Source organism: Streptomyces sp. NPDC020362 (genome assembly GCF_040642095.1).
In the GTDB taxonomy this organism is placed as follows: domain Bacteria; phylum Actinomycetota; class Actinomycetes; order Streptomycetales; family Streptomycetaceae; genus Streptomyces.
The window spans coordinates 1-41,319 of the sequence record NZ_JBFAET010000074.1 but is presented as its reverse complement, the minus strand read 5'-3'; the positions used below and the strand labels follow the sequence as shown (position 1 = coordinate 41,319).

Genomic DNA, 41,319 nt, shown 5'->3' with positions numbered 1-41,319 from the left:
ACGACCGGCTCGTCGTGCTCCGAGGAGACGACCAGCTGCTTGATGTTGAGGATCAGGTCGGTGACGTCCTCCTTGACGCCCGGCACGGTGGTGAATTCGTGCAGAACGCCGTCGATCCGGACCGACGTGACAGCGGCGCCGGGGATCGAGGACAGGAGTGTACGGCGGAGCGAGTTGCCGAGGGTGTAGCCGAAGCCCGGCTCCAGCGGCTCGATCACGAACCGGGAGCGGAACTCGTCGACGACCTCTTCGGTCAGTGATGGACGCTGAGCAATCAGCACGAGGTATTGCCTCCAGTGTTTGGCGCCCGCTATGTGACGCCGTAGACACCACAAAGGGTACGCCTGTCCGTCGGCCGGTCGGCCGGTCGGCAGGCTCAGCTCTTGCTGGAGCGGAGTCCAACGATTCAGCTACTCCTGCTCCTGAGACCTAGCCACCGGCGCAGTTCATAGGCGCATACTGGGGGCAATGACAAAATCTTCTGCACCGAAGCGGCACCTGCCTACCAGCCCCTTCAAGGCTCCGGCCACGCCGGCTCCCAAGCACTTCGCCGTGGGCGACCAGGTCACACACGACATGTACGGCCTCGGCCGCGTGATCGGCATCGAGGACGGAATCGCGGCGCTCGTGGATTTCGGCTCGGCGCAAATGCGGATCTTGAGCCCGTACGCCAAGATGACCAAGCTGTAGGACCGCTGTGCCCGGTCACGGCACGCCAGGCCCCCTCAGGGACCTGCAACGAAAGGAACACCTCTCATCGATCTGACGTCGCTGTTCTCCGCCCTGGAAGGGCAACCCCGCTGTTCGGCTGCAGCATCGCCGCCTCCGACGACAAACCCCTTCCAAGCCCCGGACTTCGGGGAAGACGAGACCTTCCTGCTCGAGGACGTACGGGGGCCCGCCTCGGGCATGCGTGCGGCGCAGCCCAAGGCGGCTTAGCTCCCACGCGTGCGGCGGTTTCGACAGCCGGCCGCGGGCCGTCTCGGGTGCTGCGGTGAGGAGTGCGGCCGTCTCGGGTCCTGTTTCAATTCCCGCAGGCCGGCCGCCCACGAACGCAGCTGAACACCTCTGCACACAGCCCACCACCCCCGGCGCACGTTGGAAAGCGTGTGGGAGGTCTGTGCTTCAGCAGACGTCTGCGTGCGGGAGGCGTCAGGATCCGGCTGGGGTCCGCCGAACGGTGGTGCATGTCACCAGCGTGCGCAGGTGAGGGGCGCGCCGCCCCAAGGCGGAGCCCCGCCCGGCACTGCCGGCCTCCCGCTCGCGCCCAGAATTTCGCCGGTCATCGCCCCGCCCTCCGCGTGTCGACAGAGCCTTTCATCAGACCGCGATCCGGGCTGGGCGCGCAAAGGGGCTGACTCGTTCGAGCGACGACGGATCGATTCGGCGGCAGGTGACCGCTCGGGACGACGGGGACTTGGGAAGGGGGACTCCCGCACGATGTCGCTCCTCGTGAAGGGACACCTTGTTCATGCGTCTCCGCAATGCCGCGGTCGCCGCCTTCGGCGCCCTCGCCCTCGTCCTGGCCGTTCCCTCCTCCGCCTCCGCAGCGGAGGGGCAGTTCCAGTACTCCTACACCGGTCTGGACGGCACCCCTCGGATCGCGGTACTGGAAGATCCGGTGAGTCGGGAGTGCATCACTCTCCCCGAGGTCGCGGACCCCGGAGCCAGTTCCCCGGCCCACTCTCCTCGCAACCGGACCGACGAGTACGCGCGGGTCTTCACCGAGCCGGACTGCACGGGAGACTCATTCACGCTGCGCCCGCACACCGGGTACGGATCCGAGCGCCTGAAGCTCCGATCAGTCGTGTTTTTCTAGGCGGACGAGCGTGTGAGGCACCGCCCGTCCGCGAGGGCCTTGCGGGCGGGCGCTTTTCTCGCGCCTGCGGCGCGCGTCCGTAGGCGCTCGTGGCGCTCGAGCTGGTAGCGCCACGAGTGCATGTCGGTACGAGCCACTGCTCCAACTTCCCGATGTTCGCGCCTCCCTACCGTCCTTCGCCCGTCGTCACTGTGCGTTCCCCGTGCGGGTGGCGGTGCCGCCAGGCGCTGACGTGTGGGCCCCGTATGCCATTTCATGTAAATAGCCCGTTATGTATGCCATCGGAAAGGATTTGGGTGAGCGGTGTTTCCTTTGCGTCGAACGCGTTCGTGCTCGCCTTGGAAGCCGGTCCCGGTTCGGCGGCGTCGGCCATAGGTCGTCCTTCCGCAGCCGTCCGGGTGAGGGTGGTGGCTGATGGAGCATGACTGGGCTGACGAGGGGTTGTCCGCGGGGCGGCCCTCCGGCTTGATCGGGGCGCAGATCGCGGGCTACCGCGTGGAGCGCGAGATCGGCCGCGGGGGAATGGCGGTCGTCTACTGCGCAAAGGATGTGCGGTTGGAACGTACCGTGGCGCTGAAGCTGCTCGCTCCGCACCTGGCACATGATGACGCGTTCCGTCGGCGTTTCATGCATGAGATACGTGTGGCTGCTGTGATCGATCATCCCCATATCGTGCCGATCTACACGGCCGGGGAGGCCGACGGCGTTCTGTATATCGCCATGCGCTATGTCCCTGGGTGGGAATTGGGAGCGCTACTGGACCGTGATGGTCCGTTGCCGGTGGCGGCTGCGGTGCGTATTGCCGGTCAGGTGGCGTCGGCGCTGGATGCGGCGCATGAGTACGGTCTGGTGCACAGGGACGTCAAGCCCGGAAACATTCTCATTACCAGGGGCATCGACAACGACCGTCCCGAGCACGCCTATCTCACGGACTTCGGACTGGCGAAGCCGGCGACGGCGACGGGGGAATTTACCACAGTCGGCATGTTCGTAGGCACCCTGGACTATGTGGCACCGGAGCAGATCTCCGGCCATTCGGTGGGTGCGAGGTGCGACCTGTACGGCCTGGCCTGCACCGTTTACGAATCCCTTGTCGGCAGGCCGCTGTTCGAGCGCGACGATGACATGGCACTGCTGTGGGCGCACCAGTACGACGAGCCCCCTCCGTTGTCCGAGGGGTGTCCGGGGATCGCGCCGGGAGCCGACAGGGTGATGACGAAAGCCCTCGCCAAGATTCCTGCAAATCGTTACAGCTCGTGCAGGGAATTCGTGGCGGAGTTGCGTGTCGCCGTGAGTGGCGTGGGTGGGGGCTCTCGTCCGCCGACGCAGGAGGACGCAGGGCGGGCGTGAACCGAGGCCTGACGATGGCCGAGGACCGCATTCCTGCGTTTGTGATCGGCGGTGCTCCTCTCGGGCGGCCCGCGCGACAGCCGGGGCTCGACTCTCCCCGAATCCGAGTTTCGGTCATGCTTGAACGGTGACCCATGGACGCTGGTGGCGAGGTCAATCGCGGGATCCAAGCGGTCGGTACGCGCCGGACCTGTGGCCCGTAGGGATCGTGGTCGGCCTTACTGTCGTCGTGGTCTGCGCGGCCGGCGCCGGGGGGTACCGGATCGTCTATCACCTCATGCAAACCGTGGCCGGCGCATCGAGGCCCGCGCAAACCGTGAACATCGCCGACGTCGTCAAACTCACCATTGCCATCCTGACACTGTTCGGTGCGGTCCTTGCCGGTGTGTACGCCTACCGCAAGCAGAGAATCGCGGAGGGGGATGCCCATCGGGCGGACGCCATTCACTTCGCCGAGCGCTTTACCACCGCCGCTGGTCAGCTCGGTCATGAAACAGCGGCCGTACGCCTTGCCGGCGTGTACGCGATGGCAAGGCTGGCCGACGACTGGGATGAACAACGCCAGGTCTGCATCGACGTGCTGTGCGCCTGTTTACGCATGCCGTATGAACCCGACCCGGAGTCCGACAGCCACAGGAAGGGAGAACGCGAGGTTCGGCACACCATCATCCGAGTCATCCGCGACCACCTCGACGGCTCAAGGGAGTGGACGTCCTGGTCGGCCTGCAGTTTCGATTTCACGCGGGCCAATTTCGACGGTGGTGACCTTTCGGGCAGTCACTTCTCCGGCAGGGTCTCCTTCGCTGACGCCGAGTTCATCGGCGACGCGGTCAGCTTCACCGGCGCACGGTTCAACGGGGGCGGAGTCACTTTCAACCGTGCGCAGTTCAGCGACGGCACGGTCGCCTTCTGCCGTGCGCAGTTCAGCGACGGCACGGTCGCCTTCCGCCGTGCGCAGTTCAGCGGTGGCACGGTCAGCTTCGATCACGCGAAGTTCAGTGGTGGCACGGTGACCCTCGACGACGCGCAGTTCACGGGCGGCACCGTCACCTTCTACAACGCGCAGTTCACCGATGGCGCCGTCAGCTTCTCCTACGCGCAGTTCATCAGCAGCACGGTCACCTTCCATCACGCCAAGTTCAGCGGCGGCACGGTCGCGCTCGACCACGCCGCGTTCATCAGCAGCACGGTCGCCTTCGTCCGTGCACGGCTGAGAGGGGGCACGGTCACCTTCGACGGTGCCCGGTTCACCGGTGCCGACGTCCGATGGGGTCCGCTCCGGCCGCCAGAGGAGCGGCCAACCTGAGCCGTCCGCCCCACGGACGAGAAGCACCGGGCTTCCGAGGGCAGGGAGGACTCCGCTGGCCCTGGTGGTGGCGCAGCTCGCGGGGCGCATCCCGCTCAGTGGCTCGTCCTACCGGTGGGCCTCGCGGCCGGCCAACCCGAAGACCGGCTGGGGATTCGGCCGGCCGACCTTCTGCTACCTGGCCGTCGCATCCTCACGCCGTGGTGTGCCATCCGGGTTCCAGGCTGTCGAGGAGGGTGTGGAAGGCCTTGTCGGCCCGGTCCCAGTGGCCGTCCGCCAGCGGGGTGATCAGAAGGCCGAGGGAGGCGTCGGCCAGGAGGGTGGCCTGTGTCAGGGCTCGGTCCTGGGCCATGCCGAGGTCCCGGAAGACGGAGGCGAACAGGTCCGTCCATTCGGTGACGATGTCGCGCATGACGGGCCCGTAGCGGTCCGGGTGAAGCACGCTGGCGCTCATGATCTCGAGGTAGAGAGGGAGAGTGGCGCGTACGTCGGGGTCGCTGAACTGTCGCCACACCTCCTCCATGAAGCGGCGCAGGCTCGCTGGGTCCGTGAGTGAGCCGATGTTCTCCAGCAGGTACCGGGTGCGCAGGAGAGGCCGGCGCTCGTAGATGTCGAGAGCCTCGGCGACCATGCGTTCCTTGGTGCCGAAGTAGTACAGGAGCATGCGGTCGCTGGTGTCCAGGGCCTTGGCCAGCGGGCGCAGGGACAGGTCCGCGAGGCCGTTGCGCATCACGTACTCGCGGACCCGGTCGAGAAGGTCGCGTCGCTTGGCCGGATCGGGCGGGCGGGGCATGGGGGCTCCTGGAAGCGTGAGGGTCAAGGTTCCGTGTGTCCGCTATGGCGGTTTTGATTCTTTTGGTCGGGTCTTTACTGTAGCGGTTATTACGTCTATATTTTAGGTGTAGCGATTGCTACGTGTAAGCAGCCTGGCGTGGGCCGGGCACGTTCACCGGCGGATCGCCCGACCGCCTGCTCAGAAGGGACTGATCCCCATGGCCACCTGGGCCATCGGCTACCCCATCGCCTTTCGTCTGGGAGGGCCGTCCTCGCGTGCCGCTGCACCCTCGTGGTTCGCCAGGCAGTGGGCCCTGTGGTCCCGCATGCTCGCGCCGCTGCGACCGCTGGACGCGCCGCGCGGCCGCGCCACCGCCTGGGACGCCTCCTGGCCTCTGCAGCGGGAACTGACCTCCGTGCGCCGGGCCCGGCGGCTGGTGACCGCGCAACTGGGCGAGTGGGCTCTGGACGACCTGGCCGACACCGCCGAGCTGCTGGTGAGCGAACTGGTCACCAACGCCCTGCGGCACACGCGCGGCCCGCTCAGGCTCAACCTTCGGCTGCGCCACTCCCGCCTGCTGTGCGAGGTCGAGGACACCGAGTCCGCCCACCCTGCACGCAACGACGTCGACTCGGAAGCGGAGAGCGGCCGGGGCATCGAGCTCCTCGACCTGCTCGCGGACGCCTGGGGCAGCATTCGGACCGCCACCGGCAAGACCATGTGGTTCGAGCTGCAGGCGGAGGACCGTCTGCGCGGGGCGCAGGCGCCGTGACACAGGGGGTCGAGGGCTATCCGGCAGCCCCGGCCTTCGTGCGCCTGCGCCGAGCTCGGCAGGGCTGCCGTGCGACGGATCCCACCGGGTTCCGGCCCTCCGTTCTCGGACGATCCGCCCCGGTCCTGATGGCCGGGGCGGTGGCACATTCAGGTCACCGGTGGCACGAAGGGCCGGGAAGGGGCTCTCCTTGGCCCGGGGCGTGCCCTGCCGGTCGACCCGGGGCCCCTGCCCTGCCGGGGGGGCAGACCCCCAAGGCAGCACCTGGGCGTACGGCGGGTGTCCGGTGGTAGCCGCACGGCCACGTGCGGTTGTTCGGCACGAGAGGTTCCCCTGGACGGATGAAATCGCCTAAGTTATTCCGATTAAGATGGTTTCGACGGATGTAGACCGCTGGAGGTCCGCATCCGATCGCATGCGGCCCAGCGGGTGCGCGAGCGGTGAGCGGAGGTGGCAGTCGGCAGTGGTGAATGCCAGAGGCGGCGATGCCTACAACATCGGCCCGTCCATGCCCCGCGCCCAACATCCGCTGCGCCGGCCCCAGGGCCTGCGGACCGTACCGACGGTGCGGCCCCCGGAGCGGCACCGCATGCGGATGCGGCTGCTCGACGCCGTGGACGAGGACCGGCGCGATGTCGAGGTGCTGCTGACCGCGCTCCAGCAGGCGGTGGCCGAGGTGCACGGCCTGGGCGGCATGGTGCATCTCCCGGGCGGCGGCATGAGCGGCATCCTCTACCTGGTCGCCGACAGCGGCCTGCCGGAGTCGATGACCCGGCCCTGGCTGATCATCCCGGCCCGGGGCTCGGCGCCGCCCAGCAGGGCCGCCCACAACGACACCGTCGCCTGGCAGCCCGATCTGGTCCCGCCCGACCCGGTGCCCGGCCGGGACCCCGCCGCCCTGTGGCCTGCCCGGCTCCCCGCCGGCATCGGTCACCTGGCCGTCCCCATTCCGGGCGGTGGCCGGCGGCGCGGCGCGCTCTCCGTCCTCTTCGCCCCGGGTGCCGAGCCCGGCGCGGCGGAACGCACGTTCCTGAACGAGGTGGCGGCCTGGATGTCCGGGAGGCTCGGGTCGTCCGGGATCCTCAATCCGTCCGTCACCCTGCTGCGCGCCCTGGAGAACGGGTCAGGACCGCGGGAGGCCACCCCCCAGTGGGACGTGGAAGGGGCGCCCTCCATCACCTACACCTGGGACCTGCGCACCGGGGAGCTGACCTCCGACCGGCCCGTCGAGGAGGTGCTGGCCGGCATCGATCCGCAAGTGATGAGCGGCGGCATCGAGGCGTGGGCAGCGCTGATCCACCCGGACGACCTGCCAGGGGCGGTGGCCGGCTTCGACACGGGCATCCAGCTGCGCGGCGGCTTCCAGAACGAGTACCGGATCCGGCGTCAGGACGGCACATACCTCTGGATCGAGGCCCGTGCCCGGACGATCACGGACGAAGAGGGGACACCGGTGGAGGTGGTCGGCACCCTCCGGGACAGCAGCGAGACGCACGCCGCCGCCGAGTCGGTGGGGCGGGCACTGGGCCACATGAGCGACGGCTTCGTCTCCCTGGGCACGGACTGGCGCATCGGATTTCTCAACCAGGCCGCCGAGCGGCTCTTGGGCGCCGCGGGAGATGTGGCCGGAGCCCTGCTCTGGGACCTTCCCGCAGTACGGGCCGTGCCGGGGCTGGAGCAACGGTGCCGGGCCACGGCGGCCGAGGGCCACCCAACCGGATTCGACGTACCGGGGCCCGACGGGACGTCCTGGTACCACCTGCGGCTGGTGCCGGTGCCGGAAGGTCTCACGGTCTACATCACCGACACCACCGAGCGGCATCTGCGGGAGGCCGAGCGGGCCGCCGCGGAACGGGCGTCCGCGGAGCGGGCGGCCCTGATGCAGCAGATCACGCGGGAGCTGGCCGAGGCCGTCACGGCCCAGGACGTGATGGCGGCGGTGGCCGACGGTGTCATGACACCCCTGGGGGCCACCGGACTCATCATGCTCGGCGTGGTCGGCGACCGGCTGACCGTGGTCGGCTCCCGGGGATATTCCGAGCGCTTCACCCGACTGCTGGACGGGCAGTGGACGGTGCGGGACACCACGAACCCGGTGGGGGAGGCCCTGAGCACCCGCACCCCCCTCTACATCTCCTCCCCGGAGGAGTTCCTGCAGCGTTACCCCGGGACCGAGATCCTGATCCAGAAGGACGGCAAGCAGGCGTGGGCCTTCCTGCCGCTGGCGGTGTCGGGGCGCGGGATCGGCGCGGCGGTGATCTGCTTCGGCGGGCCGCGAGTGCTGGGCGACGACGAACGAACGCTGCTGACCGCGCTCAGTGGACTGATCGCGCAGGCCCTGGAGCGGGCCGGGCTCTACGACGAGGCGACGACCCGGGCCCGTACCCTCCAGCGCAGCCTGCTGCCGCAGGAACTGCCCGAGCTGCCCGAGGTGACGACGGCGGCGCGCTACCAGCCGGCCAAGCAGGGAGCCGACGTCGGCGGCGACTGGTACGACGTGATCCCGCTCTCCGCGGCCCGGGTGGCGCTCGTGATCGGCGACGTCATGGGCCACGGCATGGCCGAGGCTGCCACCATGGGCGCGCTCCGCACGGCCGTCCGCACCCTCTCGGAGCTGGAGCTGCCGCCCGACGAGATCCTCGGCCACCTCAACGACATCGTCGGCGAGCTGGGCACCGATGTCTTCGCGACCTGCCTGTACGGCATCTACGACCCGGTGACCCGGTGTCTGTCGTACGCCAGCGCCGGTCAGCCGCCCCCGGCGGTGGCCCAGCCCGACGGCACCGTGACCTTCCTGTCGATGACCCCGGACCCGCCCCTGGGAGTGGCCGCTCCGCCCTTCGAAACCCTCGAGACCCTCCTGCCCGCCGACAGCCTGCTCGCCCTCTACAGCGACGGTCTGGTCGAGAGCAAGGACAGGGATGTCACCACCGGCATGAGCCACCTCGCCGAGCTCCTCTTCCAGTCCGTGAACGCCATGCCGACCTCGCCGGCGGACGCGTCCGACCTGGATGCCCTCTGCGCCACCCTCACCTCCGCTCTCCTCCCCGCCCACGGCGCGCTGAGCGACGACGCCGCCCTGCTGCTGGCCCGCACCCACGCGCTGGACGCGGAGAACGTCGCCGAGTGGCCGTTGCCGGAGGACCCGATGGCGGCGGGCCAGGCCCGCGACCTGGTCCGCGCCCAGCTCACCGACTGGGGCCTGGCCGACGAGGACCTGCTCATGACCACCGAACTCCTGGTCAGCGAGCTGGTCGGGAACGTCATCCGGCACGCCTGCGGCCCCATCCGGCTGCGCATGCTCCGCAGCCGCGCACTGATCTGCGAGGTCTCCGACGCCAGCCTGACCACGCCGCACATCCGCCACACCTCCGCCACCGACGAGGGCGGCCGCGGCCTGCAGCTCATCTCCGCGCTCTGTCAGCGCTGGGGCACCCGCCACACCCGCACCGGCAAGGCCATCTGGACCGAGCAGCCCCTCCCCACCGCCTCGGTCTGATCTTCACCATGCGGGTCGGGGACCTTCGGCATCTTCCGGCCCCCCGGCACGTGACACGGCCCGGCCGGCGGGTTCGAGAGAGCCGCAGGTCTCAGCGCTACCGTGGAGCCACATGTCGACTTCCTGACAGCGCCGAGGAGCACGTGGCATGGACATCGTGACGTCGCAGAAGATCACCACGTTCCTGATGTTCGAGGGCAACGCCGAGGACGCGATGACCTTCTATGTCTCGCTCTTCGACGGCGCCGAGATCGTCGCCGTCACCCGCTACGGCTCCGAGGGGCCCGGCAAGGAAGGCAGCGTGCAGCACGCGACGTTCTCACTCGCCGGCGCGCAGTTCATGTGCATCGACAGCCCCGCGCACCACGGCTTCACCTTCACGCCCGCGATCTCGCTCTTCGTGCAGTGCGAGAACCTGACCGAGATCGACCGTCTCTACACGGCCCTCGTCGAGCAGGGCACGGAGCTCATGCCGCTGGGAGAGTACGGCTTCAGCCCCAGGTTCGGCTGGGTCAACGACCGGTTCGGTGTCTCCTGGCAACTGAACCTGCCCGCGTGATCGGTGGCCGATGCCCCGGGCTTCGGGCGAGGGGCGTCAGCGCAGTGCGGCCTCGCCCGTGTGGACGGCACGCAGGGCGCGCTCGACCGTTTCCTGGTTCTCGCCGACCGGAGCCACGTAGTCGATGACCGCACGCGCGGCGTCCTCCCCGAGCGTGCGGGTGATCACCCACGCGGCGAGATACTGGGACGCCAGGCAGCCGCCCGCCGTGGCGATGTTCCCCTCGGCGTGGAACGGAGCGTCCAGCACGGTGACGTCGCAGGCTTCGACAAAGGGCCGGCTCTTCATGTCCGTGCAGGCAGGCATGCCATCGAGCAACCCGAGCCGGGCGAGTACCAGCGCGCCGGAGCACTGGGCACCGATCAGTTGCCGCGAAGGGGCGAGCGGCAGCCTGGAGATCAGCCGGTCGTCGGCGACCACGTCCCGCGTCCTGACCCCACTGCCGACCAGTACGACGTCGGCTTCGGTCACGAACTCCATCGGGCGCTGGCCGGTCACCTCGACACCGTTCATGGACGTGACCACCGGCGTGGGCGTCGTGATGAAGGCCTCCAGGCCGTCCTTTCGGCACCGGTTGATCAGCGCGGAGGCGATGAAGCTGTCGAGTTCGTTGAATCCGTCGAAGGTGAGCACCGCTACCTGCATGGCATCTCCTCGGAGCGCGGCATCAGCGGTCGAGTGTCTCAGACGGGCTGTTCCCACCGGCCCTGCTCGGCCGTGCCTCGCTGAATTCAGGATGTTTTCCTTCGGCGGGGAACGGAATTGTCGAGTCGCCGCAGGGCCAGGGCTTCAAACCCGTGGGCCGGTCGAGGTGGAACGGGGAGCCCGGGGCCGTGGGGGTCCAACCCCTGCTGAGAGCGCGCTCGACGGCCTCGGCGACGTCGGACGGCCGTACGGGCTCGGCCGCGTGCCCGAACCAGTTGCTCGAATGCGGCTGGCCGGTGGTGACCACGAGCGTGGTTCCGGGGGTGTCCGCGTGCTCGACCGCGAACGTACACGGCGACCAGGACAGGGCCTGGGAGTAGGTCGGCCTGCGTCGTAGCCGCCACCGGTAGGCCGTGCCGTCGACAACGATGCGTCGTGATCCCTTACGGCCCAGTGCCATCGCCCCTCCTCGGTCGCCCCTGTATTCAACCGACCGGCTTGGCCGTTGAGCGAACGGGGTGGCGCCCGCAGAGAGATGCGGCCGTACAAACCGGCCCGAACGGGGCCGAGTTGCCGTCCGGGGCCGGTGGATCCGGGCTCGGACGGGGGGCCGGTGCGGCGTGCGCGGAGTACTCCCATCCCGTACGGCATCGCCCCCGGCAGTACGGGATGGGAGCTGGAGAGGGGGTGGGCGGAGGGGGTCGCTCGGCCTAGCCGGCGAAGTGGTCGATCACGTTGCCGTTTCCGCACTTGTTGGGGGAGACGGGGAGGTAGGCGGCCAGGATGGGAACCGCGATCGATTCCGAAAGGCAGGCGGGTGCCGGCGAGAAGGTCCAGTTGTTGCCGCCGGTGACGCCACCGCCGAAGTTGGTGCCGTTGTCGGCGTTTGCGGGAGCGGCCATGGCCACGGTGGCCAAAGCGACCGCGGCAGTGATGATGATCTTTCGCATGTCTGCTGTAACGACCCGAATGATCCAAGGGCACGCCCTGCAAAGGTGTGTCCCCCGCTTGCTCGAAACAATGAGCATCAACGGGAAATAATGTGGATCCGACTGCCTCGGTTTCCTGCTGTTTCCGATGTGGATCCGGCAGTGACGGGGGCTGCGTGCCGGGCGGAAACGGCTGCACGGGCGAAGCGGAAAGGGCCCGCGGGCGAATGGGAGCGGGCGGTCCAGGAATACCGCGTCGCAGTGGGGCCCGGTCATGCCGAGCCCGGCGTCGAAAGGCCGGGCCGCCGCCTGACGGCGGGATGACCGTAAGAAGTCATGTGAGCGCCATGGGCGATCGCAGTGGGTTCCGGTAAAGGTGAGAAGATTCGTCCTTTCATTCTCCTCATTCTCCGATCGGGACCCCGGGCCATGCCGCATCGTCCTCGCCGGAGACGGGCCGGAATCAGGGTCCGGAAACCGGGGCCGGAGGCCCGGGGTCGCCCGGACGGGAGAGTCGCGGACGGACACCGGGGGGAGGACCATCGAAGGCACGGAGGCAAGGTGGTGGCTATGGGGACACCGGCGATGCTCTTCAGCGAGAGTCCGGAGGATCCGTTCGCCCTCGGGCACGGCGGTTCGGCCGTGCTCGACGATCACGGCACCGTGGTCGGCTGGAGCACGCGCGCACAGGAGCTGCTCGGCTATCAGGCCAAGGAAGTGATCGGACGAACGTGGCCGGACCTCCTGATCGACGCGCGTGACCTGCATGCCGCACGGGCCGCCGCCGCATCCGCCATGAGGACGGGGGGCTGGTTCGGGGTCCTGCCCGTCCGGCACCGTGACGGACGGCGTGTGGAGCTGGGCTTCCGGGCCCGTGCGATCACCCGGGAAGGGGAGAGCCGGGAGTGGGTTCTCGTCGGTGCCCCTGCCGCGGACGTCGTTGCCTGGCAGCGGGACCGCGCGTTGCTGGACGGCCTGTACCGCAGGTCTCCGATCGGTCTGGTCATCCACGGCACGGACAGGAGGGTGATCCGGGTCAATCGTGCGGTCGAGAAGGCGAGCGGTGTCCCGGCCGACCTGCCGGTGGGCCATCGGCCCGCCGAATTCCTGGTCGACGAGGACGGGGGACCCGCGGAGGAACGAGTACGGCACGTCCTGGAGACCGGAGAGCCGTTGATCTTCACGGAGCAGTCCGCCCGGGCACGCCACGATCCTGGCCGGGAGCGGATGGTGTCCGTCTCGGCGTTCCGGATGGAGGATTCGGCGGGGCGGGTCCTCGGGGTGGCCGAGACGATCGAGGACATCACCGATCGCCATCGGGCCCAACGCAGGCTCGCCCTGCTGAACGAGGCGAGCGCCCGGATCGGAACCTCGCTGGACGTGCGACAGACCGCCCGGGAACTGACCGAGGTCGCCGTCCACGGCCTGGCCGACTACTGCTCGGTGGACCTTCTGAGGCCGGTCACACTCGGCGACGAACCGGTCCCCGGAGCGGCGGGCCCGCTGGTCCGCGTGGCCTTCTCGCCCCCGGAAATCCGGGTCCCCTTCCACGAGGGCGATGTGATCCCCCTCCTTCCGCAATCTCCGCAGGCGCGGTGCCTGGCCGAGCGCCGCCCGATCGCCGAACGGCTGCTGTCCCTGCGCCCCGAGTGGTACGCCATGGACCGGCGACGGGTCGAGATCGCCCTGGGCCTGGGCGTTCATTCGCTGATCGCGCTGCCCCTGGTGGCGCGCGGCCTGGTGCTGGGCATCGTGAGCCTGTGGCGAGCGCGCCATTCGGAGCCCTTCGAGGACGACGACGTCGCGGTGGCCCAGGAGTTCTCCTCGCGTGCGGCCGTCTGCATCGACAACGCGCGCCGCTTCACCCAGCAGCAGAACGCCGCTCTGACACTGCAGCGCAGCCTGCTGCCGGGCGCGGTGTCCGACCTGCCGGCCGTCGACGTGGCCTGTCGGTACTTTCCGGCCAGCGGTGAGCCGGGCATAGGCGGTGACTGGTTCGACGTGATCCCGTTGTCGGGGGCCAGGGTCGCCCTCGTCGTGGGGGACGTGGTCGGCCACGGGATCCATGCCGCGGCCTCGATGGGCCGCCTGCGTGCCGCCGTGCGCACCCTTGCCAGCCTCGATCTCGAACCCGACGAGATCGTGGCACGGCTGGACGATCTGGTCAGTCTGCTGGCCGGCGAGCTGGAGGCGAACGCCGACGACAGTCAGTCCACGGTCGAGCAGGTGCTCGGGGCCACCTGCCTGTACGCGGTCTACGATCCGGTCTCCCGGCACTGCTCCATGGCACGCGCAGGTCACCTGGCACCGGTCCTCTCCACGCCGGACGGCGAGGTGACCGTGGTCGACCTGCCCGCCGGGCCACCGCTCGGCCTGGGCGGGCTGCCGTTCGAGACGTACGACCTCGACCTCCCCGAGGGCAGTCTGCTCACGCTCTACACCAACGGCCTCCTCGAGGCTCGCGACGGCGACATCGACATTGCGATGGACAGCCTGTGCGCATGTCTCACCCAGCCCGACGAACCTCTGGACAACACCTGCCACGCGGTGGTCGAGGCACTGCTGCCCAAGGGTCATCTCCCCAGCGACGACATCGCGTTGCTCATCGCCCGTACCCGGGTGCTGCCGCCGGAGAACGTCGCCTCGTGGCAGCTGCCCCTGGAAGCGACCGCCGCCGCCCGCGCCAGGGAGCTGACCACGGCGAAGCTGACCGAATGGGGTCTGACGGACCTGGTCTTCACCACCGAGCTGGTCGCCAGCGAGCTCGTCACCAACAGCTACCGGTACGCGGACGGCCCGGTCACCCTGCGCCTCATCCGCACCCATTGCCTGATCTGCGAGGTGTCCGACTCCAGCCACACGTCTCCCCACCTCCGGCGTGCCCTCACCACCGACGAGGGCGGACGCGGACTCTTCCTGGTCGCGCAGCTCACGGAGCGGTGGGGCACGCGCTACACCCACGACGGCAAGACCGTCTGGACGGAACAGGCCCTGCCGCCCGCCTGATCTTCGGGCGGCGCCACGAGGAACCCGTCGTCCTCGGTTGCGTCCGGTGATCCACGTCGTCCTCGGTTGCGTCCGGTGATCAGCGAGGGTCGGCGGTGGGTGCCGGGGCGGCACGGCCCGCCGGGCCGCTGTCGGTCAGGACCAGTTCCTTCGCCCTCTCGAACTCCTCCTGCGTGATGTCGCCGCGGGCCCGCATCTCGGAGAGCCTGACGAGTTCGTCGGCAGGGCTGGGCCGACCGCCGGCCGCCGTCTCACGGACGTACGAGTTGAACATCTGCTGTCGCGCCCGGGCCTGTTCCGCATCACGGCGGCCCATGTCCTTGCCACGGGCGATCAGGTAGACGAGGACGCCGAGGAACGGCAGCACGAGCACGAACAGCAGCCAGCCGGTCTTGCCCCAGCCGCTCAGCGAGTCGTCGCGGAAGACGTCGAAGACGATCTTGAAGAGCAGGAAGAACCACATGACCCACAGGAAGATCCACAGCATGGTCCAGAAGGCGCTCAGCAGGGGATAGTCGTACGCGAGATACATCTGCGTCTTCCCTTCTTCTCCCTCCCGGGCCCACACCCGGACGGCGTCCTGCGTCCACAGTCCGCAGGTCAGGAGCCGGCCGCCTCACACGGTCCGGGTGAGCTTGCGGCCGACCGGCATACCCGTGCGGCTGTCCGGCTCGACGCGCGCCACCGACCGAGGGTGCCTACGCTTGAGGGGCAACCGCCGGGTACGCAGCGGGGATTCCGTGTTCAGCGGGTGGCGGTTCGCTCCCTACGGCACCGGAAGGCGGTCCCACCATGGCCACTTCGCCCGACACTCCCGTACTCGACACGATCGCTGCCATGACCATCGATTCCGTCGAGCACTGCCACATGGACGAGCGGACGCTCATCCTCTCCCGCATCGCCGCACTCGTGGCCATGGACGCTCCGGCGATCTCCTACCTGGCGCACATCAACCCCGCGATCAAGGCCGACTTCACGGTCGAGCAGCTGCAGGACCTTCTCGTCGCCATAGCCCCCGTCGTGGGCACCGCACGGGTCATGTCCGCCGCAGGTCACATCGCCCAGGCGTTCGGTGTTGCGATCGCTCTGGCCGACAGCGAGGCAGAAGCCATAGCCCAGGCCGAAGCCAAGAGCCGCGGTACCTCCTGAGACACCCCCACCCTCTCGATCGGGAGGGGGCTCACGCCTGTGCGAGACCCCTCCCGCGCCACAGGCGGCCGGTCGACACCCCTCCCAGGTGACGGCCGGGGCGCCGGTCGGGTGACCTGCTGCTGCCTGCCGCCGCGGCGCTGTTGCGGAGGGGAGTGGCCCCGCGTTGGAATCAAGTGTGAGGCACTTTGGCGGCGCCGTGTCCGCCGGCCGTCCCGCTCCAGGCACGGGGGCCGGCCGGAAAGGGCTCAGGCACAACGCCCTGGGCATGTTCTCCTCGGTCGCCATGGGCCTGGCCTCCACCGGCCCCGCGTACAGCCTCGCCGCCACGCTGGGCATCATCGTGGCCGGGGTCGGACTGCAGGCCCCGATCGTCACCATGCTGGCGTTCATCCCGATAGTGCTGGTCGCGTGCGCCTTCCGGGAGCTCAACGCGAGCAACGCCGACTGCGGGACCACCTTCACCTGGGCCACCCGGGCCTTCGGGCCGCGCACCGGCTGGATGGGTGGCTGGGGCCTGATCGTCGCCAACATCATCGTCATGGTGAGCCTCGCCGAGATCGCCGCCGCCTACGGCTTCCGGCTGGTGGGCCAGGACGGACTGGCGGAGAGCCGGCTGTGGACCACCGTGGCGGGCATCGTCTGGATCGTCGTGCTGACCGCGATCTGCTACGTCGGCATCGAGTTCTCGGCCGCCGTCCAGCGCTGGCTGCTGTGCCTGGAAGTGCTGATGCTGGTCGTTTTCGCCGTCGCCGCGCTGGTCAGGGTCTACACCGACCCTCCCCCGACGGCGATCCATGTCTCCGCCTCCTGGTTCAACCCCTTCGAGGTGCCCTCGGTCAACGCTCTGACCTCGGGCATCCTCGCCGGGGTCTTCATCTACTGGGGCTGGGACACCGCGTTCTCGGTCAACGAGGAGACCGTCGACAGCACGCGCATCCCCGGGCGCGCCGCGGTCCTGTCCACCGGGCTGCTCCTGGTCATGTACGGGCTGGTGTCCACCTCGGCGCAGGCCTTCGCGGGAGTCGGCGCCTCGGGCATCGGGCTCGGCAACACGAACAACTCCGACGATGTGTTCTCCGGGCTGGGCGAGGCCGTGTTCGGGGCCGACCAGACGGGGCTGGTCCTGTCGAGACTGCTGATCCTGATGGTGCTGACCTCAGCGCTGGCCTCCGCCGAGACCACCATCCTGCCCCTGGCCAGGACCGTCTTCTCCATGGCGGTCCACAAGGCCGTCCCCTCCCGGTTCGCCCGGATCCACCGCAGGTTCCTCACCCCGACCTGGGGAACGGTCGGCATGGGAGCGGTCTCGATCGCCTTGTTCGTCCTGCTGACGTCGTTCAGCCGGAACGTCCTGGCCGACTCGATCGACTCGGTCGGTCTCGCGATCGCCTTCCAGTACGGAGTGACCGGCTTCGCCTGCGTCTGGTACCACCGCCAAGTCCTCACCCGCAGCACCAGGGACCTGGTCCTCAAAGGCGTGCTGCCGGCGCTCGGCGGGCTGTTCATGCTCCTGCTGTTCCTCTACGCCACCTTCGTCGTCTACGCGAACCCCAGCTACGGCACGACCAGCGTCGACCTGCCGCTGATCGGACCGACGGGCGGGGTCACCGTCCTGGGTCTTGGCGCCCTGCTGATCGGTCTCCTGCTGATGCCGGTGGTCACCCGTGGCCACAGCGTTGCCCTCAAGCTCCAGCGGAGCCTGCTGCCGGGCCGCCTGCCGCCGCACGCCGCCGTCGACTCGGCGAGCCGCTACCTGCCCGCCGACAGCGGGTCCGGGGTCGGCGGCGACTGGTACGACGTCATCCCGCTGTCGGGCACCCGGGTCGGCCTGGTCGTCGGGGACGTGCTCGGCCACGGTCTGCGCGCCGCGGCCACCATGGGAAGCCTGCGCACGGGGGTGCGCGTCCTGGCCCGGCTGGACCTGACCCCCGACGAGCTGCTGTCCCGCCTGGACGACCTGGTCGAGCAGACCGCGCACGAGCAACGGGCCGCCCACAGCCCGGGCCACAAGAAGCCGCAGGCCGACGAGGCTCTGGGCGTGACCTGCCTGTACGCGGTGTACGACCCCGTCTCGGGCAGGTGCAGCCTGGCGCGGGCCGGGGAGCCGGTGCTGGCGGTCGCCGAACCGGACACGGGCGTCGTCGACTATCCGGAGCTGCCCACCGGGCCGCCGCTGGGAATCGGCGGCCCGCCCTACCAGAGCACGGAGCTGGAGCTCGCGCCGGGCAGTCTCGTCGCCCTCTTCACGGGGGGCCTCCTGCAGGCGGCCGACGGCCGTGACGCCGGGCTCGCGCAGCTGTCCCAGGTCCTCGCCGGCGACCGGAGCTCCCTGGAGAAGCTGTGCGACCGGGCGGTGACAACCCTGCTGCCGGGGCCGGTGGACGTGGACGCGACGCTGCTCGTGGTCCGCACACGGCTGCTCGACCGGAACCAGTTCGCCGAGTGGGCGCTGCTTCCGGACCCGGAGGCGGTGTCCACCATCCGCTCCGCCGTCAGCAAGCAGCTGCGCGACTGGGGGCTGGACGACCTGTCCTTCGCCAGCGAGCTCATCGTCAGCGAACTGGTCACCAACGTCATCCGCTACGTCGGCGGCCCCGTCCAGGTGCGCCTGATCCGCGACAGGACCCTGATCTGCGAGGTCTCCGACACGGGGCACACCACGCCCAATCTGCGGCACGCCGCCAGCGACGACGAGGGCGGCCGGGGCCTGTTCATCATCGCCCAGATGACCCACCACTGGGGTACGCGCTACACCTCCACCGGCAAGACCATCTGGACCGAGCAGGACCTGCCGCCGCCGGACGACCGGTGATGCCTCCCGTGCGGTCAGGAGCTGCGGAGGGCCGAGGTGGTCTTGCCGGTGCGGTCGCGCAGCAGCACGCGCAGGGTGTTGGCGTGCTCGTATCCGACTTTCCGGGAGATGGCCTCCAGCGACAGGTCGGTGGTGCGCAGCAGGTGGGCGGCGCGTTCGACCCTCAGGTCCTGGACGAAGCGGACGGGGGAGGTGCCGAGGACGCGCTGGACGGTGCGCTGCAGGGTCCGCTCGCTGACGCCGAGGGCGCCGGCCGCTTCCGGGATGCTGATCGGCTCGGCCAGACGTGCCCGCACCCAGCGTTCGAAGGCCGCGACGGTCGGATCGCTCTGCGCCAGGGCGCTCGGGATGGTGTACGCGGACTGCGAGGGACGTTCGTCGACGACCAGGTAGCGGGCGATCAGGTCGGCCAGGGCGGGGCTGCTCGCGCGCACGATCGCCAGCGCGAGGTCGACGTGACCGAAGGCCGCGCCCGCCGTGGTGATCTCGCCGCAGGCGACGACCATCCTGCTCTGGTCGAGCTCGACGGTGGGATATCTGGTGCGGAACACCGGTGCCAGCCACCAGCTGGTGGTCGCCCGCAGGCCGTTCAGTGCCCCCGCCTCGGCGAGCAGGAACGTGCCGGTGCACGCCGAGGCGATCGGCGTGCCGCGCGCACGCGTCCTGGCGATCAGCTCCCGGGCGGGGAGCGACGCGTCCCCGGCGACGTGGTCGACGAGCGCCTGGGGACGGCGTTCGGCCAGTGCGGGAACGATCAGCAGATCGGCCGTCTCCGCGTGGTCGACCGGCTGGGCCGTCACGAGGTGTCCGGCGCCCGTCCGGACCTGCGGGCGGAAGCCGACCTTCGTCACGTTCCAGGTCGGCGGATCCGCGATCTCCTCGCCCATCGCGTTCGCGCCGTGGAGCACGTCGAGGACGGCCGAGAGCCCGGAGTCGAACACCCCGTCGTACACGAGAACCGCAACATCCATGACGGAAACTCTATCAATGGAGTCGTTTCTGCCACTGATGGGTCTGTCGGCCGGCGGCATACGTTCGCCGTGTGCCGGAAGCCCGGAAGCCCGGCAGTTCGGGAGAAGAAAGGAGTCATCACCATGAAGATCGGTCTGTTGGCGCGCATCGAGGCCAAGGCGGAACACGCCGACGAGGTCGAGGCGATGCTGCGCGGCGCGGTGAAGCTGGCCGAAGAGGAACAGCACACGGTCACCTGGTTCGCCTTCCGCCAGGACGCCACCACCTTCGGCGTCTTCGACACGTTCGACGACGAGGAGGGACGGGAGGCGCACCTGCACGGTCGGATCGCCGCGGCGCTCATGGGCGCGGCGGAGACCCTGCTCAGCTCGCCTCCGGTCATCACTCCCGTGGACCTGCTCGGAGCCAAGATCTCCTGACGCGTCCGGACGCAGCGGCCGCAGGCGGCAGGGCGGTTCGGCCCGCGGCGCCCGGACACAGGAAGCCGGAGACAGGAAAACGGAGAGACGGAGAACCGGCATGACAGCGACCACGGACCCACACGACGTGCGGTCCCGCACCCACACCTGGCGGCGGCCGGTCCCCTGGGCCGAAGCCGGCGACGCGTCCGGTCTGGAACTGCTCCAGAAGATCCTCAAGGGTGAACTGCCCGAGCCGCCCATGGGAGGGACGCTCGGCTTCCGCCTGGTGGAGGCCGACGAGGGACGGGCGGTGTTCGAGGGCGATCCCGGGGAGCATCTGCTGAACCCGATGGGGACCGTGCACGGAGGGTTCGTGGCCACGCTGCTCGACTCCGCCCTGGGCTGTGCGGTCGCGGCCGCACTGCCCAGGGGCCGCGTCTACACCACGATGCAGCTCAACATCCACATGGTCCGACCGGTCTTCCCCGGGACGCCGCCACTGCGATGTGAGGGCCGCACCGTCCATGTGGGCCGGACCATGGCCACGGCGGAGGCCCGCGTCGTCGGTGCGACCGACGGCAAGCTCTACGCCCATGGCACCACCACGTGCGCGATCCTGGCGCCCTCCCGCACGGGTTCGGCCCCGGGAGCCTGCCGCCCGGCACCGGAGGAGGGCGGCGGTGCGGAGGGGCAGGAGATCACACCGTCTTGATCTGCCCGCCGTCGATGGTGAACTCGGCTCCGGTGATGTTGCCCGCGAGCGGCGAGGCGAGGAAGAGGGCCAGGTCGGCGACTTCGTGAGCTTCGGTGACCCGCCCGGTGGAGATGCCCATGCTCTGCGGCACGACCACGTCGATGGCTTCCTGCGCGGTGGTGCCGGCCTGGGCCGCCGTCGCGTCGGCGAAGCCGCCCGGGGCTGTCCAGAAGGGAGTGCGGACCGGGCCCGGCGCGATCGCGTTGACCCGGACGCCGCGCGGTGCGAACTCCTCGGACAGCGACTTGGTCAGGCTGGTCAGCCCGGCCTTGGCCGCGGAGTAGTCCACGACCATGGGAAAGGGCAGGCGGGCGTTGATGGAGCTGATGTTGACGATGGAACCCCCACCCGCGTCCAGCAGGTGGGGAAGGGCAGCGCGACTGGTCCGCACCGCGCTGAACAGGGTCATGTTGAAGATCCGCTGCCACTCGGCGTCGTCGATGTCCAGGAAGCTCGGCCGGGACGTCGCGGTGCCCAGGTTGTTGACCAGGACGTCGACCCTGCCGTGCTGCTCCACGGCGCGCCGGACGAGGGTGTCCGGCCCCTCTGCGGTGGACAGGTCGACCGGGACCGTGGTGACGCCGTGGTCGCCCCGGAGCGCTTCGAGTTCGGGAGTGATGCTCCGGCTGCCGGTGACGACGTGTGCGCCTTCACGGGCGAACGCACCGGCGATGGCGAGGCCGATGCCCTTGCTCGCCCCGGTGACGATGGCGACCCTGTCGGTGAGCTGGAGGTCCATGGCGCCCCTTTTCTGCATTGATCACCGTATATGTCGAGAGTATGGGGAGACGGTGACTCCGGCTCAGGGGGCAAGGACAGCGGCGACGGGGACCAGGACCTTGCGGCGCCCGCGCCCGCCCGGAGGGCGTATCCGCCGCCCGGTGGGCGGGTTGGACCGGCGGGAGCGGGGCGGTCTCTTAGGCTGAGCAGGCCGTTTCCGGACAGGGGGCGGTCAAGGAAAGGACCCGCACCGTGTCGGCTCAGCTTTCGGACGACCTCAAGGCTCTCCTCGACGACAGTCCGCTCTTCGTGTGCCTGGCCACCATTCAGCCCGACGGCAGTGCCCAGCAGTCCATCACCTGGGTCAAGCGCGACGGCGACGACCTCCTCGTCTCCACGACCGTCGGCCGGCGCAAGGAGAAGAACCTGCGCCGGGACCCCCGCGTGACCGTCATGATCAACCCGCCGGACGCGCCGTACACCTACGCCGAGATCCGGGGCACGGCCACGATGACCACCGAGGGGGGACCGCAGCTGATCGACGAACTGTCCCGCAAGTACACGGGCAAGGACTACGCGGAGTTCAACCCGGCGTCGAAGGACGACGCGCAACGCGTCGTCATCCGCATCACCCCGCGCAAGGTCGTCGGTTCCATCTGAGGTCCGTCCGGCCGTCCTGAGCGGCCCCCGCCCGGTCGGGGCGACGGGCAAGGGTGCCGCCGGTCGGGTCAGCCCAGGACCGCGCGCTTCTGGGCGGCGAACTCCTCCTCCGTCAGGACGCCCTGGTCGCGGAGTTCGCCCAGCTCCTTCAGCTGGTTGATCTTGGCGGTCATGTCGTCCTCGGTGGACGGGGGCGGAGGCGGCGGCGCGGGTGGCGGCGGAGCCTGCTGGGACGGGGCCTGCTGGTAGGCGTCCTGCTGTTCGGCCTGGGCGGCCCAGCGGCCGGCCTGGCGGCGTGAGACGCGGTTGGACACGGCCGTGGCCGTTCCCGCGACGACTGCGGTGCGTGCGACACCGCGCAGCAGTCCGGGCATGGGTGTCACCTCCTGGGGGATGCCGAGGTGTGCTCGGCGCCGGGGGACTCGGCGGTTTCCAGGGACGCGAGCAGCGCCTGCACCGGTATGCGCCCGGCTGCCACGAGCTGGGCGCCGCCGCGTCGCAGGGCGACGGCAAGGGGAGCCGCCCAGACGTTCTCGTACACGATGATCGCGGCGGAGTTCCCGGGCTCCAGCGCCGTACCGGCGTCGTCGATGTCGGACTGGTCCAGCAGCCCGGAGGAGGCGCCCTCGAACACGCTCAGGTCGGCGTCTGCCTCCAGGTCGCCCAGGTCCAGCGCGATGACCGTGCCGTCGCTGTCCTTGCGTACGAACAGGAGGTCGAGGACGCGGATGATCCCGCGGTCGACCAGATCCAGGAGCAGCGGGAAACCCTCGCCCGTCAGGCGGTGGCCCGGGAACTCCACGACCAGGTAGTCGACGGGCCCCATCTCGTCCAGGTGTGCACTGTGTTCGCTCATGGCTGTCAACTCGCTAGGGGTGGGTGGTGGTGGCAGTGCCCGGTGGGGAACCCGCCGGTGCGGTGTCCGTCTTCGGCAGGCGTGCCGCCGCGCCGCAGGGCCGGGGCATGCCGGACCTGTGCCCGTTCACGGTCGCCGAAGCGACGACCCGGGGCCTCACCCGGAGTGGGTGACATCGGCGGGACGGAGGAGGCAGCCGCCGGCACCCACCGCACCCCTCGCCGCCTCACTTCTTCAGGACCAGCTTCAGAGCGACGATCAGCAGCCCGAGTACGAGGTTGACCGCATCGGTGAGGATCAACTGCGGCCGGGTGGCGCCCGCGCGCAACGCGGCAGCCGTCGACCAGCCCACCTGGCCGGCCAGGGCGACGGCGAGGGCGAGCCAGGCCGCGCCCACGGCGTCGAGGCCCAGCAGCGGGCTGACGAGCACCGCCACCGTGGGCGGAACGGCGGCCTCCACGATCGGCCACTCCTCGCGGCACACCTCCACCACGACCGCACGGTTCAGGGTGCGCTGCGCCATGCGGGCACCGAACAGCTGGGCGTGCACATGCGCGAGCCAGAAGATCACCCCGGTCGCCAGCAGCAACAGCGCCAGTTCCAGCCGGGGGAAGGGATCGCGGGCACCTGCCCCGACCACGACGGAGGCGGCGAGGAGCGAACCGTACAGACCCCCGGTGTAGTCCGCGTGGGCCCGGCGTTCCGCCCGGCGTGCGCGTGTCTGGGTTCGGGTCTGCTTCGCCATCTCGCTCCAGGGGCCCTCGGAGCCTGCCGTGTCTGCCGTGTCTGCCCGTCCAGGCTGCGCCGCCGGGCGGCGGGACGCCTCGCCTGCTCCGGGTGACCCGGGCCGTGCGCAGGCCGGGGGCGTGGGAGTGGCGCGGCCCCGCGCCGTGTTCAGCGGTCGTTCGGGTCCTCGGCCCGATGCCGGGACACCTGCCGGCGTACGGTGCGCCAGCGCGACCGGGTCTGCTCGACCAGGTCGTCCCACTGACGGCGCACCTCGTCGTCCGGGGTGCGCCGCCCCTGGGCGATCCGGTACAGCTCCTCCTGCACCTCGCGCCCCAGCGCGGCCGACCCGACGACGATGAGCATGACGCCGAACAGCGCCGAGATCATCGCGAAGACCGCGCCGACCACTCCGTACCGCTCGGCGGAGGTGTTGAACAGATGCGGCAGATAGATGCCCGCGGCCACGGAGTAGACCGCCGTCACGACGGCCGCCGTGACGCCGAAGGGGATCAGGTCCCGCCAGGCGATCCTGCGGGCGGACAGCAGGTGACCGCTCCAGGTCAGGAAGACGGCGCTGACCGGTACCTCGCCGGCCACGGCCGCAAGGCCGGTCCTGCCCGCACCGAGGAGGGCGCTCAGCCACCCGCTGACCAGTGCGTAGACGAGGCCGGACAGCAGCCACCACAGGCCGTTGCGCGTGTTGCGCACACTGAGGGGCTTGAGTTCCCAGACCTGTTCGAACAGGCGCTGCAGGGTCCGTGTGAAGCTCAGGGACGAGATCGCCAGGAAGAGCACACCGAACACGCTCACGCTCGTGCTGCCGGCCTCGGCGGGCGAGAAGAGGGCGCTCACCGCGTCGGCGCCCGCCCCGGTCAGGCCGTACCGCTTGATGATCCGTTGCGCGGCGTCGTACGAGGTGAGGCTGCCGAGCAGGGTGCCGCCCAGGATCGCGACCGGGACCAGTGCGGTCAGGGCGCTGGATGCCAGGGCCATCGAGCGGTCGAATCCCGCGACTCGCTGGAAGCGGTTGAGCACCCGCAGCGCGAAGGCGGGACGCAGCCAGAACGTCAGCGCTCTGACCAGGTGCCGACGACTGTTCTCCGCCGTTGTGCCCTCCTGACGGCCGTTCAGGACATGCGTGAAGATCGGTGGATATGCGAGGAAACCGGTGAAGTGACCCTAACCGCTCGGGGGATGGAGCGGCGAAGAGGCCCGCCGGGGAACTCCGGCGGGCCTCTCGGGATGTGCCGCGGGCTCAGACGGCCGGCGCGTACTTCGGGTTGGGGCCGTGCTGGTTCGGCTCCGCCTTGCCCTCGGTGGCGAGGAAGACGATGAGGACGATCGCGCCGATCAGGGGGATCAGCCCGATGAGGATCCACCAGCCGGTCCGGTCCGTGTCGTGCAGCCGGCGGACGGCGACACCGAGCCCGGGCAGCAGGGTGGCGAGGCCGTAGACGATGCCCAGGATGTTCGATCCCATGGCGTAGTCGACGATCCCCAGCACGATGCTGATGATCAGGTTGAACAGGAAGAACATCCAGTATTCCTGCCGACGTGCGCGGCCGGTGAACACCGCGTACTTCTTCAGCACGTCCACGTACCAGTGCATGCGCGCCCCCCAAGGGTTGTGATGTACGTCACCCAATCGAATCAGTCAGCCTGACCGGAAGCCATCACTGTGGCGTGCACAGTTCAAGGCGTTACCGTCCTGCGGCCGTTCGGTGACCAGGGCGCCCCACACGAGCACCACCCGGCGCGGGCGGCCCGGTGCACCACGGGCGGCATGCGGCCCGCCGCGGCCGGCAGGACGATGGGAAGGGGGGCGGCCGCGACACCTGACGGGAGGCGCGCCCATGGCTCAGCAGGCGCAGGCGAAAGCCCAGGCCCAGAAGTCCGTCAGCACGGGCGGCGTGTTCTTCTCCTTCGCCCCGTGGATCATCTTCGGAGTGGTCGCCAGCCCCAGCACCTGGAAGTACGCGGCGCTCGCCGCGCTGATCGCCTCGATCGTCCTGTCGGGGCAGGACCTCCTGCACGGAAAGCTCCGCATCCTCGACATGACCGGCATCGTGTTCTTCGCCGTCCTCTCGGTCCTCGCCCTGGCGGTCGACCGCGGACAGCTCGTCTGGGTGGAGACCTACGCCCAGGTCATCTCCAACGGGCTGGTCGCCGCCGTGGCCCTCGGATCACTGTTCTTCGACCCCTTCACCGCGCAGTACGCCCGGGAGTCGACGCCGCCGAGCGTCTGGGACACACCCGTCTTCAAGCACATCAACACGGTGCTGACGGCGGTGTGGGGCGCGGCCTTCGCCCTGATGACCCTGTCGACCTATCTGGCCATCCGCTTCCCGGCCCAGGACGACTGGTTCAACTGGGTCGTCCCCATCGCCCTGCTCGTGTGGGCCGTGAAGTTCACCCAGCGCTATCCGGAGTCGTACAAGGCACGCGTGCTCTGATCCGGATCCGAACGGACGGCCGGGGCGTCTACCCGGGTATGGATCTGGGAAAGCCGCAACCACAGCCGCAACAGCCCGAGGGATGCCTGGTGGTGGCGCTCCGCATGCCCGTGCGGATCACCGCGCTCGTCGTGGTGCTGCCGGTGCGGATGGCGTGGGACGCGCTGGTCGTCGGCGGCCGGTTCCTGAACGACACCCTGCTGCGCCCCCTCGGACGCGCGCTGCAGTGGCTGTACGCGCGCGTGCTGACCCCGGTCGGGCGCGGCATCGCCTGGGTCGCCCGGGGGATCGGGGCCGCTCTCGGGTGGCTGTACGCGCGCGTGCTCGCCCCCGTGGGGCGCGGCATCGCCTGGCTGGTGCGGCACCTCGTCGTCCTCCCCGCGTCCTGGCTGTACGAGTGGGTCCTCGCCCCGGTCGGGCGCGGCGTCGCCCGGCTCGCGCGCGTCATCGGCACGGCCGTCGGCGCGGTCCTGTACTGGACGGCCCGCATCCTGCTCGTCCTGCCCGCCGTCGCCCTGTGGACGTGGATCCTCGCCCCCGTCGGCCGTGCGCTCGCCGTCGTCGCACACGAGGTGGGGGAGGCCCTCGGGCATGCCTGGCGGATCGCCGGGCGGATCTCGCGGGCCGTCGGCCGGGGGCTCGGCACCCTCTTCCGGTGGATCTTCGTGGAGCCGCTGCGCCGGGTGTACCGGACCGTCCTCACCCCGGTCGGACACGTCGTGCGGGACGCCCTCCTGCGGCCCGCCGCCGAGGCCGCGCGCGTCGCGGGGAGGGCCGTGGGGCAGGTGCTGGCCGCCGGCCGCGACGCCGTGCGCCAGGCCCGCGCCGATCTGAGGCGGATGCTCCTGGGCGGGGCCCGGCCGCCGGCCGCGGTGGACCGCCGGGAACCCGCGGGCCGCGACACACGTACTCTTGGTAGCAGTACGACCGCTCTCACGAAGGACTAGGACACTGGGCAAGCGACAGCCCGAAGGCCCGCCGCCCGCACCCGCGGTGCAGCGCATCCGACTGCGCTACACCAAGCGCGGCCGCCTCCGGTTCACCAGCCACCGTGACTTCCAGCGCGCCTTCGAGCGTGCGCTGCGCCGTGCCGAGGTGCCCATGGCGTACTCGGCGGGGTTCACGCCACACCCGAAGGTGTCGTACGCCAATGCCGCACCCACCGGCACGGGCAGTGAGGCGGAGTACCTGGAGATCGCCCTGGCCGCACCGCGCGACCCCGAGACCCTGCGCGGTCTGCTCGACGAGTCCCTGCCCGCCGGGCTGGACATCGTCGACGCGGTCGAGGCGCGGACCTCGGGCCTCGCCGACCGGCTCACGGCTTCCGTCTGGGAGCTGCGGCTGGAAGGCGTCGACCCCCTCGACGCGGAGCGTGCGGTCGAGGCCTTCACCAAGGCCGACACCGTCGAGGTGCAGCGCATGACCAAGAACGGTGTGCGCACCTTCGACGCCCGCCCCGCCGTCGTTCAACTGGAAACGCACAGTTCGACGGCTGATAGGCCGACCGACCAGCCCTGTGCGATACTGCGGCTGGTTGTTCGGCACGTGACGCCTGCCGTACGACCCGACGACGTCCTGTCCGGTCTCCGCGCCGTGGCCGACCTGGCGCCGCCGGTCCCCGCAGCGGTGACCAGGCTGGCGCAGGGGCTGTTCGATGAAGAGACCGGCACGGTGACCGACCCGCTCGCGCCCGACCGCGAGGCAGCCGAGGCCCTGACGGCCCAACCGGCTGCCGCCGCGACGGCGGCGACGCCGGAAGGTTCCGCGTAGGGACGGACGTCGAAAGCGCCGCCCTCGTACTCGGGAGCCACCTGGGTCGGGCAGCGCACCGACCAGAAGACTTTCGCCAGGCCGTACCGACAAGGCGTACGGAACCGGCGAGACAGGACACAGAGTGCTCCCGTGCGGCGCCCGCGCCCCGGACGGCGGCCATCGCGCACCGCGCGGGCCGCGGACGTCAACGGCGGACGGTTCATCGAGACCGACGCCGGACCAGGCGCGGCGCCCGGGAGCCTGACGGGAGAAACGCCCGCATGCTCGAGCCGATCGAACCCAACGAGGGTTCCGAACTGAACACCCCCAGCGACACCCTGCCCCCGCGCAGGCGTCGCCGTGCCGCCTCCCGCCCGGCGGGCCCGCCCGTCGAGGGCGAGGCCTACGCCGAGGTCACCGTGCCGGCCATACCGGCCGAGGACGCCGACGAGGCCACCGAGGCAGAGAAGGCCGAGGCCGTACCGCCTGCTCCCGCCGAGGAGCCCGCGGCCACCGGCCGCCCGCGTCGCCGGGCCACCCGCCGTGCCTCCGCGCCCGCCGGAACGCCCGAGTCCGCGGAGACCGTCGAGACGGTCGTTCCGGCTGCCACGACCTCGGCTGCCGAGACCGCTGTGACCACCGAGGCCGTCGAGTCCGCCGAGGCCGTCACGTCTGCCCAGGCCGTCGAGGAGCCCGCGCCCGCTCGTACCCGGCGCCGTGCCTCCCGTCGCGCGTCAGCGCCCGCCGGAACGCCGGCGTCGGCGGAGTCCGTGGTGCCCGCTGCCGCGTCCGGTGCGCCGGCCGCCGCCGGTGCCGCCGAGACCGGGATCGCCGTCGAGGGCGGGACGGAGGCCGACGAGAAGGCCGAAGCGGAGACCGTGCAGGCCGAGGCCACGTCCGCCGGTCGTCCGCGCCGCCGCTCCACCCGGCGTGCCTCCGCCCCCGCCGGTGCGCCGAAGTCCGCGGAGACTCCCGCGTCCGAGCCCGGTGCGCCCGCCCCGGTCGCCGAGGCCACGCCCACTGCGGACCTTGCCGCAGCTGCCCCCGCTGCCGAAGCCGCGCCCGCCGCCGAAGCGCCCGAGGTCGGTGCCGAGGAGGCGGCCCCGCGTCGTACGCGTCGTCGTGCGACCCGCCGGGTGACCGCTCCGGCCGGTGTTCCCGTGACCGAGGAGGCCGCTGTGGCCGCCGCCGAGGAGACCGAGACCGCCGAGCCCGCCCCCGCTGCCGAAGCTGCGCCCGCTGCCGAAGCGCCCGAGGTCGGTGCCGAGGAGGCGGCCCCGCGTCGTACGCGTCGTCGTGCGACCCGCCGGGTGACCGCTCCGGCCGGTGCTCCCGAGGCGGAGGAGGCCGCTGTGGCCGCCGCCGAGGAGACCGAGATCGAGCCCGCCGTGGCCGCGCAGGCCGCCGAGCCCGTCGCCACCGGGACCCCCGCTACCGAGGCCCCCGCCGCCGAGGCCCCCGCCGAGGCAGCGGCCCCGCGCCGTCGCCGTCGCGTCGTGCGGGCCGCGGCCGGGTTCTCCGCGCCCGGGCAGTCCCCGGCCGCCGCGTCGGCCGAGTCCGCGGAGGCCGAGGGACCGCGTCGCCCGGCCCGGCCCGCCGTGGCCGTGTTCCAGGCGCCGGTGTTCGCCGAGCCGAAGTTCCAGACCCCGGAGCGGGCCGCCGCCGAGGCCGCCGCCGAGGCTGCCGACACGTCCGAGACGGACGAGACGGACGAGACCGAGGAGTACACGGAGGAGCGCGTCGAAGCCGCCTCGCGTGGCCGCCGCCGTCGCCGCCGGGGCGCCGCCGAGGAGACGCAGGCCGTGGAGGCCGTCGCCCGGCACGAGGAGCCTGCGGAGGCCGAGGAGCCCGAGGACCTCGCCGAGGGCGAGAGTGAGACCGACGCCGAGGAGGCGGAGGGCGCCGAGGGCGCGGACAGCTACGAGGAGTCCGGTTCGCGCCGCCGTCGCCGCCGGGGCGGCCGTCGCCGTCGCCGTGGGGACGCCGCGGAGGGCGAGGGCGACGCCGAGGGCGACGAACTGGCCGCCGAGCAGGCCGAGCAGGACGCCGAGGACACCGCCGAGCAGGAGGAAGAGGACGCCGAGGACGCTCGTGGCGACGAGTCCGGCGGTTCCAGCTCCAGCCGTCGTCGCCGCCGTCGTCGTCGCCGGGCCGGTGACGGCGCGTCCGACAGCGAGCCGTCCGTCGACGACCCGGAGCGCACGGTCGTCAAGGTCCGCGAGCCGCGCAAGCCCGCCGAGCCGTCCGACGAGGTGCAGTCCATCAAGGGCTCGACCCGTCTGGAGGCGAAGAAGCAGCGCCGTCGCGAGGGCCGCGAGCAGGGCCGCCGGCGCGTGCCCATCATCACCGAGGCCGAGTTCCTGGCCCGCCGTGAGGCCGTCGAGCGCGTGATGGTCGTGCGCCAGCACGGCGAGCGCACCCAGATCGGCGTGCTCGAGGACGGCGTGCTCGTCGAGCACTACGTCAACAAGGAGCAGTCGACCTCGTACGTCGGCAACGTCTACCTGGGCAAGGTCCAGAACGTGCTGCCGTCGATGGAGGCCGCCTTCATCGACATCGGCAAGGGCCGCAACGCCGTCCTGTACGCCGGTGAGGTCAACTTCGAGGCGCTCGGCATGGCCAACGGGCCGCGCCGCATCGAGGCCGCCCTGAAGTCCGGCCAGTCCGTCCTCGTCCAGGTGACGAAGGACCCGATCGGGCACAAGGGCGCCCGTCTGACCAGCCAGGTCTCCCTCCCGGGCCGCTACCTCGTGTACGTCCCCGAGGGCTCGATGACCGGCATCAGCCGCAAGCTGCCCGACACCGAGCGGGCCCGGCTGAAGACCATCCTCAAGAAGATCGTCCCCGAGGACGCGGGCGTCATCGTGCGCACCGCCGCCGAGGGCGCGAGCGAGGAGGAGCTGCGCCGCGACGTCGAGCGGCTGCAGGCGCAGTGGGAGGAGATCCAGAAGAAGGCCAAGAGCGGCAATGCGCCGACGCTGCTCTACGGCGAGCCGGACATGACCGTCCGGGTCGTGCGCGACATCTTCAACGAGGACTTCTCCAAGGTCGTCGTCAGCGGTGACGAGGCCTGGGAGACGATCCACGGGTACGTCTCCCACGTGGCCCCGGACCTGGCCGAGCGGCTGTCGAAGTGGACCTCCGAGGTCGACGCCTTCGCCACCTACCGGATCGACGAGCAGCTCGCCAAGGCGCTGGACCGCAAGGTCTGGCTGCCCAGTGGTGGTTCGCTGGTGATCGACCGGACCGAGGCGATGGTCGTCGTCGACGTGAACACCGGCAAGTTCACCGGCCAGGGCGGCAACCTGGAGGAGACGGTCACCAGGAACAACCTGGAGGCGGCCGAGGAGATCGTGCGCCAGCTGCGGCTGCGCGACCTCGGCGGCATCATCGTGATCGACTTCATCGACATGGTCCTGGAGTCGAACCGAGACCTGGTGCTGCGGCGCCTGCTGGAGTGCCTGGGCCGCGACCGTACGAAGCACCAGGTGGCCGAGGTGACCTCGCTGGGTCTGGTGCAGATGACCCGCAAGCGGGTCGGCCAGGGCCTGCTGGAGTCCTTCTCCGAGACCTGTGTCCACTGCAACGGCCGCGGCGTCATCGTGCACATGGAGCAGCCGACCGTCGCCGCCGGCGGTGGCGGCGGCAAGCGCAAGAAGCGCGGGCGCGGTGGTGACGGGCACGTCCACGAGCACGAGGCCGCCGCCGTGGCCGCCGAGACCGGCGAGGCCGTCGAGCCGGAGACCGTGACGCCCGCCGAGGTGGCCGCCGAGGTCGCCGAGCCGGTCGCGCTGCCCGCGCCGGACTTCGCGCCGGACGAGGAGCTGTACAGCAGCGTCGCCGAGGCGGAGGCTGCGGCCACCCGTGGCCGTACCCGCCGCCGCGCGAGCCGCCGGGCTTCGGCTCCGGCCGGTGCGCCGAAGGCCGAGAGCCGGAAGGGCACGCGGGTCGCCGAGACCGCCGAGGTGCCGACGGCTGAGGCCGTCACGCCTGCCGAGGAGGCCGCGCTGCCCGTGCAGCCGGTGCCTGCCGCCGAGGCGCTCGCCGAGCCGGCGGTGGCCCCGGAGCCCGCCGCCCAGGAGCCCGCTGCCGAGGAGGCCGCGCCCAAGGGCCGTACGCGCCGCCGTGCGACCCGGAAGGTGTCGGCGCCCGCAGGTTCCCCGGCGGGTGCGGAGGCGGCCGTGGTGACGGTCGCCGAGCCCGCGCCGGCCACCGAGGCACCGGTCGAGCAGCCCGAGCCCGTGGCTGCCGCTCCGGTCGAGGAGGCGCCCGCCGAGAGCGCCGCCCCGGCCCGCCCGCGCCGTCGCGCCGTGCGCAAGGCCACCGCGCCGACCGCGTCCGAGGAGACGGCCGTCGTGGTCGTGCCGGCCACCGAGCCGGAGCCGGCCGCCGAGGCGCCCGCCGCCGAGGAAGCGGTGGAGACGGTGGAGGAGGCCGTGCCGGCCAAGAAGACCGCCCGCAAGGCGGCCAAGAAGGCCACGGCGAAGAAGGCGGCCACCAAGAAGACCGCGGCCAAGAAGACGGCCGCCAAGAAGACGACGGCCAAGAAGGCGGCCAAGACCGTCAAGACGGCCGCCGCGAAGTCGACGGCGAAGAAGACCACCACGGTCGCCGCCGCCGGAGACGAGGGCTGAGAAGGCCCGACGGGGTGTGCGGCCGGTTCATGTGACCGGCCGCATACCCCGGGGGACCGCCCCGGTTTGACCCCTTCGGCGGTGGCCCCGTAACCTTGACCGTCGGCGTGTCCACTGAACACGCCACATCCCCGTAAACCTCTTCCTCCCGGGCACACGGTTGGCCGGGAGAGGTTGTCCGTGGTGTTCCCGGACGGCTGGCCTGCGGGGGTGCCGTTCTTCGAGCGAAAGAGAGATCCGCGTGTACGCCATCGTGCGCAGCGGTGGTCGTCAGCACAAGGTTGCTGTCGGCGACATCGTTGAGGTTGACAAGATTTCCACTGCCAAGGTTGGCGACACGGTCGAGCTCTCGACCCTGCTCGTTGTCGACGGCGACGCTGTGACCAGCGACCCGTGGGTGCTGGCCGGCATCAAGGTCCAGGCCGAGGTCGTGGACCACCACAAGGGCCAGAAGATCGACATTCTGCGCTACAAGAACAAGACCGGCTACCGCCGTCGTCAGGGCCACCGCCAGCAGTACACGGCGATCAAGGTCACGTCGATCCCCACGGCTGCGAAGTAAGGGACTGAGGAGACATGGCACACAAGAAGGGCGCATCGTCCACTCGGAACGGTCGCGACTCCAATGCCCAGCGGCTCGGCGTGAAGCGCTTCGGCGGTCAGGTCGTCAACGCTGGTGAGATCCTGGTCCGTCAGCGTGGCACCCACTTCCACCCGGGCGCCGGCGTCGGCCGTGGCGGCGACGACACGCTGTTCGCGCTGCAGGCCGGTGCGGTGGAGTTCGGTACCCACCGTGGCCGCAAGGTCGTGAACATCGTTCCGGTCGCCTGACCGAACGCTTCACTTCGCGAGGCGGACCTCACTTCCCGGTCGGGAAGGCGGGTCCGCCTTTCGCGTGTTAATCAGGAAACATCCGTACTCCCCCAGCCTTGGGCCGGGGGGACTCCCAGGAGGCACTGAACCATGACCACCTTCGTGGACCGCGTCGAGCTGCATGTCGCCGCGGGTAACGGAGGCCACGGCTGTGCCTCCGTCCACCGTGAGAAGTTCAAGCCGCTCGGCGGCCCGGACGGCGGCAACGGCGGTCGTGGCGGTGACGTCATCCTGACCGTGGACCAGTCCGTCACCACGCTCCTCGACTACCACCACTCCCCGCACCGCAAGGCCACCAACGGCAAGCCCGGCGAGGGCGGCAACCGCTCCGGCAAGGACGGCCAGGACCTGATCCTGCCGGTGCCGGACGGCACCGTCGTGCTGGACAAGGCGGGCAATGTGCTCGCCGACCTGGTCGGCCACGGCACCTCGTACGTCGCCGCGCAGGGCGGCCGGGGCGGCCTCGGCAACGCGGCGCTGGCCAGCGCCCGCCGCAAGGCGCCCGGCTTCGCGCTGCTGGGCGTGCCCGGGGACCTCCAGGACGTCGTCCTGGAGCTGAAGACGGTCGCCGACGTGGCGCTGGTGGGTTACCCGAGCGCCGGCAAGTCCTCGCTGATCTCCGTGCTCAGCGCGGCCAAGCCGAAGATCGCCGACTACCCGTTCACGACGCTCGTGCCCAACCTGGGCGTGGTGACCGCCGGATCGACCGTCTACACCATCGCCGACGTGCCCGGTCTGATCCCGGGCGCCAGCCAGGGCAGGGGCCTCGGCCTGGAGTTCCTGCGGCACGTGGAGCGGTGCAGTGTGCTGGTGCACGTTCTGGACACCGCGACCCTGGAGTCCGACCGCGACCCGGTCTCCGACCTCGACATCATCGAGGAGGAGCTGCGGCAGTACGGCGGCCTCGACAACCGCCCCCGGATCGTCGTCCTGAACAAGGTCGACGTGCCGGACGGCAAGGACCTCGCCGAGATGGTCCGGCCCGACCTGGAGGAGCGCGGCTACCGCGTCTTCGAGGTGTCGGCGGTGGCCCACATCGGCCTGAAGGAGCTGTCGTACGGGCTCGGTGAGCTGGTGGCCGGGGCGCGCGCCGCGAAGCCGAAGGAGGAGGCGACGCGGATCGTCATCCGGCCGAAGGCCGTGGACGACGCGGGCTTCACCGTCATCCGCGAGGAGGTCGGCGGCGAGCCGCTGTTCCGGGTGCGCGGCGAGAAGCCGGAGCGCTGGGTGCGGCAGACCGACTTCAACAACGACGAGGCCGTCGGCTACCTCGCCGACCGGCTCAACCGCCTCGGCGTCGAGGAGAGGCTGATGAAGGCGGGCGCCCGGACGGGCGACGGCGTCGCCATCGGACCCGAGGAGAACGCGGTCGTCTTCGACTGGGAGCCGACGGTCATGGCGGGCGCGGAGATGCTCGGCCGCCGTGGCGAGGACCACCGCTTCGACGCGGAGCGGCCCGCGGCGCAGCGCCGACGGGAGAAGCAGGCCGAGCGGGACGAGGCGCTGCAGGAGTACGAAGAGTTCGACCCGTTCGAGTAGTCGCGCCGGGGTTTTCCCGAGGGCCCGGGGGCTGTCGCCCCCGGGCCCTCGCACGTTCGCGGCCGCAGTCGTGGACAGTGATGTCGTGCACCGGTGTGCGCGGAATGGCCGGATAGATTCGGTATTCACCTACTGAACACCCGTTACCGTAAACATCCCCTGACACTCGGTAAGACCCGTTGTGGCAAGATCACGTATTTTCCTGTGGTTCCGGTGCTGCAACGGGTCTTCTGCTGTCTGCCTGGTTGTCATGCACGCGAATGCTCCCGTTCGGCGGGCGGTCCGGCCTGCCGTGGGAGCTTCCGAAGGTACGCGAGAGAAGTCCAAGAGGCCCCCTTGGCAAGGGAGTTAGCGAATGACCGGATTACTGACCCCCGACCGACGCCGCTTCCTGACCGCCGGTGCCGCCGTCCTCGGCGCCGTGGCCACCGCCCAGCTCTGGCTGCCGGCCACCGCCCGCGCCGCCGAAACCCCGCTTCCCGACGGCGTGTTCACCCTCGGCGTCGCGTCCGGCGACCCGCTCCCCGACGGCATCGTGCTGTGGACCCGGCTCGCCCCGGACCCGCTGAACGGCGGCGGCATGCCCGACGCGGTGTTCTCCGTGGACTGGGAGATCGCCGAGGACGACCGGTTCAGACGGACCGTCCACAGAGGCACCGCCGAGGCCCGGCCCGAGTACGGGCACAGCGTTCACGTGGACGTACGGGGGCTGCGCCCGGACCGCTCCTACTGGTACCGCTTCCGGGCGGGCGGCCAGCTCTCGCCCACCGGCCGCACCCGCACCGCTCCCCACCCGCACCGCAGGGGCGGCTCGCTGCGCGTGGCCCTCGCCTCCTGCCAGAACTGGCAGCACGGCTACTTCACGCCGTACGCCGACATGCTCGCCCAGGACCCCGACTTCGTGCTGTTCGTCGGCGACTACATCTACGAGTCCTCGCCCAGCGCCTCGTCCGTGCGGCGGCACGAGGGCAAGGGAGAGCCGTACACCCTCGTCCAGTACCGCAACCGCTACGCCCAGTACCGCACCGACCCCGACCTCGCCGCGATGCACGCGAGCGCCCCCTGGGTGGTCACCTTCGACGACCACGAGGTCGACAACGACTGGGCCGGCCAGATCCCGCAGGACCCCGACAAGCAGTCGCACGACGCGTTCGTGGCCCGGCTGACGGCGGCCTTCCAGGCGTACTACGAGCACATGCCGGTCCGCGCCACCGCGATCCCGGACGGCCCGCACATCCAGATGTACCGCCGCCTGGAGTTCGGCAGGCTGGCCCGGCTCAACGTGCTGGACACCCGGCAGTTCCGCACCGACCAGGCCACCACCCAGGCCGGTGCCGAGGAGCCGTCGATGACCATGCTCGGCGCCGAGCAGAAGCAGTGGCTGCTGGACGGGCTGTGCGACTCGCCGGCCAGCTGGAACCTGATCGCCTCACAGATCATGATGGCCGAGACCGACCTGCTGCTCGGCGAGGGCAAGCTCTGGTTCTACGACGCCTGGGACGGCTACCAGGTCGAGCGCAACGCCCTGCTGGAGGAGTTCGCCGGCATCCGCAACCCGGTCGTGCTCAGCGGCGACCGGCACCTGACGATGATCAGCGACCTCAAGGAGGACTTCGCCGACCCGGACTCCGACGTCGTCGGCGCGGAGTTCGTCGGCACCTCCATCTCCAGCAACGGTGACCAGGACCAGGCCGCCTTTCACGCCCAGTGGGACCCGCTCATGGCGGACAACCCGCACTGGAAGGTGATCGACGCCCACCGCGGCTACCACCTCTTCGACATCCGCCGCGACGGCATCGACGCCCAGGTCCGGGTCGTCGACACGGTGCTCAGACCGCAGGCCACGGCGAGCACACTGGCCAGGCTGCGGGTGGAGTCGGACGAACCGGGCGTCCAGGTCGTGTGACGTCCGCGTGCAGGGGCCCGGGACTCGTCCGAGTCCCGGGCCCCTCTCGTCCGCGCCCGAAGTGGCGCTCTCCGGTCAAGGCCGAAATGCTGCGTAATCCCGATGGGGAATTTCACGGCAATGCGCTGCCTCCGGCGAGCCGTATTCCTGGCTCGTCCGCACCGGTGCCGTGCTGCATATGAAGTCCGTACCGGTGCCGTGTCGCATATGAAGTCCGCACCGGTGCCGTGCTGCATATGAAGTCCGCACCGGTGCCGTGCTGCATATGAAGTCCGCACCGGCGACGTGCCGCATATGAAGAACGCGTGCCGTCCCGTGCCACGGGACGTGAAGATCCCGCCGCCCCGTCCGCGCCCCCGGCGGCGCCTGCCCCACCCTGGCTGTCCCCCGCGGCTCGGGCGGCACCGAACGGCACCTGTGGACTTACTCACAGCATTTCCACAGGGGTTCACGGGAGCCGCACCCAATCACCTGGAGTGCTAGGTGAATGACAGGTTGCGCGCACATATGCATGGGACGTCACTCACCTTGCACTGCGGTTACCCGAAGTGGGACCATTTCACGGTTCCCTGTCGCCCCAAGGTAGGTCAGCCTGTGTCACAGCACATAGCCAAGCCCCGAACCACCGCAGTGATCCTGGCCGGTGGCACCGGTCAGCGGGTGGGTCTGTCGATCCCCAAGCAGCTGCTGAAGATCGCCGGCAAGGCAGTCATAGAGCACACTCTGACCACTTTCGAGAACGCCGACTCGATCGACGACGTCATCGTCCTGATGGCGCCGGGCTATGTGCCGGACATCGAGAAGATCGTCGCCAAGGCCGGGCTGCAGAAGGTCAGGAAGGTCATCGAGGGCGGCTCGACGCGCAACGAGACCACCGAGCGCGCCATCGAGGCCCTCGGTGAGGGCCTGGCCGAGGGCGAGGACCGCAACGTCCTCTTCCACGACGCCGTGCGCCCCCTGCTCTCGCAGCGCGTCATCGACGACTGCGTGACCGCGCTGGAGCGCTACCAGGCCGTCGACGTCGCCATCCCGTCCGCGGACACCATCATCGTGACGCGCACCCACGGCGAGGACGGCGAGTTCATCACCGAGATCCCGGACCGCTCCCGGCTGCGCCGCGGCCAGACCCCGCAGGCCTTCAAGCTGTCCACGATCCGCCGCGCCTACGAGGTCGCCGCCGGCGACCCCAACTTCCAGGCCACGGACGACTGCTCGGTGGTCCTCAAGTACCTGCCCGACGTGCCGATCCATGTGGTCGCGGGCGACGAGTACAACATGAAGGTGACCCAGCCGGTCGACGTCTTCATCGCCGACAAGCTCTTCCAGCTCGCCTCCACCGCCGCGCCCGAGCAGAACGGCGAGGAGGCCTACCGCGAGCTGCTCACCGGCAAGACGATCGTGATCTTCGGCGGCTCGTACGGCATCGGCAAGGACATCGCCGAACTCGCCGAGTCCTACGGCGCCCAGGTCTACGCGCTCGGCCGCTCCACCACCGGCACCCACGTGGAGAACCCGGAGGAGGTCGACGACGCGCTGTCCAAGGCGTACGCGGACACCGGCCGGATCGACTACGTCGTCAACACCGCGGGTGTGCTGCGCATCGGCAGGCTCGCCGAGACCGACAACGCCACCATCGAGGAGGCGCTGAAGGTCAACTACCTGGCCCCGGTGCAGATCGCCCGTTCGTCGTACAAGTACCTGGCCGAGACCAAGGGCCAGCTGCTGCTCTACACCTCCAGCAGCTACACCCGCGGACGCGCCGAGTACAGCCTCTACTCCTCCACCAAGGCCGCCATGGTGAACCTCACCCAGGCCCTGTCCGACGAGTGGGCCGGCGACGGCGTCCGCGTCAACTGCATCAACCCCGAGCGCACCGCCACCCCGATGCGCACCAAGGCCTTCGGCCAGGAGCCGGCGGGCTCGCTGCTCTCCTCCGAGGCCGTGGCCCGGACTTCGCTCGACGTGCTGCTCTCGGAGCTGACCGGCCATGTGATCGACGTCCGCCAGCAGGACCCGACGGCGCCCGCGGGCCAGGCCTCGGGCTTCGAGCAGGCGTTGGCAAGTGTTCTGGACCGCCAGGACGGCGTGGCATAATCAACATCAAATAGCTATCGGTAATTCAGGCCTCTGTGGCTGCGCGTATGCGGAGCATTCACAGAGGCCTGAATCCGTAAGACTCCCAGATCGCCCGCAAGGTCTACATTCCGGCCTCTCCGTCAGCAAAAGGTTATTCGTGATATCCACCGCTATTCGCGTCGCCCGGGTGGGCAGCGCGGCCGAGCTGGCCGCGGCGGCCCTCATGATCCTGGGCTACCCGGCGCTCATGCTGGCCGCGCTCGTCCCGAGCACTCCCGCCTTCGCGGCCGCGGCCGCCGTGACGTACCTGGCGGACCACTATCTGCACCGCAGGGGCAGCTACCTGATCAACCGCCTCAGCAAGGTCCGGGCCGGACTCTCGATCCGCTTCCTGATCCGGCAGCTGATGCTGATCCTGCTGCTGGCCCGCCTGTCCCACGCGGACGACCTGATCTTCTACGGCGCGATCGCCTGCTTCATCGCCTTCTACGGTCTCCAGGCCCCGCACGGTGCGCTGGTCACCCTCATCCGCAGCCGCCGCCGGATGCCGGTCGCCACTCGCAACATCGACCTGAAGTCCCGCATCCGCATCCCGGACGCCCCGCCGCGCCGCCTGCTGCACCGCTCCGCGGAGAAGATGCTCCACCTCGACCTCTTCGCCGTCGTCGGCATCCTGGTCTCCGCCGTCATGGACCCGGACGTCGCGGGCTTCGTGGGGATCGGCCTCACCATCGGCCTCGGCTGCCTGTACGTCGCGGTGCTGCTGCCGTACGTGCGCGGCAGGAAGACCCCGCCGAAGGCCGACGTCGTCCTCGCCGCCGTGGACGACTGGCTGGCCGGCTACAAGCCGGAGACGGTCCTGTACTTCTCCGGTTCCAAGGACTCCGCGTACCAGGTCAACATGTGGCTGGAGACGATGGAGCAGCTGGACACCCGGCCGCTGATCATCCTCCGCGAGCGCGCGATCCTGAACAACCTCGCGCCGACCACGGTCCCGGTCATCTGCGTGCCCGGAGGCGTGCACCTGATGAACCTGGACCTGTCGACCGTGCGGGTCGCCCTGTACGCGGCCAACGTCGGCAAGAACATCCACATGCTGCGCGTGCCCACCATGAAGCACGTCTTCATCGGCCACGGCGACAGCGACAAGCTGGCCAGCGTCAACCCGTACAGCAAGGTGTACGACGAGGTGTGGACCGCCGGCCGGGCGGGCCGCGACCGCTATGCCATCGCCGACGTCGGCGTCCGGGACGACGACATCGTCGAGGTCGGCCGGCCGCAGCTGGCGCCCATCCAGAGCTGGCAGGGTGTGCCGGAAGGCCGTATCCCGACTGTGCTGTACGCGCCCACCTGGGAGGGCTGGGACGGCAACCCCGGCAACACCTCGATCGTCCTCGCCGGCGAGAACATCGTGAACAGGCTGGTGAAGGCCGACCCGCCGGTCCGCGTCCTGTACAAGCCGCACCCCTTCACCGGCACCGTCAGCAAGGAGGCCGGCGCCGCGCACCACCGGATCACGGCCCTGGTCGAGAAGGCCGCTGCCGAGCGCACCGCCGATCCGCGCTTCACCGCCGACACGGCCGCCCAGGCCGGGGCGAAGGCGGAGCTGGCCCGGATCGAGGCCCGGATCGCCGAACTGACCGGCACCGGCGGCGACAAGGGCGACGAGGCCGAGGCCAGCCGCGACGGGATCGTCGACGTCAGGAAGCACGAGGAGATCGCCCGACTGCGCGCCGAGTGGAACGACGTCCACTGGCGTTCCTTCCCTGCGTACGAGCACCGGGTCATCACGGGCGCCGAGCCGCGCCTGTACGACTGCTTCAACGTCTCCGACGCGATGGTCTCCGACATCTCCTCCGTGGTCTCCGACTTCATCGCGAGCGGCAAGCCGTACGCGGTCACCGACTCCGCCGAAGTCGGTGTGGAGGAGTTCAAGCAGCAGAACACGGCGGTGCGTGCCGCGGTGATCCTGTCCAACAGCGCCGCCGAGCTGGGCGGGCTGCTGGACGCCGTACGCGACCCCTCCACCGACCCGCTGGCCCAGGAACGCGGCGAGCTCAAGCGCTATCTGCTGGGTCCGGACGAGCCGAAGTCCATCGACCAGTTCAACACCGCCGTGGCGAACCTCGGGCTCAAGGCCGAGGCCCGCAACGTCGGCCAGCAGTCCCGGCTGGGCGCGGCGGGCGCCGACCCCGTCACGCTGACCAACGCGGTGCCGGGGCAGCGCGCGGCGTCCGCCGGTGAGACGGACGGCGTGAGCGCGGGCTGACCTGCCCCGCAGCGACAGGGCAGGGCCACCGCGACGTCAACCGCGGCCCGCCCGATTACGGGGTGGTGCCCGCCGTGGAGGGGATTACCCAGCTGAATTAA

The 41,319-nt window shown here is 70.4% G+C and carries 34 protein-coding genes and 2 pseudogenes; 23 read left to right on the top strand and 13 right to left on the bottom strand.

Annotated elements, in window-relative coordinates; translation table 11 throughout:
- Positions 1-281, bottom strand: a pseudogene (locus AB0H32_RS24955) (DNA-directed RNA polymerase subunit alpha); the annotation flags it as partial.
- Positions 282-468: 187 nt separating this feature from the next.
- Between AB0H32_RS24955 and AB0H32_RS24950 the strand changes: the two are divergent.
- The 4 genes from AB0H32_RS24950 to AB0H32_RS24935 all read left to right on the top strand — a co-directional run bounded on the left by AB0H32_RS24950 (position 469) and on the right by AB0H32_RS24935 (position 4,475).
- On the top strand, positions 469-690 hold the full coding sequence (locus AB0H32_RS24950) for a hypothetical protein (protein ID WP_361124447.1): 222 nt from the start codon (positions 469-471) through the stop codon (positions 688-690).
- Between the two features lie 781 nt (positions 691-1,471).
- Positions 1,472-1,819: a hypothetical protein gene (locus tag AB0H32_RS24945; protein WP_361124445.1), complete on the top strand. Its 348-nt coding sequence runs from the start codon at positions 1,472-1,474 to the stop codon at positions 1,817-1,819.
- Between the two features lie 414 nt (positions 1,820-2,233).
- Positions 2,234-3,169: a serine/threonine-protein kinase gene (locus AB0H32_RS24940; protein ID WP_361124443.1), complete on the top strand. Its 936-nt coding sequence runs from the start codon at positions 2,234-2,236 to the stop codon at positions 3,167-3,169.
- A gap of 127 nt (positions 3,170-3,296) precedes the next feature.
- Positions 3,297-4,475: a pentapeptide repeat-containing protein gene (locus tag AB0H32_RS24935; protein ID WP_361124441.1), complete on the top strand. Its 1,179-nt coding sequence runs from the start codon at positions 3,297-3,299 to the stop codon at positions 4,473-4,475.
- 193 nt (positions 4,476-4,668) lie between these two features.
- Here the strand turns inward: AB0H32_RS24935 and AB0H32_RS24930 are convergent, their stop codons facing one another.
- On the bottom strand, positions 4,669-5,268 hold the full coding sequence (locus AB0H32_RS24930) for a TetR/AcrR family transcriptional regulator (protein WP_361124439.1): 600 nt from the start codon (positions 5,266-5,268) through the stop codon (positions 4,669-4,671).
- A gap of 199 nt (positions 5,269-5,467) precedes the next feature.
- Between AB0H32_RS24930 and AB0H32_RS24925 the strand changes: the two genes are divergently transcribed.
- The 3 genes from AB0H32_RS24925 (at position 5,468) to AB0H32_RS24915 (ending at position 10,080) form a co-directional block, all read left to right on the top strand.
- Positions 5,468-6,022, top strand: a complete 555-nt coding sequence (locus AB0H32_RS24925; protein WP_361124438.1) for an ATP-binding protein — start codon at positions 5,468-5,470, stop codon at positions 6,020-6,022.
- Positions 6,023-6,485: 463 nt separating this feature from the next.
- Positions 6,486-9,521 carry a SpoIIE family protein phosphatase gene (locus AB0H32_RS24920; protein ID WP_361124436.1) on the top strand — a complete coding sequence of 1,012 codons (3,036 nt, stop codon included), beginning with the start codon at positions 6,486-6,488 and terminating at the stop codon, positions 9,519-9,521.
- 148 nt (positions 9,522-9,669) lie between these two features.
- The gene (locus tag AB0H32_RS24915; protein WP_361124434.1) at positions 9,670-10,080 is read left to right on the top strand and encodes a VOC family protein; all 411 of its coding nucleotides are present in this window, start codon (positions 9,670-9,672) and stop codon (positions 10,078-10,080) included.
- Between the two features lie 36 nt (positions 10,081-10,116).
- On the opposite strand, the gene AB0H32_RS24910 is transcribed toward AB0H32_RS24915, so the two are convergent.
- The 3 genes and pseudogenes from AB0H32_RS24910 to AB0H32_RS24900 all read right to left on the bottom strand — a co-directional run bounded on the left by AB0H32_RS24910 (position 10,117) and on the right by AB0H32_RS24900 (position 11,675).
- The gene (locus AB0H32_RS24910) at positions 10,117-10,725 is read right to left on the bottom strand and encodes a DJ-1/PfpI family protein (protein ID WP_361124432.1); all 609 of its coding nucleotides are present in this window, start codon (positions 10,723-10,725) and stop codon (positions 10,117-10,119) included.
- A gap of 157 nt (positions 10,726-10,882) precedes the next feature.
- Positions 10,883-11,185: pseudogene (locus AB0H32_RS24905) on the bottom strand (hypothetical protein); the annotation flags it as partial.
- A 250-nt stretch (positions 11,186-11,435) separates the two neighbouring features.
- Positions 11,436-11,675, bottom strand: a complete 240-nt coding sequence (locus AB0H32_RS24900; protein WP_361124430.1) for a hypothetical protein — start codon at positions 11,673-11,675, stop codon at positions 11,436-11,438.
- Positions 11,676-12,224: 549 nt separating this feature from the next.
- On the opposite strand from AB0H32_RS24900, the gene AB0H32_RS24895 reads away from it, so the two are divergent.
- On the top strand, positions 12,225-14,660 hold the full coding sequence (locus tag AB0H32_RS24895) for a SpoIIE family protein phosphatase (protein ID WP_361124428.1): 2,436 nt from the start codon (positions 12,225-12,227) through the stop codon (positions 14,658-14,660).
- Positions 14,661-14,739: 79 nt separating this feature from the next.
- Here the strand turns inward: AB0H32_RS24895 and AB0H32_RS24890 are convergent, their stop codons facing one another.
- The gene (locus AB0H32_RS24890) at positions 14,740-15,192 is read right to left on the bottom strand and encodes an SHOCT domain-containing protein (RefSeq protein WP_361124426.1); all 453 of its coding nucleotides are present in this window, start codon (positions 15,190-15,192) and stop codon (positions 14,740-14,742) included.
- A 260-nt stretch (positions 15,193-15,452) separates the two neighbouring features.
- Here AB0H32_RS24890 and AB0H32_RS24885 point away from each other — a divergent pair, with 260 nt between their 5' ends.
- Together AB0H32_RS24885 and AB0H32_RS24880 are read left to right on the top strand one after the other, a co-directional pair.
- On the top strand, positions 15,453-15,809 hold the full coding sequence (locus AB0H32_RS24885) for a carboxymuconolactone decarboxylase (RefSeq protein ID WP_361124424.1): 357 nt from the start codon (positions 15,453-15,455) through the stop codon (positions 15,807-15,809).
- Positions 15,810-16,077: 268 nt separating this feature from the next.
- Positions 16,078-18,624 (top strand): amino acid permease, encoded by a 2,547-nt coding sequence (locus AB0H32_RS24880; RefSeq protein WP_361124422.1) that lies wholly within the window; start codon positions 16,078-16,080, stop codon positions 18,622-18,624.
- Positions 18,625-18,638: 14 nt separating this feature from the next.
- Here the strand turns inward: AB0H32_RS24880 and AB0H32_RS24875 are convergent, their stop codons facing one another.
- Positions 18,639-19,595 (bottom strand): helix-turn-helix domain-containing protein, encoded by a 957-nt coding sequence (locus tag AB0H32_RS24875; protein WP_361124421.1) that lies wholly within the window; start codon positions 19,593-19,595, stop codon positions 18,639-18,641.
- Positions 19,596-19,718: 123 nt separating this feature from the next.
- On the opposite strand from AB0H32_RS24875, the gene AB0H32_RS24870 reads away from it, so the two are divergent.
- Together AB0H32_RS24870 and AB0H32_RS24865 are read left to right on the top strand one after the other, a co-directional pair.
- Positions 19,719-20,015 (top strand): antibiotic biosynthesis monooxygenase, encoded by a 297-nt coding sequence (locus tag AB0H32_RS24870; protein WP_361124419.1) that lies wholly within the window; start codon positions 19,719-19,721, stop codon positions 20,013-20,015.
- 100 nt (positions 20,016-20,115) lie between these two features.
- The gene (locus AB0H32_RS24865) at positions 20,116-20,709 is read left to right on the top strand and encodes a PaaI family thioesterase (RefSeq protein WP_361124417.1); all 594 of its coding nucleotides are present in this window, start codon (positions 20,116-20,118) and stop codon (positions 20,707-20,709) included.
- Here AB0H32_RS24865 and AB0H32_RS24860 read toward each other — a convergent pair.
- Positions 20,696-21,490 carry an oxidoreductase gene (locus AB0H32_RS24860; RefSeq protein ID WP_361124451.1) on the bottom strand — a complete coding sequence of 265 codons (795 nt, stop codon included), beginning with the start codon at positions 21,488-21,490 and terminating at the stop codon, positions 20,696-20,698. The two genes, AB0H32_RS24865 and AB0H32_RS24860, sit on opposite strands and share 14 nt — an antisense overlap.
- 233 nt (positions 21,491-21,723) lie before the next feature.
- On the opposite strand from AB0H32_RS24860, the gene AB0H32_RS24855 reads away from it, so the two are divergent.
- Complete coding sequence (locus AB0H32_RS24855; RefSeq protein WP_361124415.1) at positions 21,724-22,131, top strand: PPOX class F420-dependent oxidoreductase; 408 nt, start codon at positions 21,724-21,726, stop codon at positions 22,129-22,131.
- A gap of 68 nt (positions 22,132-22,199) precedes the next feature.
- Here the strand turns inward: AB0H32_RS24855 and AB0H32_RS24850 are convergent, their stop codons facing one another.
- The 5 genes from AB0H32_RS24850 to AB0H32_RS24830 form a co-directional block, all read right to left on the bottom strand.
- Positions 22,200-22,505, bottom strand: a complete 306-nt coding sequence (locus tag AB0H32_RS24850; RefSeq protein ID WP_361124413.1) for an SHOCT domain-containing protein — start codon at positions 22,503-22,505, stop codon at positions 22,200-22,202.
- 5 nt (positions 22,506-22,510) lie between these two features.
- Positions 22,511-22,987, bottom strand: a complete 477-nt coding sequence (locus AB0H32_RS24845) for a DUF6325 family protein (protein ID WP_361124411.1) — start codon at positions 22,985-22,987, stop codon at positions 22,511-22,513.
- A gap of 226 nt (positions 22,988-23,213) precedes the next feature.
- Positions 23,214-23,732, bottom strand: coding sequence for a hypothetical protein (locus tag AB0H32_RS24840; protein WP_361124409.1), 519 nt, complete (start codon positions 23,730-23,732; stop codon positions 23,214-23,216).
- A gap of 149 nt (positions 23,733-23,881) precedes the next feature.
- Positions 23,882-24,709 (bottom strand): hypothetical protein, encoded by an 828-nt coding sequence (locus AB0H32_RS24835; RefSeq protein WP_361124408.1) that lies wholly within the window; start codon positions 24,707-24,709, stop codon positions 23,882-23,884.
- Positions 24,710-24,971: 262 nt separating this feature from the next.
- Positions 24,972-25,325: a DUF805 domain-containing protein gene (locus tag AB0H32_RS24830; protein ID WP_361124406.1), complete on the bottom strand. Its 354-nt coding sequence runs from the start codon at positions 25,323-25,325 to the stop codon at positions 24,972-24,974.
- 244 nt (positions 25,326-25,569) lie between these two features.
- Between AB0H32_RS24830 and AB0H32_RS24825 the strand changes: the two genes are divergently transcribed.
- The 10 genes from AB0H32_RS24825 to AB0H32_RS24780 all read left to right on the top strand — a co-directional run bounded on the left by AB0H32_RS24825 (position 25,570) and on the right by AB0H32_RS24780 (position 41,218).
- Positions 25,570-26,169, top strand: a complete 600-nt coding sequence (locus tag AB0H32_RS24825) for a hypothetical protein (protein WP_361124404.1) — start codon at positions 25,570-25,572, stop codon at positions 26,167-26,169.
- 38 nt (positions 26,170-26,207) lie between these two features.
- The gene (locus tag AB0H32_RS24820) at positions 26,208-27,116 is read left to right on the top strand and encodes a hypothetical protein (RefSeq protein WP_361124402.1); all 909 of its coding nucleotides are present in this window, start codon (positions 26,208-26,210) and stop codon (positions 27,114-27,116) included.
- A gap of 46 nt (positions 27,117-27,162) precedes the next feature.
- On the top strand, positions 27,163-27,939 hold the full coding sequence (locus tag AB0H32_RS24815; protein WP_361124400.1) for a TIGR03936 family radical SAM-associated protein: 777 nt from the start codon (positions 27,163-27,165) through the stop codon (positions 27,937-27,939).
- Positions 27,940-28,202: 263 nt separating this feature from the next.
- A complete protein-coding gene (locus AB0H32_RS24810) occupies positions 28,203-32,555 on the top strand; it encodes an Rne/Rng family ribonuclease (protein WP_361124398.1) in 4,353 nt (1,450 codons plus the stop codon).
- A 241-nt stretch (positions 32,556-32,796) separates the two neighbouring features.
- Positions 32,797-33,117 carry a 50S ribosomal protein L21 gene (rplU, locus tag AB0H32_RS24805; protein WP_009188585.1) on the top strand — a complete coding sequence of 107 codons (321 nt, stop codon included), beginning with the start codon at positions 32,797-32,799 and terminating at the stop codon, positions 33,115-33,117.
- Between the two features lie 14 nt (positions 33,118-33,131).
- On the top strand, positions 33,132-33,386 hold the full coding sequence (gene rpmA, locus AB0H32_RS24800) for a 50S ribosomal protein L27 (RefSeq protein ID WP_023550764.1): 255 nt from the start codon (positions 33,132-33,134) through the stop codon (positions 33,384-33,386).
- Between the two features lie 132 nt (positions 33,387-33,518).
- Positions 33,519-34,967, top strand: coding sequence for a GTPase ObgE (obgE, locus tag AB0H32_RS24795; RefSeq protein ID WP_361124396.1), 1,449 nt, complete (start codon positions 33,519-33,521; stop codon positions 34,965-34,967).
- A gap of 355 nt (positions 34,968-35,322) precedes the next feature.
- Positions 35,323-36,873, top strand: coding sequence for an alkaline phosphatase D family protein (locus AB0H32_RS24790; RefSeq protein ID WP_361124394.1), 1,551 nt, complete (start codon positions 35,323-35,325; stop codon positions 36,871-36,873).
- Between the two features lie 594 nt (positions 36,874-37,467).
- Positions 37,468-38,967, top strand: a complete 1,500-nt coding sequence (locus AB0H32_RS24785; RefSeq protein ID WP_361124392.1) for a bifunctional cytidylyltransferase/SDR family oxidoreductase — start codon at positions 37,468-37,470, stop codon at positions 38,965-38,967.
- A 169-nt stretch (positions 38,968-39,136) separates the two neighbouring features.
- Positions 39,137-41,218 carry a hypothetical protein gene (locus tag AB0H32_RS24780; protein ID WP_361124449.1) on the top strand — a complete coding sequence of 694 codons (2,082 nt, stop codon included), beginning with the start codon at positions 39,137-39,139 and terminating at the stop codon, positions 41,216-41,218.
- The last annotated feature ends 101 nt before the right edge of the window (positions 41,219-41,319 follow it).

Coding starts and splice junctions, on each gene's coding strand:
- AB0H32_RS24915 (WP_361124434.1), top strand. CDS start 9,670: ATGGACATCGTGACGTCGCAGAAGATCACCACGTTCCTGATGTTCGAG.
- AB0H32_RS24810 (WP_361124398.1), top strand. CDS start 28,203: ATGCTCGAGCCGATCGAACCCAACGAGGGTTCCGAACTGAACACCCCC.
- AB0H32_RS24860 (WP_361124451.1), bottom strand. CDS start 21,490: ATGGACCTCCAGCTCACCGACAGGGTCGCCATCGTCACCGGGGCGAGC.
- AB0H32_RS24790 (WP_361124394.1), top strand. CDS start 35,323: ATGACCGGATTACTGACCCCCGACCGACGCCGCTTCCTGACCGCCGGT.
- AB0H32_RS24875 (WP_361124421.1), bottom strand. CDS start 19,595: ATGGATGTTGCGGTTCTCGTGTACGACGGGGTGTTCGACTCCGGGCTC.
- AB0H32_RS24940 (WP_361124443.1), top strand. CDS start 2,234: ATGGAGCATGACTGGGCTGACGAGGGGTTGTCCGCGGGGCGGCCCTCC.
- AB0H32_RS24870 (WP_361124419.1), top strand. CDS start 19,719: ATGAAGATCGGTCTGTTGGCGCGCATCGAGGCCAAGGCGGAACACGCC.
- AB0H32_RS24845 (WP_361124411.1), bottom strand. CDS start 22,987: ATGAGCGAACACAGTGCACACCTGGACGAGATGGGGCCCGTCGACTAC.
- AB0H32_RS24925 (WP_361124438.1), top strand. CDS start 5,468: ATGGCCACCTGGGCCATCGGCTACCCCATCGCCTTTCGTCTGGGAGGG.
- AB0H32_RS24835 (WP_361124408.1), bottom strand. CDS start 24,709: ATGGCCCTGGCATCCAGCGCCCTGACCGCACTGGTCCCGGTCGCGATC.
- AB0H32_RS24910 (WP_361124432.1), bottom strand. CDS start 10,725: ATGCAGGTAGCGGTGCTCACCTTCGACGGATTCAACGAACTCGACAGC.
- AB0H32_RS24825 (WP_361124404.1), top strand. CDS start 25,570: ATGGCTCAGCAGGCGCAGGCGAAAGCCCAGGCCCAGAAGTCCGTCAGC.
- AB0H32_RS24900 (WP_361124430.1), bottom strand. CDS start 11,675: ATGCGAAAGATCATCATCACTGCCGCGGTCGCTTTGGCCACCGTGGCC.
- AB0H32_RS24820 (WP_361124402.1), top strand. CDS start 26,208: ATGGATCTGGGAAAGCCGCAACCACAGCCGCAACAGCCCGAGGGATGC.
- AB0H32_RS24840 (WP_361124409.1), bottom strand. CDS start 23,732: ATGGCGAAGCAGACCCGAACCCAGACACGCGCACGCCGGGCGGAACGC.
- rpmA (WP_023550764.1), top strand. CDS start 33,132: ATGGCACACAAGAAGGGCGCATCGTCCACTCGGAACGGTCGCGACTCC.
- AB0H32_RS24880 (WP_361124422.1), top strand. CDS start 16,078: ATGTTCTCCTCGGTCGCCATGGGCCTGGCCTCCACCGGCCCCGCGTAC.
- AB0H32_RS24865 (WP_361124417.1), top strand. CDS start 20,116: ATGACAGCGACCACGGACCCACACGACGTGCGGTCCCGCACCCACACC.
- AB0H32_RS24895 (WP_361124428.1), top strand. CDS start 12,225: ATGGGGACACCGGCGATGCTCTTCAGCGAGAGTCCGGAGGATCCGTTC.
- AB0H32_RS24945 (WP_361124445.1), top strand. CDS start 1,472: ATGCGTCTCCGCAATGCCGCGGTCGCCGCCTTCGGCGCCCTCGCCCTC.
- obgE (WP_361124396.1), top strand. CDS start 33,519: ATGACCACCTTCGTGGACCGCGTCGAGCTGCATGTCGCCGCGGGTAAC.
- AB0H32_RS24885 (WP_361124424.1), top strand. CDS start 15,453: ATGGCCACTTCGCCCGACACTCCCGTACTCGACACGATCGCTGCCATG.
- AB0H32_RS24850 (WP_361124413.1), bottom strand. CDS start 22,505: ATGCCCGGACTGCTGCGCGGTGTCGCACGCACCGCAGTCGTCGCGGGA.
- AB0H32_RS24890 (WP_361124426.1), bottom strand. CDS start 15,192: ATGTATCTCGCGTACGACTATCCCCTGCTGAGCGCCTTCTGGACCATG.
- AB0H32_RS24930 (WP_361124439.1), bottom strand. CDS start 5,268: ATGCCCCGCCCGCCCGATCCGGCCAAGCGACGCGACCTTCTCGACCGG.
- AB0H32_RS24830 (WP_361124406.1), bottom strand. CDS start 25,325: ATGCACTGGTACGTGGACGTGCTGAAGAAGTACGCGGTGTTCACCGGC.
- AB0H32_RS24950 (WP_361124447.1), top strand. CDS start 469: ATGACAAAATCTTCTGCACCGAAGCGGCACCTGCCTACCAGCCCCTTC.